Origin of the sequence: Nocardioides ginsengisegetis, assembly GCF_014138045.1 — a bacterium.
Classification (GTDB): Bacteria; Actinomycetota; Actinomycetes; order Propionibacteriales; family Nocardioidaceae; genus Nocardioides; species Nocardioides ginsengisegetis.
This window is the reverse complement of record NZ_JACGXA010000001.1, coordinates 1,159,042-1,215,585: the sequence shown is the minus strand read 5'-3', so window position 1 is coordinate 1,215,585 and position 56,544 is coordinate 1,159,042. Positions and strand designations below refer to the sequence as shown.

Genomic DNA, 56,544 nt, shown 5'->3' with positions numbered 1-56,544 from the left:
GGTCCGACTGGCGCTGACCGATTCGACCAGATCGGCGCCGGCGCAGGCACCGGATGTGGCGCGGAGGTGGGCGCCCAACCGAGCGACAGCAGCCCGATGCGGACCGCTGCCCATCAGCTCAGTCACCACCGCCGCGATCGCGTCGGGCTTGGCCTTCTTGGACAGGAGCCGGCCAGCGCCGGCGTCGACCAGCGACTGCCCGACCATTTTCTGGTCCAGCATCGGGTGCATGGGCATCACCAGCACCGGGAGGTCGTGGGCGAGGGCAGCCATCGTGGTCGCGTGGCCACCGTGACCGATCACCATCGACACCGTCGGCAACAGCTCCGCGTGGGGGACGAAGCCGCGGAGCTCGACGTTCGGTGGAGCGGTCAGGCTCTCCATCCCGATCGAAGGACCCACGGTGGCCATGCCCCGGACCTCGAGCAGGCCGAGCGCGTCGAGGATGTTCTGCATCGCTCGAGCCTGACCCGGGAAGTTGACGGTGCTGAGACTGACGAGCACGGTCGGCTCGCTGGGCGCCGCCGGCACACCCACCACCACGGGTCCCGTGTAGTGCACGTTGTCAGCCTGCGGGCCGACACCGGCTGGATCGAGCTCCGCGCTGCACGCCACCAACCGCGCCGCCGCGGCGCTCAGAAGCCTGCGCGCGGGGATTCGCTTGAGGGCCATGCCGACGCCCATGGGGCCCCGCAGCCACCGGCGGACCAGGTAGGCGTCGTACATGTGCTCGAGCACGACGTAGGGCACTCCGGCGGTCGCGACCGACTGCATCGCCCCGAACAGGATGCAGTCGATGACCACCAGACCGGCTGGCTCGCGCCGCAGCTCTTCGACGACGTCGCGCCCCATCCCGCGGTCTCCGAACACGCCGACGTAGTCGATCGGGGTGCTGTTGTCGGTCGCGGCAAAGGGCCGGGCGGTGTCGAACGCAGTGAAGTCGAGCCCCATCCCCGTCACCTGCGCGTGCTGGACCGGGTGCCCCATCACTCGGACGCGGTGGCCCCGCTGCTGCAGCTCGGCGGCGATGCCGAGTGCGGGCGGAACGTTGCCGCCTCCGTCCCACGTGACGAACAGGACGTTCATGACGGTTCTCCTTCAAGTCCGGACCCCTCGAGAAGGGAGGTCACCATCCGATGCATGAGACGTTCGGTGCGCGTTCGCGAGTAGCGGCGGTCGAGGCGCAGCAGCTTCCAGGTGTAGACGTCCGTCGCGACGACGAGCAGGTCGATGAGTGGGTCGCGTGGGCCGACGAACGGTGCGAACACCTCCCTCACCCAGGTGCGGTGCATGGCCCGTCCGCGACGGGTCAGCTCGGCGACCTGCGGGTCCGACGACTCCTGGGCGAGCATCATGAGCGCCGTGTGTCCCCGGTCCTCGTAGTGTCCGATGATCACAGCGACCGCCGCGTCGACGTCACCGACGGGCGCGTGGCGTTCCTCGGTCACCGTGGTGATCGCGTGGTCCATGGTCGCTTCGGCGAGTCCGGCACGACTCTTGAAGTGCCGGAGGATGGTCTGGACGCTGACGCCGGCTGCGTCGGCCACGTCCTCCAGCGAGATGTCGGGAAACATCCGCTCGCGACCGAGGTCGAACAGCGCGTCGATGATCCGACGTCGGGTCTCGGCGACGGCCTCGGCGCGTGCACCCATCGTGTAGGTGCGTGTTGTTTTCATGTCAATTGACAGTCACACTGAACTGTTTCGAAGTCAATGGTCATTCACACGAAATGTTGCCGGCGGCGCCCCATGGACCCCACGGATCAGTTGATGATCTCGGCGCGCTCTGCCTCGAGGACCGCCAGCCGGTCGCGCCAGGCCTGGAGCGCCTCGGGAGTCAGCCTCGTCCAGTCGGTGACCTCGCCGACGACCCGGAGCGGCTCGCTGCTGCGGTAGGACCGGGTGGGGTTGCCGGGGAACTTCTTGTCGGTCACGTTCGGGTCGTTCTCGAACGCTCCGGTCGGCTCCACGGCGTACACGCGCGGTTCGCCCTCGCCCGCGGCGAGCTCGGCAGCCAGCCCGGCGCCGTCACGCAGCGCGGTGAAGTAGATGTGGTTCATCACGATCTCGGGCCGGTAGTTCGACCGGAAGCCCGCCGTGAGGAGATCACCCACCCGCAGGTCTGCCTTCGTGCCGTGGAAGAACGGGCCCTCGTCCAGCACGTCGCTCACGCGCAGAGCCTACGTGAGTAGCCTCCCCTGTCATGAAACTGCTGCTGACGTCCGGGGGCGTCTCCAACCCCACCATCCACCAGGCCCTGGTCGGCCTGCTCGACAAGCCGATCGAGGAGTGCACGGCGCTGGCGATCCCGACGGCGATGTACGGGCACAGGAACGCCGGGCCCGGCCTGAACGTCTGGAACTTCGTGGCCGGGAGGTCCGCGCAGCCGCAGGTCGAGCTGGGGTGGAAGTCCGTCGGGCTGCTGGAGCTGACCGCGCTGCCGAGCATCCCCCGCGACGCGTGGGAGCCGCTGGTGCGCGCGACCGACGTGCTGCTGTTCTCGGGCGGCGAGGCGGTCTACCTGGCGCACTGGATGCGGGAGTCCGGGTTCGTTGACCTGCTGCCCGAGCTGACCGACACCGTCTGGGTCGGCATGAGCGCCGGCAGCATGGTGGCGGCCCCGCGCATCGGGGAGGACTTCCGGGCCTGGGACGGCGGCGAGAGCGACGAGACGCTCGGCCTCGTGGACTTCTCGATCTTCCCCCACTTCGAGCACCCGATGATGCCCGGCAACGACGCCGCCGAGTTCGAGCGCTGGGCAGCCACGATCGACAACCCGGCGTACGCCCTCTGCGACGACAGCGCCGTGTCGGTCGTCGACGGCACGGTCGAGGTGGTCTCCGAGGGGCAGTGGCGGTACGTCGACTGACGTGTGGGCAACAGCTGTGCCCTTTGGTCCTAGTACCCCCGATTTCGGCACGATTCGTCGACGACGCGCCCTACTGTTGCGCTTGCGCAGGGCGCTCCACTCGTGCCCGGTGTTCGAAGCTGACGGGGGTCATACCCGCAGCGGCCGTCAGCCTCGAACATCGGGCACGAGCGCATTTCCGGGCCAGCGCCTCAGGCCAGCTCGAAGGCGACCTTCCGCGTCGCGACGTCCGCGGCCACCAGCCGGGCCTGGACGTCCGTGCCCAGCGGCAGCGCCGTGGCCGAGGAGACCGGGCCCTCGACGGCCGGCTCCTGGAGCGTCAGGACGCCCCGCGTGGGCGACTTCTCGTCCACGTCGACGACGACCGCGTCGAAGGTCTCGCCCACACGCCCCTGGAGCACCCCGGCCTCGACGAGGTCCAGGACGGCCCCTTCGTACTGGTGGGCACGGTGGCCCGACTCCGAGAGCACCTTCGGCAGGTCGTGCAGCTCCGAGAGCACCCACATCGGGACCTCGGTGCCGGCGCAGAGCGCCACGCAGATCTCGCCGGCGAAGCGGTCGCCGAGGCGGCGCAGCGGCGCGGTCACGTGGGCGTACTCCGACGCCAGCGCCGCGTGCTGGGGCTCTGCCGGCACCTCGCCGTCGAAGCCGACGTACCCGCTCCCCCGCAGCAGCCGCGTGCAGGCGTTGACCATCGCGGCGTGCTGGGGCTTGCGCGGGTCCAGCGACCGGATGAAGTCGGGGTAGAGCTGCTCGGCCGGCCACTCGATGCCGAGCGCGCGGGCGGTGCGGTGCAGGCGCTGTACGTCGTGCGGGTCCGGCGGCGGGAGCGTCCGCAGCAGGCCGACCCGGGCGTAGACCATGAGCGAGGCGGCGCCGAAGCCGGTCAGCAGCGAGATCTGGGCGTTCCAGTTCTCCACGGGCAGCAGGGTGCGGAACTCCAATGACCAGGAGTCACCGGCCACGGTGACCTCCTGCTCGGGCAGCGGCAGCGAGACGCCACCGCGCGCCGCTTCGCGCTCGAGGCGCTTGGCGCCCAGCTCGGCCAGCAGCTGGAGCGACTCCGACGCCGACCCGTCGTCGATCGAGCGCTGCACGGACTCGTAGTCCAGCTTGGCCGTCGACCGGACCAGCGCGCGCTCGACCTGCACGTCGGTGCCCTCACCGGTGTCGTCGCAGCGGATCGTCCACAGCAGCGCCGGCCGGACCTGCTCGGGCAGCAGCGAGGCGGCGCCCTCGGAGAGCACCTTCGGGTGCAGCGGCACCTTGGAGTCCGCCCCGTAGAGCGTCTCCCCGCGCCGGTGCGCCTCGAGGTCGATCGGGTCGCCGGGCGCCACGAACGCGGCGACGTCGGCGATCGCGTAGTGGACGCGGTAGCCGTCGCGGTCCCGCTCGATGTGCAGCGCCTGGTCGAGGTCCATCGAGCTCGGCGGGTCGATCGTCACGAACGGGATGTCGGTGCGGTCCAGGTCCGGCAGCCGTGGCGCGGCTGCAGCAGCGGCCGCGGCCTCCTCCACCTCGGGCGGGAAGTCCGGCGAGACCTTGAGGTCGGCCTGGATCGCCGCGATCCCCTGCCGGAGCCCCTCGGCGGCCACGCGGTCGCTCTCGGAGTCGCCGGCCGGACGGACGTGCACCACTCGGTTGCTGGGCATGTCCAGCACCCTAGGACACTTCGGCCGCCCACCGGAGACCTCGGCACGGCGTCCGGACCGCGGACCCCCTAACCTATGCGCGTGCTGATCCTGCTTCCCCCGAGCGAGGGCAAGAGCGCCCCGCGGCTGGGCAAGCCCCTCGAGCTCGCCGACCTGAGCTTCCCGGTCCTGACGCGGCCGCGCAGCATGGTCATCGATGCGCTCGTGGACCTCTGCTCGGTCGACATCGACCCCACCCTGCCGATGCACTCGCGCGTCCTCGTGGACCTCGCGGCACGCACGCTGGGCATCAGCGACGGCCAGCGCGACCTGGTGCAGCTCAACGGGCGCCTGCACACCTCGCCGTCCGCCCGGGCCGACAAGGTCTACACCGGCGTCCTGTACGACGCCCTCGACCCCGCGACGCTCTCCACGTCGGCCAAGCGTCGCGCGGCCACCCGCCTCGCGGTCACGTCCAGCCTCTTCGGGCTGGTCCGGCCGAGCGACCGTATCCCGGCGTACCGCCTCTCCGGCGACGCCAACCTCCCCGGCCTCGGCTCGGTGGCCGCGGTGTGGCGCGAGTACCTCGGCGACGCCATCCACCTCGGCATGGGCGACGGGCTGCTGGTCGACCTCCGGTCGACGATGTACGCCGCGTTCTGGCGGCCGCCCTCCAGCCTGGCCGACCGGGTGGCGACCGTGCGGGTGCTGCACGAGGTCGATGGCAAGCGCCAGGTCGTCAGCCACTTCAACAAGTCGACCAAGGGCCGGATCGTCCGCGACCTGCTCGAGGACGGCGGCAACCCGCGCACGCCCGGCAAGCTCGCCGATCTGCTGACCGATCTCGGCTGGAAGGTCGAGCTGGGCGAGCCCACCAAGAAGGGCACCCAGCTCGACGTCATCGTCACCGACGTCTGAGGATCACCAGCGCTGCTGGGCGAACGCGTCGTGCCCGGGGGGCAGCGCGTTGAACATCCGCATCGACGCGCGCGGCTCGGTGCCGCCCGGGCCACCGCGGAAGAACGACAGCACCGACACCGAGGCCGGTGACAGCTCCATCCGGAAGACCGCCTCGAGCGGCGCGTCGACGGCGTGCGCGACGAGCGTCTTGATCGGCGTCACGTGGCTGACCACCACGACCGTCTTGCCGGCGTGGGCGTCCAGGAGGCGCTGCAGCCCGCCGAGGACCCGCTCCTCGACGACACGGAACGACTCGCCCCCGGCCGGAGCCTCGTCGAGCGACCCCAGCCAGCGGTCGAGCTCCTCGGGGTGCCGCTCGGCCACCTCGCCGAACGTCAGCCCGTCCCAGTGCCCGAACTCCATCTCTGCGAAGCCCGGCTCCTCCTCGACCTGCTTGCCCAGCACGGCGGCGATGATGTCGGCCGACTCGCGGGTGCGGCGCACGGGCGAGGCGATCACGACGTCGACCTTCTCGGCCAGCGGCGCCAGCCACTCGGCGGCCGCACGGACCTGGTCGCGGCCCTCCTCGCTGAGCCCCGGGTTGGCGCTCGCCAGCCCGCCCGAGAAGCGCTTCTCGACGGTGTGTGGAGTGACGCCGTGGCGCACCAGCACCACCGTGGTCGGCTCCCCCGCCGGCGCGGTCCACCCGCGCGCCGGCTTCTCGATCTCCTCGATGAGGCTCTCGGCGTCGGGGTCCTCGCCAGCCGCCGTCACGCCGTGCCGCAACCCGTCCAGGGCCTCGTTGGCCAGCCGGTCGGCGTGCGCGTTCTGCTCCCGCGGAACCCAGGTGTACGTCGTGCCCGCCGGCGCGAGACGACCCGCCTCGGCGGCCAGCGGCTTCATGTCCGGGTGCTTGATCTTCCAGCGCCCCGACATCTGCTCGACGACCAGCTTGGAGTCCATCCGGACCTCGACCTCGGCCCCGGGCGCGAACTCCGCGGCCATCCGCAGACCGGCGACGAGGCCGGAGTACTCCGCGACGTTGTTGGTCGCGAAGCCGATCCGGGTCCCGTCCTCGGCGATCACCTCGCCCGTGTCCGCGTCCTTCAGCACGGCGCCGTACGCCGAGGGGCCGGGGTTGCCGCGCGAGCCGCCGTCGGCCTCGATGAGGACCCGGCGTGCGGTCACAGACCGCTCTCAGAGGTGCGGACCAGGATCCGCGAGCACTCCTCGCACCGGATCACGAGGTCGCTCGGCGACGCCTTGATGACCGCCAGCTCGGCGTTGTCGATGGCCAGCTGGCAGCCGCTGCAGCGGCGCTGGCGCAGCTCGGCGGCGCCCACTCCGCCCTTCTGGACCCGCAGCCGGTCGTAGAGCGCGACGAGGTCGGCCGGCAGGCCCTCGGCGGCCGGGCCACGCTCGGCCTCGACCTTGGCCAGCTGGAGGTCGATCTCCGCGGTCTTCTGGTCGCGCGCCAGCATGAGCTCGGCGAGCTGCTCGTCGGCCTCGCGGACCTTGCCGGAGAACTCGTCGAGGGTGCGCTGCGCCTCCTCGAGGCGGGCCATCACCTCGAGCTCGTCGTCCTCGAGCGAGGTGATCCGGCGCTCGAGCGACTCGAGCTCGTGGCTCATGCGCTCGAGGTCCTTGGGGTTGGTGACCAGGCCCTGGTCCATCCGGTTGCGGTCCCGCTCGCGGCGGGCCTTGACCGTCTCGACGTCGGAGTCGACCTTCTGCTGCTCGACGGTCAGGTCGTCGACGGCGATCTGCGCGTCGCGGGCCTGGTCGTCGCTGGACTTGCGCGTCGTCTGCAGGGCGACGATCTCGGCGAGCTCGGGCAGGTTGGCCCGCTGGTGGCGCAGCTGGTCCGCCTTGGCGTCGAGCTCCTGGACTTCCAGGAGCTTCTGCTGGGCGGTGGGGTCGGCTTTCAGGGTGTGCTCCTCGAGACTCGGAACTGCCAGGGGTCGGTGCGGATCGTGCTCACACGGGTCTCCACCGTATCGTCCGCGTCCCCGGCCAGCGCCGCCGCCAGCCGTCTCTCGACCACGGGCAGCCACGTCCACTCCGCCGCCCAGTGCGCGACGTCGATGACGGCCGGCCCGCCCTTCTCCACGAACTCCGCGGTGGGGTGGTGCCGCATGTCGCTGGTGACGTAGACGTCGGCGTCGGTGCGGAGCACGGCGTCGAGCAGGAAGTCGCCCGCGCCGCCGCACAGCGCCACCCGTCGTACGACGCGTGCGGGATCGCCCGCGACCCGCACGCCCTGCTCGCTGGCCGGCAACGCGTCGGCCACCGTGGCCGCGAAGTCGGCCAGCGTCGTGGCCGGCACGGATCCGATCCGGCCGGCCCCGGTGTCGCTGGTGCCGGGGTCGGCGAGCTCGACGACGTCGTAGGCCGGCTCCTCGTAGGGGTGGGCCGCCAGCATCGCGGCCACGACCGCACTCCGCCGACCGCGGGCCAGCACGGCCGAGACCTGCACCTCGGCCACGACCTCCGGCCGACCCACCTCGCCGATCGCGGGGGTCGCGCCGGGCAGCGGCCTGAACCGGCCCTCACCGGGCGTGCTGAAGGAGCAGGAGTCGTAGTCGCCGATCGCCCCGGCCCCGGCACCGGCCAGCGCGGCCCGGACGGCCTCCGCGGCCTCGGCCGGGACGTGCACGGTCAGCTTGTCCAGGGCGGTGTCCGCCGAGGGCTGCACGGGCGACACGTCGGTCAGCCCGAGCGCTGCGGCCAGCGCCTCGGACACCCCGCCCTCGGCCCGGTCGGCGTTGGTGTGCGCGGTCAGCAGCGCACACCCGGCCCCGGCCAGGGTCGCGAGCGTGCGGCCCTTGGGCGTGGTGGCCGCGAAGCCGTGCACCGGCTTGAGGAAGAGCGGGTGGTGCACCACCAGCAGGTCGGCGCCCCAGGCGGCCGCCTCCTGCGCGACCTCGAGGGTCGGGTCGACCGCGAAGAGCACCTTGCGGACCGGTGCCGCCGGGTCGCCGTACACCAGTCCGACGGCGTCCCAGCCGTCGGCGGTGGCGGGTGGGTACCACCCGTGCAGCAGGTCGACGACGTCGCGCAGCGCAGGCATGGCCCGAGGCTAGCGCCCAGACTCGCCGTCAGTTGACCTGCCGGTCGTAGCCCTCCCAGTAGGGCGCCCGCAGCTTGAACTTCTGCAGCTTGCCGGTGGCGGTGCGCGCGAGCTCGTCGCGGAACTCCACCGACGTGGGCGCCTTGTAGCCCGCGGCCTTGTCCTTGCACCACGCGATCAGGTCGGCCTCGGACGCCTCCTGCCCCTCGGCCAGCACGACGAGCGCCTTGATCGTCTCGCCCCACTTCTCGCTCGGCACCCCGATCACGGCGACCTCGGCGACGGCGGGATGGCTGAACAGCACGTCCTCGACCTCGATCGAGGAGACGTTCTCGCCGCCGGTGATGATCACGTCCTTCTTGCGGTCGCTGATCGTCAGGTAGCCGTCGTCGCCCAGCACGCCGCCGTCGCCGGTGTGGAACCACCCGCCGGCCAGCGCCCGCTCGGACTCCTCGGGCTGCTCCCAGTAGCCCTCGAGCACGACGTTGGACCGGGCCAGCACCTCGCCGGTGTTCTCCTCGGCCTCCGAGATCTTCAGGCGTACGCCGAGCGCCGGCGCCCCCGCCCGGGTGAGCAGCGAGGCGCGCTCGAGCGGCTCGAGGTCGTCCCACTCCGCCCGGGAGCGGTTGAAGGTCAGCAGCGGCGAGGTCTCGGTGAGGCCGTAGATCTGGATGAACTCCCAGCCGAGCTCCTGCTCGACCCGCGCGACGGTCTTGGTCGGCGGCGGGGCGCCGGCCATGATGATCCGGACCTTGTCGCGGCCGGGGATCTCACCCTCCCAGTCCTGGGCGGCGTCGAGCACCGCGGCGGCCACGGCCGGGGCGGCACACATGACGGTGACGCCGTGGTCGCGGACCCGCCGCAGGATCTCGGCGCCGTCGATCTTGCGGATCACGACCTGCTTGACGCCCAGGCCGGTCATGGCGAACGGCATCCCCCAGCCGTTGGCGTGGAACATCGGCAGCGTGTGCAGGTAGACGTCGCGGTCGGTCACGGCGGCGTGCATCGCGAAGGTCACCGCGTTCACCCAGATGTTGCGGTGCGTGATCTGCACGCCCTTGGGCCGCGCAGTCGTGCCGGAGGTGTAGTTGATGCAGGCGGTGGCGTTCTCGTCCGGCTCCCAGGGCTTCGGCTCGGCCCCCTCCGCCGCGTAGAGGTCGTCGTCCTGCCCGATCACGAAGCGGTGCTCGGCCTTCACGTCCGCCAGTGCCTCGTCCAGCTCGGGGTCGACGACCAGGACCCGGGCGCCGGAGTGCTCGACGATGTACTGCACCTCGTCGGGACGCAGCCGGAAGTTGACCGGCACCAGCACCCGTCCGAATCCCGCGACCCCGAAGAACGACGTGAGCAGCCGCGCGCTGTTGTGGCTGACGACCGCCACCCGGTCACCGAACCCGATGCCCAGCTCGTCGAGCCTCGCCGCCTGCCGCCGGGCCAGCTCGCCGATCTCCGCGTAGGTCAGCTCGCCCCCGCCCAGCGGAGCGGCCGGCTGGTCCGGCTCGTCCACGCAGCCGGTCCGGGCGCCGTAGACCTGCACGGCACGGTCGATGAAGTCGGACACGCTGAACGGGACGATCATCGGGGGCTCCTCGAGGCGACTCGCTGTGACGTCTGCCACCATAGTCACCGCGAAGGGCTACGGTTCGAGGGTGATCTCGGGAGACACGCCGGTCCGACGCGACGTCGGACGGCTCTGGGCGGCCTACGCCGTGAGCGAGGCCGGCACCGCCGTCGGCGCCGGGGCACTGCCCCTGGTGGCGCTGCTGGTGCTGCACCTCGGCCCGCTCGAGGTCTCCGTGGTCGCCGCCCTCAGCGGCATCGTCGCCGCGGTCCTGGCCCTCCCCCTCGGCTCGCTCATCGAGTTCCGCCCCAAGCGGTCCGCGATGGTCGCCGCTGACCTGGCCCGCTTCGCCGCGTTCGGCAGCGTGCCCGTCGCCGCCGCGTTCGGCGCCCTCACCTACGCCCACCTCTGCGCGGTCGCCGTGGTCCAGGCGCTCGGCGTGATCGCGTTCGGCGCGGCCAGCGGCGCCCACCTCAAGGCGCTGGTCCCGGCCGACGAGCGGCTGCACGTGGTCAGCCGCTTCGAGACGACCTTCTGGACCGCGACCACGGTCGGCCCGCCGATCGGCGGCGCGCTCGTGTCGCTGGTCGGGGCGACCGCCTCGATGGCGGTCGACGCGGTCTCGTTCCTGCTCTCGGCGATCGGCGTACGCCGTCTGCGGACGCCCGAGCCCGCGCCCCCGGTCCGCACACCGGGCACCAACCGGCGCTCGGACCTCGTCGCGGGCTGGCGCGAGATCCACGCCCACCGGGGCATGCGCGCCCTCTTCTGGAACTCCCTGCTCTGCGGCGGCTCGCTGATGATGGCGGCCCCGCTGGTGCCGGTGCTGATGCTCCGCGACCTCGGCTTCGCCCCCTGGCAGTACGGCCTGGCCCTCGGCGTCCCCGGGCTCGGCGGCATCGTCGGCGCGCTGCTGACCCCCCGCCTCACCGAGCGGTACGGCGCGCGCCGGGTGCTGATGACCTCCGGCGTCGCCCGGACCATGTGGATGTCGCTGATCGCGCTGGCCACGCCGGGCGCGACCGGCCTTGTCCTGATCATCACCGCCAACACGCTGCTGCTGCTCAGCGCCGGCGCCTTCAACCCCTCGTTCACGGCCTACCGCCTGGCGGCAGCCCCCGACGACCACGTCGTCCGCGTGATCGCCTCGTGGTCGATCAGCCAGCGCACGGTCCAGCCCATGTTCATGCTGGCCGGCGGCGTGCTCGCCGCGTCGACCAGCGCCCGCACCGCGATCCTGGTGGCCGCGGTCCTGCTCGTCTCCAGCGCCGTGCTCCTGCCCTGGCGGGCCCCGCACGCCGAACCGCCCGGCTCAGCACCCCCATGCGGTGCTGAGACGGGCGGCTTCTCGGACGTCGATCAGGCGGCGGGCCAGGTGGCCGTGGCCACCGCTCCCCCCGTGACCTCGACGGTCAGCTGCACGTCGTCGGTGCCCTTCGGGACGAGGACGTAGCGGCCCTCGACCAGCTCGGGGAACACCAGCGACGGCACCTCGTCGCCCTGGACCGGACGGTTGACGACGGCCACGTGCGGGCGGTGCCCGTGGTCGTGCATGTGCCCGTGGTCATGGCCGTGCGCGTGGTCGTGACTGTGGGTGTGCTGGTGCCCCAGCTCGCCCTCGGGCACGATCTCGATCTCCTCCCCCTCCATCGAGGCCGGCATGGTCACGACGAGCGCGCCCACGTCGCCCCCGATGTCGAGCAGGACGGAGCCCTGCCCGGCGAAGGGGTTCTCGACTGCGGCGTCCATGACGCTCACGACGCCTGCGTCGTGCCGGGCTCGGTCTGGTAGCCACCGCCCGGCAGTCCGAGGTAGGGGAACTCGTCGGTCGCACCGGCGTTGGTGTTGCTCGTGCCGTCCTCGACGGCGCTGGCGGCGCCGTCGGGGGTGTACGACGGGTCGACGACCGGGATCGTCAGCCCCGCGATCGCTCGCAGCTCGATGGTCACCACGTCGTCGTCGATGCGGCGGCCGTTCGGGAAGCCGGCCGGGTCGCCACCGACGAGCCCGAGCTTGTTCGGGCTCGAGGCCGGCGGGATGGCCAGGTTGAGGCGCAGCATGTCGGCCTGCACCGGACCCGTGTAGTTCTGGAACCCCGGGATGACGCCTCCCGGGATGCCGGTCATCAGGACGGCGTTGAGGTCCGCACGAGGCTTGTCGTAGGCCGCGAGGTTGGGGAAGACGCCCGGGTAGAGGACCGGGAGGAGCCCCTGGAGCTCCGGCTTGTTGACGTACTTCGTGTAGCGCGAGTCGCCCTTGGGCTGGCGGACGTTCCACTGGTCCTTCTCGGCCATCGGCACGATGACCTCGTTGAACAGCGGGTTGCCCAGGCGGGAGACCTGCTTCCACGGACCGTGACCGACGTAGGAGCCCGAGTCGTAGTCGAAGATCCGCGACGCGCGTCGGCTGGCGGTGGCCCAGACGCCGACAACGGCCTTGGGGTCCATCGGGTCGCTCGGGGCCACCCCGTTGCGGGTGAGCTCCTTGATCGGCACCTGCAACGCGATGGTGTGCACGTTGTAGGACTGCACGGAGTTGACGCCGTTCATGTTCGGCATCGAGATGAGGTGTGCCTCGTTGAAGGGGCGCAGCGCCCCGAGGTCGAACACGCTGCCGAGGTCGACGTGGAAGGCGTCGGCCCGCTGGCCGGCGAAGACCATGCGGCCGCCCGGCAGGGCGTGCTTGGCCTCGTTGGACAGCGTGGCGTAGTCCGGGGTGCTGCGCTTGCCGACGTTGACCGGCGGGCACGGCAGGTTCTTGCCGAGCACCTTGGCCGTGCCGTTCTTGATCCGGGTCACGGAGTAGTACTGCGGCCGGTTCCAGGTCGTGTCGTCGATGTGCATGATCTGGCCGGTGTTGTAGAGGAACGTCTTGGCGTTCCTCACCCGCGTGTGGAAGCGGAACTGGTAGGTGATGTCGGCCTCGGCCTTGCCCTTGTTCGAGACGTGGATCTCGTAGAGGACGTCGTCACCGAACTCGTAGAAGTTCGGGCCGCCGTCCGGCTTCTGCAAGGGGATGAAGTTGGCGATCAGGACCGCCTGGGTCGGCGACGACGGGCTGACGAAGGCATAGACGTCGGTGCCGTCGGCGACCGGGTCCTTGGCGATCTCGGGTGCTTCGCGGTGGGAGGACATCACTCGCCTCCCGCTGCGTTGAGGATGCGGGTCACGAGGTCGCGGTCGTGGACGACCACCTCGCGCTCGCCGACCATCAGCCGGAGCTCGTCCGACCGGTGGTTCTTGACGTAGGCGACCACGGCCGCCTTGGCCGCGTCCGGACGCATCCGGGCGCTGGCGTCGGCTGCTTCGGACGTGACGGCGACGGTGCCCACGGCGACCGTCCCCGCTCCCGCAGCGGCCAGGAAGTTCCTTCTGCTGGTCTCACTCATTGCTGTGCCCTCCACAAGGGTCCGGGCGCCTCGATGTGAGGCGCGCCACAAGGGCTTCGGAGCCGAGGCGGATCCGGATGGGAGGCGAGGTGGGAGGCGGGTGAGTGGGCGCAGAGGGGATCGAACCCCCGACCACCTCGTTGTAAGCGAGGGGCTCTACCGCTGAGCTATACGCCCGTGGCTCGTCGGAGCGGCGTCAGACTACGCGAGCGCCGGGGCCGCGCGGGAATCCGGGTGGCGATGAGAAAGGCCCGGAAATAGGTCGAACCGCTGGCGTCTCGGGTCACCAGCGGTTCAACAAGTTCAAGATTAGGGGGGTCGTTCAAGGGCCGTCACGGGTTTGTCGGAAAGTTGTCCGAAATCCCCGGCAATGGTCCAGACCACCACCCGGGGTGCCGGTTTCCGGACGGTCAGGTCGCGGCGACGAGCTGCTTGAGGTGCTCGTCGAGGTCGCGTCCCTCGGGCAGCGCGTTGTGGACGGCCCAGCGGACCATCCCCTGCCGGTCGATGACGTACGAGGACCGCCGGGCCACACCCTTGGCCTCGTCGAAGACGTCGTAGGCCCGGGCCACCTCGCCGTGCGGCCAGAAGTCGGAGAGCAGCGGGAAGTTGAGCCCGTCCTGGTCGGCGAAGGCACGCAGGGAGTAGACCGGGTCGGTCGAGATCGCGAGCACCTCGGTGTCGAAGGTCATGAACTCCGCCAGCCGGTCGCGGATGCCGGCCATCTCCCCGGTGCACACCCCGGAGAACGCCCAGGGGTAGAAGATGATCGCCACCGCCTTGGTGCCGCGGTAGGACGACAGGGTGACGTCCTGCCCGAACTGGTCGCGCAGCGTGAAGTCGGGGGCCGGTCCGCCCAGGGAGAGTCCACTCATGGTGTGGCCCATCCTCGCACCCGGCGTGGACAGCCCCGCATCGGGCCGGTCAGCTCTTGTCCAGCTCCCGCTTGAGCACCTTGCCGGTGGCGTTGCGCGGCAGCTCGTCGAGGAAGACGAAGTCGCGCGGCACCTTGTAACGGGCGAGGTTCTCCTTCACCCAGTCCTTGAGCGTCTCCTCCGAGACCTCGCCCCGGGTGACCACGAAGGCCTTGAGCCGCTTGCCGAAGTCGGGGTCGTCGACGCCGATCGCGGCGACCTCCACCACCGACTCGTGGCGGGCCAGGCAGTCCTCGACCTCCTTGGGGAAGACGTTCTCCCCGCCGGAGACGATCATCTCGTCGTCGCGGCCCTCGACGTACAGGCGCCCGTCGGGGCCGAAGCGGCCGACGTCGCCGCTGGACATCAGCCCGTCGACGACCTCCTTGTGGCCGCCGCCGGTGTAGCCCTCGAAGAGCAGGCTGTTGCCGACGAAGATCCGGCCGGACTCCCCCGCCGGGAGCTCCTTGCCCTCTGGGTCGAGGATCTTCACGATCGTCGCCCACGGCGGGCGGCCGGCCGAGGACGGCGCCTCACGCAGGTCGACCGGGTTGGCGATCGAGGCGTAGGCGACCTCGGTCGAGCCGTAGATGTTGTAGAGGTTGTCGCCGAACTGGTCCATCCAGCTCACGGCGAGGTCGCCCGGCAGCGCCGAGCCCGACGCCGCCACGACCTTGACCCGCGAGAGGTCGTAGGAGGCGCGGGTCTCCTCGGGGAGGTTCATGATCCGCTGCAGCATCACCGGGATCACCACGAGCGACTGGCAGCCCTCGGCCTCGGTGACGCGCAGCGCCTCCTCGGGGTCGAACTTGCGGCGCAGCACCACGGTGGAGCCGAGGAGCATCGACATGGCCAGGTGGGCGAAGCCCCAGGTGTGGAACAGCGGGGCCGCGATGTGGGTGCGCCAGCCGTAGCGCAGGGGCATCCGCGACAGCAGCGAGACTGCGGCGTCGATGCCGGCCTCGTTGCGCGGCGCGCCCTTGGGGGTGCCGGTGGTGCCGGACGTCAGGATGACGATCCGGGTGTGCCGCTCCGGCGGCTCGAGGTCGCCGGCGGCCTGGGAGGAGATCAGCGACTCGATCGTCGCGACGTCGGCGCCGAGGTCGTCGGAGTCGACCCACGCCACGACGCGGTTCTCGATCGTCGCCCCGGACAGGAGCAAGGTGTACTCCTCGTCGTGGACCACGACGGTCGGCTTCTCGCGCTCGAGCACGTCGGCCAGCTGCGGCCCGGCGAACGCGGTGTTGAGGTAGAGGATGTCGGCGCCCAGCTTGGAGACCGCGATGCTGGCGTCGACGAACCCGCGGTGGTTGCGGCACATGATGGCGACGCCGTCGCCCTCGCGTACGCCGATCTCCCGCAGCGCGCGCGCCAGCGCGTTGGAGCGCTGGTGCATCTCCCCGAACGTCAGCGACCCGAGCTCGTCGATGAGGCCGATCTGGTCGGGGGCGCGGACGGCCAGCGAGGTGAACCCACCCGCCGGCCCGGTGCCCCAGCGGCGCAGGGTGCGGGCAAGCCCGGCCAGCACCAGCGGGGAGTAGGGCCGGATGATCCCGGCCTCGGTGAGCACCTTCAGGCTGGTGCCTCCGGCCGCAGCACGACCGAGGGCGGAGCCGAGGAGGGAACGGAGCACGCGGGGTCCTTCGGGCTGGTCGGGTCAGGCCGGGGTCTTGGGCGCGACGAGGCGTGTGGCCTGCCAGTCCTTGCTCACCGCGGCGGTGGTGGTCTGGGCGAGGCCTGCGATCGGCGCGGCCTCGGCGATGTCGGCGGCCTCCACGGCCTGCGCACGGCCGACCTTGGGGGTGAGCAGCCAGATCGCGCCGCCCCCGACCAGGTCGGTCAGCGCGTCGACCAGGCCGTCGACGAGGTCACCGTCATCGGCACGCCACCACAGCAGCACGGCATCGACCACGTTGCCGTAGTCGCCGTCCACCATGTCGGCGTCGATGGTGTCCTCGATCGCGACCCGGAGCTCGTCGTCGGTGTCGTTGTCCCAGCCGAGCTCCTGGATGACCATCCCGGGCTTGAAGCCCAGCCGGCCAGCAGGACCGGCGTCGGGTCCGTCTGTCTGGGTGGACCCGCCACCCGCGGTCGAGCTCACTGAATCCTCCAGTCGCGTCACATCCACCGTCCGGCTCCCGGGCGGCGACCCGGGCCCACGATGAGGCCAAGGTGGGGAGTAGTCCAGCGGAGTTGGGGCGGCTCCGCAACCCGTGTCCACAGGGAGGGGCTCCAAAACGCCTGCTCAGGGCCCCTCAGGAGGGGGCCGCTGAGACTACCGATGGGTAAATTCCCTGAGGTTCGGGAGCGTGCAACGATGAGCGGGTGACCGAAGAGACATCCACCACTTCAGGCACGACCTCCTCGACGACGACCAGCCCCCGATCGGGTTCGATCGCGTCCGTCATCCACGAGGGTCTGCCCACCCAGCTGCCGGACATCGACCCGGACGAGACCAACGACTGGATCGCGTCGTTCGACTCGATGGTCGACGAGCGCGGCCGCGACCGTGCCCGCTACGTCATGCTGCGCCTCCTCGAGCGCGCGCGTGAGATGCAGGTCGGCGTGCCGGCGCTGCGCAGCACCGACTACATCAACACGATCCCGCCCGAGCGCGAGCCGTGGTTCCCCGGCGACGAGGAGGCCGAGCGCCGCATCCGCGCCTTCATCCGCTGGAACGCCGCGGTCATGGTCTCCTCGGCCAACCGCAAGGGGCTCGAGGTCGGCGGCCACATCGCCACCTACCAGTCCTCGGCCAGCCTCTACGAGGTCGGCTTCAACCACTTCTTCCGCGGCAAGGACCACCCCGGCGGCGGCGACCAGATCTACATCCAGGGCCACGGCTCCCCCGGCATCTACGCCCGCGCCTTCCTCGAGGGCCGGCTGGAGGAGGAGCAGCTCTACCGCTTCCGCCAGGAGGTCCAGCACGGCGCCCACGCCGGCCTGCCGTCGTACCCGCACCCGCGCCTGATGCCGGACTTCTGGGAGTTCCCGACGGTCTCCATGGGGCTCACGGGCATCAACTCGATCTACCAGGCGCGGTTCAACCGCTACCTGCAGAACCGCAACATCAAGGACACCAGCGAGCAGCGCGTGTGGGCGTTCCTCGGCGACGGCGAGATGGCCGAGCCCGAGTCGCTGGGCGCCATCCGGGTCGCCGCCCGCGAGGAGCTCGACAACCTCGTCTGGGTCATCAACTGCAACCTCCAGCAGCTCGACGGCCCGGTCAACGGCAACGGCAAGATCATCCAGGAGCTCGAGGCCAACTTCCGCGGTGCCGGCTGGAACGTCATCAAGGTGGTCTGGGGCCGCGAGTGGGACCCGTTGCTGGCCCGCGACGTCGACGGCGTGCTGGTCAACCGGATGAACACCACCCCGGACGGCGCGTTCCAGACCTACTCCACGGAGAAGGGCGACTACATCCGCGAGCACTTCTTCGGCACCGACCCGCGGCTGCGCAAGATGGTCGAGCACATGACCGACGACCAGATCGTGAAGCTGCCCCGCGGCGGCCACGACTACCGCAAGGTCTACGCCGCGTTCGACGCCGCGACCAAGCACGCCGGCCAGCCGACCGTGATCCTGGCCAAGACCATCAAGGGCTGGACGATCGACGCGCTGGAGGGCAAGAACGCCACCCACCAGATGAAGAAGCTGACCCAGGACGACCTCAAGAAGTTCCGGGACCGCCTCTACCTGCCGATCTCCGACCGCGACCTCGAGCGCTCCTACGAGGAGACCGGCGCCGCGCCGTTCTTCCACCCCGGCAAGGACGCCCCCGAGATCCAGTACATGAAGGAGCGTCGGGCGGCCCTGGGCGGCCCGGTCCCCAAGCGCGTCCTGCGCGCCAAGGACCTCCAGCTGCCCGCCGACTCGGTCTACGCCGAGCTGAAGAAGGGCTCGGGCAAGAACTCCATCGCCACGACCATGGCCGTGGTGCGCCTGCTCAAGGACTGGATGAAGGACCCGGAGATCGGCAAGCGCCTCGTGCCGATCGCCCCGGACGAGTACCGCACGTTCGGCATGGACGCGATGTTCCCGAGCGCCAAGGTCTACAACCCGGCCGGTCAGCAGTACGAGTCGGTCGACCGCAAGTTGTTGCTCTCCTACAAGGAGTCCCCGCAGGGCCAGATGCTCCACGAGGGCATCTCCGAGGCCGGCGCCATGGCCTCGGCGACGGCCGCCGGCTCGGCGTACTCCACCCACGGCGAGCACATGATCCCGTTCTACATCTTCTACTCGATGTTCGGCTTCCAGCGGACCGCCGACTCGATCTGGGCGATGGCCGACCAGCTCGCGCGCGGCTTCCTGATCGGCGCCACCGCGGGTCGCACCACCCTGACCGGTGAGGGCCTGCAGCACGCCGACGGCCACTCCCCGCTCATCGCGGCGACCAACCCGGCGGTCGTGCACTACGACCCGGCGCAGGCCTACGAGGTCGCGCACATCATGCAGTCGGGTCTCGAGCGGATGTACGGCGAGAACTCCGAGGACGTGATCTTCTACATCACCGTCTACAACGAGCCCGTCCAGCACCCGGCCGAACCGGAGGACGTCGACGTCGAGGGCATCCTCAAGGGCATCCACCGCGTGGGCACCGCCGACGGTGAGGGGCCGCGCGTGCAGCTGCTCGCCTCCGGCGTGGGCCTCCCATGGGTCCGCGAGGCCGCCCGCATCCTCGCCGAGGACTACGGCGTGCAGTCCGACACCTGGTCGGTCACCTCGTGGAACGAGCTGGCCCGCGACGCCGTCTCGGCCGAGGAGTGGAACCTCCTCCACCCGGGCGAGTCGCCGCGCACGCCGTACGTCGCCGACAAGCTGGCCGGCGCCCGCGGCCCCGTCGTGGCCGTCTCGGACTACATGCGGGCCGTCCCGCTGCAGATCGCGCGCTGGGTGCCCGGTGACTACCGGGTGCTGGGTGCCGACGGGTTCGGCTTCGCCGACACCCGCCCGGCCGCCCGTCGCTTCTTCCACATCGACGCCCAGTCCGTCGTCGTCCAGGCGCTCCAGGCGCTCGCGGACGCCGGCGAGATCGGTCGCGACAAGGTCGAGGAGGCGTTCGCGAAGTTCCGCATCGACGACCCGACCGCCGTCGCCGGCGTGAAGCAGGAGGGCGGCGACGCGTAGCGACCCCGACACGAGCGGGGCGGTGACCAGTGATGGTTGCCGCCCCGTTGGTCATTTCGGGGGAAGCTCGACGCCCGCGCGCGTGGCGGCGCCGCCCGCATACGCGGGCGCCCTGGCGGCGGGAGCGGTGAGTTGCGAACCCTTTGCCTGCCCGATTCGGTTCATGGCTCACCGCCGGGTCGGACGGGCGGTGCCTGGTGAACCGTTTCCAAGTCGGGTTCGGTTCATGGCTCACCGCTCGAGCTGTTCGGGGGTGCGCCTGGGGCGGGGCGGCGGCGGAGCGCAGCGGAGTCCGTCCGCCCCGGCCGCCGCCTGAAGCCGATCGCGAGAGGCTCGGGGTCAAGGACGCCGAAGGCGCCGCGAAGCGGGCGAAGCTCCTTGACGCCGAGACGCGATCGGCTACGCGGCGCACCCACCAACCCGCCGCGAGAACGATCAGCCGGCTTCGATCTCCGTGACCGGCGCGAGGACGGGCACGGGGACCGGCCCGTGCTTGAGCAGGTTGCGGAAGCGGGCGCGCGAGTACACCGCCGGCTGGGTGGTGCGGATGAACTCGTTGACGATCTTGGCGAACCGGTGCGGGTGGTCCTTGTGCGGGAAGTGCCCGGCGTTGGGGATCACCTCGACCCGGGCGTTGGGGGCCAGGGCGGCGGCGTTGCTGGCGTGCCGGACCGGGATGACCTTGTCGTCGCGTCCCCACACGACGCACATCGGCATCTCCTCGGTGAGGTAGGCGCGGTCGGCCATGGTGACGATCTGGCCCCGCCAGTCCACGACGGCGCGCACCACGTGGCGGATCGCGTGCCGGGCGTGCGGGTCCTTGAAGGAGTTGTAGATCTCGGCGACCTCGTCGAGGTCGCGGGTGTGCTTCCACGAGGTGGTCGACAGGGCACGCAGCCCGGCCATGCCGAGGTGGCGGACACCGGGCAGCGTCAGCACGCCCATCACCTGGTGGAAGCCCGGGGTCGTGATCGCCCGGATCCCGTGGCTCACCTCGGGCCCGAGTCCGCCGGAGGCGACCAGGATCAGCCGCTCGGTGCGCTCGGGGAACTGGTAGGCGAACTGCATCGCCACGCCGCCGCCGAAGCTGTGGCCGACGACCGTCACCTTGTCGATGCCGAGCACCGTCAGCAGGTCACGCATGCCGTTGGCGTAGCCACCCACGCTGTAGTCAGCCCGCGGCTTGTCCGACAGGCCGTGCCCCAGGATGTCCGGCGCGATGACGGTGTAGCGCTTGGCCAGCGAGTCGATCACCGGCTCCCACGTCGTGTGGTCGCATCCGAGTCCGTGCAGCAGCAGGACCACGGGGCCCTGACCGGCCTTCACGAAGGCCCTGCGGTGGCCGTGCAACGTGAGGTACTGGACCTCATGGGGGGTGTCGGACACCGAACGCCTCCTGGCTACCCCAACCCGTGGGGCGTAGATGTCGGATTCAACCAGAACACGTTCCCATTGGGCAGAGCGAAAGCCCTTGTTTTACAAGGGTTTTACGGGAAATGTCCGTTCGGACTAGTGTCCGAGCGTGACTCCCGCACGCGGCCGCGCCCAGCGCGCCCGGGCCGCCGACGCCCTGCAGCGCTCCACGGGCGCGCTCAGCACCACCGCCACGGCCCGGATGGACGCCGAGATGCCGTGGTTCCGGGAGCTCTCGGCCGAGGACCGCAGCTGGGTCGGGCTGATCGTCCAGGCCGGTATCCGCGGCTTCGTCGACTGGTACCGCACCGCCGACGCGGCGGACCGGGGCACGGCGCTGGCCGCCTCCGTCTTCGGTGCGGCACCCCGAGCCCTGGCCGGTGTGATCACCCTCCAGCAGACCGTCGACCTGGTCCGGCTCTCCATCGAGGTGGTCGAGAGCAACATCGACTCGCTCCTCGACCCGACCGACGCCCCCGAGGTGCATGCGGCCGTGCTGCAGTACGCCCGCGAGGTCGCCTTCGCGACGGCCGAGGTCTACGCCCGGGCCGCCGAGGTGCGCGGCGCGTGGGACGCCCGACTCGAGGCGTTGGTCGTCGACGCGGTGCTGCGCTCGGAGGCCGACGAGGCGCTGCTCTCCCGGGCCAGCGCCCTCGGCTGGTCCTCCCACGGCGACGTCGCCGTGGTCCTGGGCGCGGTCCCCCGCCAGCGCACCGAGACCGACCTCTTCGACGAGGTACGCCGGGCGGCCAAGGCGGCCGGCATGGACGCGCTCTGCGCGGTCCAGGGCGAGCGCCTCGTCGTCCTGCTCGGCGGGGTCAAGGACAACCGGGACGCCGCCGAGGTGGTCGTGCACCTCTTCGGCGACGGCCCGGTCGTGGTCGGGCCGGTGGCGGAGGACCTGAGCCGGGCCTACGTCTCGGCCCGCGCCGCCCTGTCGGCCCACCGCTCGGCGACCGGCTGGCCCGAGGCACCGCGACCGGTCCGCAGCGCGGACCTGCTGCCCGAGCGGGCCCTCGCCGGCGACGGCCACGCCCGCCGGCACGTGGTCGACGAGATCTACCTGCCGCTGGTCCGGGCGCGGGGCACGCTGATCGAGACGTTGTCGGCGTACTTCCACCACAACTCCTCCATCGAGGGAACCGCCCGGGCGCTGTTCGTGCACCCCAACACCGTCCGCTACCGCCTCAAGCAGATCACCGAGACGACCGGGCACTCGCCCTCCGACGAGCGCGACGCGTTCACTCTCCGGATCGCCTTGGTGCTGGGCCGCCAGTCCGGTCGGGGCGACGAGCCGTCTTTGTAGGAACCCTACAAAGAATCGCCCATCAGATTCGTGAGTGCCGGAGGCGCCCCACAGCCCTCCGGCCCGCCACTCTTGTCATGTGCTCGTCATCGTCGCTCCCGGTCAAGGCGCTCAGACGCCCGGTTTCCTCACGCCCTGGCTGGAGGACCCGACGTTCGCGTCGCGCTTCTCCTGGCTCTCGACGGTCGCGGGGCTCGACCTCGCCCACTACGGCACCGAGGCCGACGCGGAGACCATCCGGGAGACCCAGATCGCCCAGCCGCTGCTGGTCGCGACCGGCCTGATCGCCGCCCTCGAGCTCTTCCCGCACCCGGGCGACGCGTTCGACCAGGTCGGCGCCGTGGCCGGCCACAGCGTCGGCGAACTGGCCGCCGCCGCCGGTGCCCGGGCGATCAGCGCCGAGCAGGCGATGGTGCTGGTCCGCGAGCGCGGCAAGGCCATGGCCGAGGCCGCCGCGGCCACCCCGACCGGCATGACCGCGGTCCTGGGTGGCGACCGCGACGAGGTGCTGGCCACCCTGGCCAGGCACGGGCTGACGCCCGCCAACGACAACGGCCCGGGACAGATCGTGGCCGCCGGCACCATGGAGCAGCTGGCCGCCCTCGCCGCCGACCCCCCCGCCAAGGCCCGCCTCACCCCGCTCAGCGTCGCCGGCGCCTTCCACACCGAGCACATGGCACCCGCCGTCGGCCACCTGGCCAAGCTGGCCGTCTCGGTCTCGGTCCACGACCCGCGCATCCCCCTGATCTCCAACAAGGACGGCCGGGTGATCCACTCCGGCCCCGACGTGCTCCGCCGGATCGTCGGCCAGATCGCCAGCCCGGTCCGCTGGGACCTCTGCATGGAGGCGATGACCGACCTCGGCGTCACCGGCATCATCGAGATGCCGCCGGCCGGCGTCCTGACGGGCATCGCCAAGCGCAACCTCAAGGGCGTCGAGACCTTCGCCCTCAAGACCCCCGACCAGCTCGACGACGCCCGCGCGTTCTGCCAGAAGCACGGCGAGGGCTCGATCATCGACACCACGCCGACCTGGCGCCTGGTGGTCTCGCCCTCCAAGGGCACCTTCCACATCGACGGCGCGGCCGCCGACGCACCGCGGCTCGACGTCGGGGCGGCCATCGGCGACGTCGCCAGCTCGCGCGACCGGGTCAGCGTGACCGCCGACCACGGCGGCGAGGTCGTCGAGTGGCTCGTCGAGGACGGCGACCTGGTCTCCCCCGGCCAGCCGCTGCTCCGCCTGCACCCGGAAGGCGTCTCCTGATGACCACTCCTTCGCTCCAGTCCTCCACGGGCGCGCCGCACGCCGCGATCCTCGGCATCGGCGCCTACCGCCCCGAGCGGATCGTCCCCAACTCCGAGGTCGTCGAGGCGATCGACTCCAGCGACGAGTGGATCCAGCAGCGCTCCGGCATCAAGGCCCGCCGCTGGGCCGGCCCCGAGGAGTCGGTGCAGATGATGTCGGTGGCGGCCTCGCGCCAGGCGCTCGAGCGCGCCGGCATCGATGCCCGCCAGATCGACTGCGTCGTCGTGGCCACCGTCAGCCACATGCTCCAGACCCCGGCCGTGGCGACCGCCATCGCGCACGAGCTCGGCACCGACCAGGCCGCGGCCTTCGACATCTCCGCGGCCTGCGCCGGCTTCTGCCACGGCATCGCCATGGCCTCCGACTTCATCCGCGCCGGCAGCGCCCGCCACGTGCTGGTGATCGGCGTCGAGCGGCTCACCGACATCCTCGACCTCAACGACCGCGGGACGGCCTTCATCTTCGCCGACGGCGCGGGCGCCGCCGTGGTCGGACCCAGCGAGACCGCGGGCATCGGCCCGGTCGTGTGGGGCTCCGACGGCGAGCAGTTCGACCTGATCCGGCAGAAGGAGGACTGGCGCGACGTGGTCGGCTCGGCCGACAACCCCGGCAGCGGGACGATGCCCCACCTCGTGATGCAGGGCAACCCGGTCTTCCGCTGGGCGTCGTACGCCATGGCGAAGGTCAGCCAGCAGGCCCTCGACCGCGCCGGGGTCACCCTCGACCAGCTCGACTGCTTCGTCCCCCACCAGGCCAACATGCGGATCATCGACGCGATGGCGCGCTCGATGAAGCTGCCCCCGACCGTCCGGATCGCCCGCGACATCGCCGAGCAGGGCAACACCTCGGCCGCGTCGATCCCGCTCGCCCTGGACCGGATGATCGCCGAGGGCGACGCGAAGTCAGGCGACCTGGCCCTGCTCGTGGCGTTCGGCGCCGGCCTGGCGTACGCCGCGCAGGTCGTCACCATCCCCTGAGGCCCCACCCAGATCTGCACCACAGCTCGACCGAGCAGCACACCACCCACCCAAGGAGAAGGAACAACCTGATGGCCACCACCGAAGAGATCCGCGTCGACCTCGCCGACATCGTCAACGAGGTTGCCGGCATCGACGCCGACGACGTCCAGCTCGACAAGTCCTTCGTCGACGACCTCGACGTCGACTCGCTGTCCATGGTCGAGGTCGTCGTGGCCTGCGAGGAGAAGTTCGGCGTCTCCATCCCCGACGACGAGGTCAAGAACCTCAAGACCGTCGGCGACGCCGTCGCGTTCATCGAGCGCGCCCAGAGCTGACCGGGCCGGCGCCGGCGGGTCCCCCGCCGGCGCCCCCTGCTCGAGCAACCACCGCGAAGAACCGGAGTTGAGGACACAATGAGTCGCACAAGAGTCGTGGTGACCGGACTGGGCACCACCAGCCCCGTCGGCGGCGACGTCGCCAGCACCTGGGACGCACTCGTCGCCGGACGCTCCGGCGTCCGCTTCCTGACCGACGACTGGGCCGAGCAGATGCCGGTCAAGATCGCCGGCCGCATCGCGGTCGAGCCCACCGAGGTCCTGGAGCGGGTCAAGGCCCGCCGCCTGGACCGGTCCTCGCAGTTCGCGATGGTCGCAGCCATGGAGGCCTGGAAGGACTCCGGCCTCGACGCCGCACAGGAGTCCGGCGACCTCGACGGCGACCGGGTCGGCGTCGCGATGGCCTCCGGCATCGGCGGCGTCACGACCCTCCTCGACAACTACGACGCACTCAAGGAGAAGGGCCCTCGCCGGGTCTCTCCCCTGGCCGTCCCGATGCTGATGCCCAACGCCCCCGCGGCCCAGATCAGCCTGTACGTCGGCGCCCGCGCCGCCGTGAACACGCCGGTCTCCGCCTGCGCCTCGGGCAACGAGGGCATCGCCCTCGCGGTCGACCAGATCCGCCTCGGCCGGGCCGACGTGGTCCTCGCCGGCGGCACCGAGGCCGCGATCCACCCGCTCCCGATGGCCGCCTTCGCCAACATGATGGCGCTGTCCAAGACAGCCAGCGGCCCCGAGGGTGGCGACCCGACAGCGGTCTCCCGCCCCTGGGACACCGGCCGCGACGGCTTCGTCCTCGGCGAGGGCGCCGGCGTCCTGGTCCTGGAGTCCTACGAGCACGCGGTCGCGCGCGGTGCCCGGATCTACGCGGAGGTGCTCGGCGCCGGCATCACCGCCGACTCCCACGACATCGCCCAGCCCGACCCGGCCGGCCGCGGCGGCACCCGCGCCATCCTGCGCTGCCTGGCCGAGTCGGAGATCTCGGCCTCCGACATCGCCCACATCAACGCGCACGCGACCTCGACCCCGCAGGGCGACATCGCCGAGGGCCTGATGATCCACGCGACGCTCGGCAGCCACGCCTCCGACGTCGTGGTCACCAGCACCAAGTCGATGACCGGTCACCTCCTCGGCGGCGCCGGCGCCCTCGAGGCGATCGCCACCGTCATGGCCCTGCACCACCGGGTCGTGCCCCCGACGATCAACCTCGACAACCTCGACCCCCAGGTCGAGCTCGACATCGCGACCAAGCCGCGCGACCTCCCGGTCGGCGACATCGCGGCGCTGAACAACTCCTTCGGCTTCGGTGGCGCCAACGTCGCCGTCGCGTTCGGGACCCTGTGATGACGACGGCACCCGCGGCCGCCAAGCCGGCCAAGCTGCCCCGCGAGGAGGACCCGCGCAACCCGGTCCACCGGCTCACCGCACTCCTCGACGACGGCACCCTCGAGCTGATCACGCCCGACGACGACTCCGGCATGCTCGCCGCGGTCGGCGCGGTCAACGGCACGCGGGTCGTGGCCTTCTGCTCCGACGCGACCGTCATGGGCGGCGCGATGGGCGACGTCGGCTGCCGCGTGGTCGTCGACGCCTACCACCGCGCGATGACCGACGGCGTGCCGATCATCGGCCTGTGGCACTCCGGCGGCGCCCGCCTGGCCGAGGGCGTGCTGTCCCTGCACGCGGTCGGCCGGATCTTCCACGTGATGACCCAGGCCTCGGGCAAGATCCCGCAGATCTCGGTCGTGCTCGGCCCCGCGGCCGGCGGCGCGGCGTACGGCCCCGCCCTCACCGACGTGGTGATCCTCGGTCCCGAGGGCCGGATCTTCGTGACCGGACCCGACGTGGTCCGCTCGGTCACCGGCGAGGACGTCGACATGCTGCGCCTCGGCGGTCCCGAGCCGCACGGCCGCCGCTCCGGCGTCGTCCACATCCTCACCGAGTCCGAGGAGGAGGCCCTCGGCCGGGCGCGCACCGTCGCCAACCTGCTCGGCTCCCAGGGCAGCCTCGTCGTCTCCGACGTCGAGGACCGCGACCTCGAGGCGATCCTGCCGGAGTCCAAGAAGCGCGCCTACGACGTGCACCCGCTCGTGGAGTCCGTGCTCGACGAGGGCACCACCCAGGAGCTGCACGCGCGCTGGGCGCCCAACATCGTCACCGCACTGGGCCGCTTCGGCGGTCGCACGGTCGGCGTGGTCGCCAACAACCCGCTCCGTCTCGGCGGCTGCCTCGACTCGCTCTCGGCCGAGAAGGCCTCGCGGTTCGTGCGGATGTGCGACGCCTTCGGCGTCCCGCTGATCGTCATCGTCGACGTGCCGGGCTACCTCCCCGGCGTCGGCCAGGAGTGGGACGGCGTGGTCCGCCGCGGCGCCAAGCTCCTGCACGCCTTCGGCGAGTGCGTCGTCCCCCGCGTCACGCTGGTGACCCGCAAGACCTACGGCGGCGCCTACATCGCCATGAACGCCCGCTCCCTCGGCGCGACCAAGGTCTTCGCCTGGCCGGGCGCCGAGGTGGCCGTGATGGGCGCTGTGGCGGCCATCCGGGTGCTGCATCGCCGCAAGCTGGCCGAGGTCTCCCCCGACATCCGCCCGCAGGTCGAGGCCGAGCTGGCCGCCGAGCACGAGCGGATCGCCGGCGGCGTCGACAAGGCCGTCGAGATCGGCGTCGTCGACGAGGTCGTCGCGCCCTCGGCGACCCGGTCGACGATCGCCAGGGCGATCGACGACGCGGTCCAGGAGGGCGGCGTACGCCGGGGACACCACGGCAACATCCCGCTGTAGGGAACGTCCTGCGCAGCGTCGGGCCCGGGCCGTAACGGTCCGGGCCCGACTACGTTGATCCTCCATGACGCCCGTCACACCCCGTGGAGGAAAGACCATGCTGTCCAGGAAGGCGCTCCCCCCTGTTGTCGCCGCCGTCCTCGCCGCCGTGCTCCCCGTCGCACTGATGGCTGCCACGCCGGCGTCGGCCAACACCACGAAGTACGGCAGCACCGGGTCCCCCGACCGCGTCCTGCGGCACGGGTGCCACGACTACCGCTACCACTACAAGGTGACGGTCCCGACCAACGACTGGACGCTGGAGACCTTCCTGGTCGACCCGACCGGGGAGAAGCTCGCCTCGGGCGCGTTCGCCTCGGAGTCCGACCCCGACCGGGGGCATGGGAACTGGCACATCTGCAAGCCCTCGACCCGACCGGGGACCTTCAAGATCAAGGCGAAGATCACCTTCTACAGCGGCCAGGACTCCACGAAGACGTGGTTCAAGCCGTCGTACTTCAAGCTGACGCCTCCCTGACCCCGACCGCGGTCACACCACCTGGTGCAGCCAGCGGACCGGGGCGCCGTCGCCGGCGTGCCGGAACGTCTCGAGCTCGTCGTCCCAGGGCTTGCCGAGCAGCTTGTCGATCTCGTTGAGCAGGGTCGTGTCGCCTAGCGCCGCCTTCACGACGGCGGCCTTGAGCCGGTCCTCGGGGATCATGATGTCGCCGTGCAGGCCCGTGACGGCGTGGAAGACACCGAGCTCGGGGGTGAAGGAGTAGCGGGCGCCCTCCGAGGCGCTCGTGGGCTCCTCGGTGATCTCGAAGCGGAGGTGGTTCCAGCCGCGGAGAGCGGAGGCGACAGCGGCCGCGGACCCGGCCTCGCCGGACCACGACAGCTCGGCCCGGTAGCTGCCGCTCTGCGCCGGCTGGGGGGTCCAGTCCAGGCTCACGGCAACGCCAAGCACACCGCCGACGGCCCACTCGATGTGCGGGCACAGCGCTGACGGCGCTGAGTGGACGTACAGGACGCCCCTCGTCGCGGTGCGGGTAGCAGTGCGTGCGGTCACCGTGACCTCCTTCATCTCCGGCGCGAGATACGCCTTCCCCAGCGGTCTCTGTTCGGAGGTGTCGGACATCGAAATGACACGGATGTAGTTGTAGCGCCCATTGTGGCCCATGGGGCGCATGAAAACCAGTGGTACCGCAAACACCGGACCCGGCGTGTCCCGCCCCCGGGTCGGTCAGCCGAAGGCGCGCGGAGCGCCCAGGAGGCCGCGCTGGGCGGCGTCCGGGTCGGTCACGAAGGCCGGACGCTGCTCGGCGGTGTCGTAGTAGCGATGGAAGACCGGGGTCTGGGAGCCCGACATCGGCGGGACGATCCAGCTCCAGTCGGCCGGGCAGCTGCGCCCGGCCCGCTCCTCGCGCTCCACGTGCGTGAGGAACCGGACCGACTCGGTGTGGTGGTCGGTGATCGCCACGCCGGCGGCCTGGTAGGAGTGGAGGACCGCGCGGTTGAGCTCGACGAGCGCGCGGTCCCGCCACAGGGTGGCCTCGCGCGACGTGTCCAGCCCCATGCGCCGGGCCACCTCCGGGACGAGGTCGTAGCGGTCCTTGTCGCCCAGGTTGCGGGCCCCGATCTCGGTGCCCATGTACCAGCCGTTGAACGGCGCCGTCGGGTAGGAGACTCCCCCGATCACCAGCCGGCTGTTGCTGATGACCGGCACTGCGTGCCAGCGCAGGCGCAGGTCGCGGAACCAGGGCAGCTCGGGGTGCTCGAGCTCGACCTCGTGGACGGCCTCGGCGGGCAGCGGGAACATCCGCGGCCCCTCCGCGGCCGTCTCCACGACGAGCGGGAGCACGTCGAAGGCGCCGCGCGCCAGGGGCGGTCGCCATCCCCGCCGCACCAGCTCGCGGGTGAGCTCGACGTACCGGGGGTCGCCGAGCACGCGCCCGTCGGGCAGCTCGTAGCCGGCGTACCGGATGAGCTGCTCGTTCCAGATCCGTGGCGCCGGCCGCCCGGGCGCCTCCGGGGCGAAGACGCTGATCATCGGGCGGATCTTGCCGCCGTTGCCCGCCGCCCGCAGGTGCCCGAAGCAGTGCGTGGCGACACCCTCGGCGTCGCCGACGGTCCGCAGGTCGCGCACCTGGAGGCTGCGCCAGTAGAGGCGGCCGATGCAGCGGGCGTTGTTGCGCCACGCGACGCGCGCGCCGAAGGCCAGCTCCTCGGCGGTGTGCCAGTAGGTCCCGGTGGCGTCGATCTCGCGCAGGACGGCCTCGAGGCGGGCCTCGACCGGACCGGCCTCGGGGTTCTCGGCGTGGAACAGCCGCAGGAACTCCTCGGCCTCGCCCCGGTCGACCTCCGTCGACGCGACCCGCCTTCGGGCCCGCGGGCGGGGTTCGGAGCTGCCGTGCGGGACGGGACAACCGGACCCGGCAACCGGCTCGGGCCGCCTGCGGATGCTGCGTCGCCGTTGCTGTCCCCGGAGCCGTGGCCCGGCCGCCTGGAAGGCCACCAGGTGCTGCACGCCGGCCACGAGGCACAGGCCGAGCGCGGTGACGGTCAGCCACGTCGCGACGTCGGTCAGGGTCTCGATGCGCGGCATCCACCCGGGGTCGCGCAGACCCACGGGTGTCCAGGGCGACAACCCCAGGACGGCCGGGCCGGCGAACCCGGACAGGCGTGTCGTGACGTGACGTGCTCGTTCGATCTGGTGCTCATGCATGCTCAATCCACTCCCTCGCGGGACGTGATCCCCGGGTCCTCGAGGGTCGAACCGGTGGTCTAGACGAGATGCGGATGACAGGCACGACACCCGGACACCGGGGTCCGGAAGCGACCGGAAACCGGCGTTCCAGGGCTACCTGGAGACATCACACGACATGAGTAGGGCGGGTGGGGCTCGAACCCACGACCCAAGGATTATGAGTCCTCTGCTCTGACCGACTGAGCTACCGCCCCTCGCGGCGCAGAGCCTAGCCTCGGGCGGGACCAGACCCACGACGAGGGAGTACGACGTGCGCTACACCAGGCTCGGCAGGACCGGACTCGAGGTCTCGGCGGTGACGCTGGGCTGCATGAGCTGGGGCGACCCGGACCGGGGCGGGCACCCGTGGGTGCTCGGCGAGGAGGCCGGCCGCCAGATCATCAAGGACGCCCTCGAGGCGGGCATCAACGTCTTCGACACCGCCAACGTCTACTCCGGCGGCAGCAGCGAGGAGATCACCGGCCGGGCGCTGCGGGACTTCGCCCGGCGCGAGGACGTCGTGATCGCGACGAAGGTGCACGGCCGGATGCGGCCCGGCCCGCACGGGGCCGGGCTGTCTCGGAAGGCGATCCTGCACGAGATCGACGCGTCGCTGACCCGGCTCGGGACCGACCACGTCGACCTCTACCAGATCCACCGCTGGGACGACGCGACGCCGATCGAGGAGACCATGGAGGCGCTCCACGACGTGGTGAAGGCCGGCAAGGCGCGCTACCTGGGCGCGTCGTCGATGTTCGCGTGGCAGTTCGCCAAGGCCCAGCACGCCGCCGACCTCGGCGGCTGGACGCGCTTCGTGTCGATGCAGAACCACTACAACCTGATCTACCGCGAGGAGGAGCGGGAAATGCTCCCGCTCTGCGCCGACCTCGGCGTCGGAGTGATCCCGTGGAGCCCGCTGGCGCGTGGTCGGCTCACCCGCGACTGGGACACCACGACGGCGCGCGCCGAGACGGACGCCTTCGGGAGCTCGCTCTACCGCGACGAGGACGCCGCGATCGTCGAGACCGTGTCCCGGGTCGCCGAGCGGCGCGGGGTCCCGCGGGCTCAGGTCGCGCTGGCGTGGCTGATGGCCCAGCCGGTCGTCACCTCCCCCATCGTCGGGGTGACGAAGCCGCAGCACCTCGCCGACGCCGTCGCGGCCGTCGACCTCGAGCTCACCGAGGACGAGATCACCGAGCTCGGCGCGGGCTACCTGCCGCACGCGGTCGCCGGCCACCGGTGACGCTGCTGCGGCTCGCGGACGGCCGGGACGTCCAGCTCGAGGAGGGCGGCGACTCCACGGGCACGCCCGTCGTCTTCCTGCACGGCTGCCCCGACACCCGGCACGCGGCCCGCTCCGGTCACGACGCCGCCCGGCGAGCCGGCGTACGGCTGGTGGCGGTGAACCGGCCCGGCTACGGACGCTCGACGGCCACCGCCACGTCGCACGCGGCGGTGGCCGACGACGTGGCCGAGGTGGCCGACCTGCTGGGCATCGGGCGGTTCGCGGTCCTCGGGATGTCCGTCGGCGGGCCGCACGCCCTGGCCTGCGCCGCCCGGCACCCCAACCGGGTGACGCGAGTGGCCGTCGTCTCCTCCCCGCCCTCGACCCGACCCCGCCCGAGGACGCCGGGGTGGGCACCGTCGCGGACTTCGTCGAGCGGCTGCGCCCCGAGTTCGCGGCGTACGTCGCCCGCCTGGCCCCCGACGACCCGGACGACGCGGCGTTGGCGGGCCGCTTCCTCGCGCAGCTGCGCGAGCACGACCGCGTGCTGCTCGGCGACGACCCGGCCGCCGTGGCGGCCTCGGTCCGGGAGGCGCTGGCCCAGCACGAGGGCTACCTCTGGGACGCGGCCACCCTGCTGCGGCCGTGGGACTTCGACCTCGCGGACGTGGCCTGCCCCGTCACGCTCCACTACGGCGCCCTCGACACCAACCACCCGCCCCGCAACGGCACCTGGCTGGCCGAGCGGCTGCCCGGCTCGACGCTCACCGTCGACGACGGGGTCGGCCACCTCGGTGCGCTACTCGCGCACTGGGACGACCTACTCGGCGGGCTCGCCCAGGATCGGGTCGAGAACGACTGAGCCCAGCCACCAGGCGGCCGCATCGCCCCAGTCGGCGAGCTCGGCCGCGTTCATCGGCGGCAGGCAGCGGGACCAGGACTCCGCGCGAGCCAGCCGCGCCAGCTGGAGGGCGGCCGGCAGGGCGGCGCGGAGCTCGGCGGCCGGCGCCAGGTCGCTCCACACCTCGAGAGCCGCGTCGGCGACCCGGTGGAGGCGCGGGTCGCCCGGACCGGCCTCGAGGCCGTGGGCCAGCATGTTGAGGGGGATGAACAGCGCCGCCAGCGGCTCCATCAGCAGCGCGTCGGCGAAGTCGAAGAACCGCAGCTCCCCGTCGCGGTCGAAGACGTTGTTGCCGTGCAGGTCGTTGTGCACCAGCGTGAGCGGCAGCCCGAGGGCGCCGACCTGCTCGGCCCACCCGGCCAGCACCGGCAGGTGTGCGCGCACGGCGTCGCGGTCAGCCGGAGACATCCCCCGAGGGTCGCCGTCGGGGATGGCCGCGAACCGGTCCAGGGCGTGCTCGACGTACGCCGTGGTGTCGGCCGGTGCGAGGACCGTCAGCCCGGCCGCGGCGAGCCGGTCGGCGTGCGGGGCGACCTCGCGCTGCAGGGCGGCACCGGCCGCGACCACCCGGCACCAGGTGTCGATGTCCTCGCCGGCGGTCTCGGCCAGCACCGGGCCCTGGTCGGGTGTCATCAGCAGCCCACGGGCGCGGTCGACCGCCGTGACCGGCACGACGTGGTGCGGCGCCAGCGCGGCCAGCTCCTCGAGGACGGCCGCCTCGAAGGCCTGGGTGGGGCAGTTCTGCTTGGCGAAGTGCACACCCGTGGGCGTCTCGACGCGCCACACCGACGCCCAGGGCCGGATCTTGGTCGGCTCCACCGAGGTCGGCGGCCCGACCACCTCGGTGACCCAGGCGCTGAGCTCGGCGCGGAACGCCGCGCCCTGCCAGCGCTCGCTCTCGGAGGGGTGGCGGAGCCCGGGATCGGCATACCGGCTCATGGCCGACAGCCAACCCGAGCGACTCCTCCCCCGGCAATCGGTTTTGGTGCGATCCTCGACAGATGGAACCCGAACCGCTCGAGCCGCTCCCCGAGGACTGGGCGCGGGCACTGTGCATCGTCGCGCACCCCGACGACATGGAGTTCGGCGCGGCCGCCGCTGTCGCGCGCTGGACCGGGCAGGGCAAGGACGTCACCTACTGCATGGTGACCAGCGGCGAGGCCGGCATCGACGGCATGGAGCCCGACGAGTGCCGGCGGGTCCGCGAGGCCGAGCAGGTCGCGTCGGCCGCCGAGGTCGGCGTCCCCGTCGTGGAGTTCCTGGGGCTCGCCGACGGCGTCCTGGAGTACGGCGTGCCGCTGCGGGCCGCGATCGCCCACGTCGTACGCCGGCACCGGCCCGACGTCGTCATCACCGGCAACTTCCGCGACACATGGGGCGGCAACAACCTCAACCAGGCCGACCACATCGCCGTGGGCCGGGCTGTCGTCGATGCGGTGCGGGACGCCGGCAACCGCTGGGTCTTCCACGACCAGCTCACCGACGGGCTCGAGCCGTGGGGCGGAGTGAAGGCGGTCTGGGCCTTCGGGTCTCCGCTGGCCGGGCACGCCGTGGACACGACCGAGACGTTCGAGGCGGGCGTCCGCTCGCTCGAGGCCCACCGCGCCTACATCGACGGCCTCGGGTGGGAGGACTTCGACGCCCGCGAGTTCCTCGAGGGGTTCGGCCGGCAGACCGGTCAGCGGCTCGGCGTCGCCCTGGCCGCGGCGTTCGAGGTGTTCCCGATGGGCTGGGGCGAGTAGGGACCGGCTATCCACAGGGCAGGGTCGGCCCCGGTTTGGGCGGCCCCCGAGCAGCGAAGGCTGCTGGTGTGGACGACCTCACGTGGCTGCTGTGGACCCAGGACGGGGTCTTGGCGCGCCGGCAGGTGCTGGAGCTCGGGCTCGCCCCGCACGACATCGAGCGCAAGCTGCGAGCACGCGCTGCTGGACCTGGCGTCCACGGCTCGCTCGGATCTCGACGCCGTCGCGGTGCTGGCCGACGCGTGCGGGCGGCGACAGACGAGCCCTGGAGCGCTGGTCACGGCCCTCGCATCCCGGCCGCGCCTCCCGAACCGTAAGTGGCTCGGCTCGGTCCTGCAGGACCTCGCCGAGGGGACCTGCTCGGTGCTCGAACACGACTACCTCGTCCGGGTCGAGCGCGCCCACGGTCTCCCCCGCGGTCGCCGCCAGGCAAGCCACCGCCACGCGGGCTCGCTGATGTTCCGCGACGTGCAGTACGACGACCTCGAGCTGGTCGTCGAGCTGGACGGGCGTCTGTTCCACGGCTCCGTCCGGGCCCGCGACCGCGACATGGACCGCGACCTGTTTGCGGCCGTCGACGGCTCCGAGACCCTCCGGCTCGGCTGGGGACAGGTCTTCGACCGCCCCTGCGCCACGGCCAGGGGCGTCGCGGCGGTCATGCGTCGGCGCGGCTGGACCGGCGCGCTGCGGACGCGCCCGACCTGTGGTTGATCCGACGCGCCAGGTACGACGGATCCACGACACAAACCCGTCGTCGGAGCCCCGGCCCCGGAAATGCAGCACGGGCCCGTCTCGATTGAGACGGACCCGTCTTCGCTGGCTCCCCCGGTTGGACTCGAACCAACAACCCTCCGGTTAACAGCCGAATGCTCTGCCAGTTGAGCTACAGGGGATTGCGCTGCGGCCCGCAAACCTTAGCAAGGGAGGGCGGGAGTGAAAAATCGGGCTCCCTCTCCGCGTGGCGGGCCCCGTGGACGGCCCGATCAGGCCGGTCCGACCTCCTCGCGGGCGGCCGCGAGAGCCTCCTCGGCGGCCAGGGCGACGAGCGGGTCGTCGGGGTCGATGCCCTCGTCGTACTCGTAGACCCACTGCACCGGCTGGTCGCCCCGGGGCGCACGGCGGGCGATCACACGGACGCCGCGGCGGCCCGCGATCGGCACGTGCCGCTGCAGGACGACGCTCGCGGTGACGCGCTCGCGGACCAGCTCGAGCAGCCGCCCCGGCTCCTCGATGGTGAACGTGTGCTCGGGGCGTGGGGCGCCCCACGAGCCGACCTCGCTGACTCGCAACACCGACGTGTCGCGGTCCCAGTCGGCGGCCTCGACCTGCTCCCAGGGGATCCGGGTCGTGGCGACGTAGAGCGCGTCGCGGGTGCCGGCGACGACCTCGCCGGACGTCGACTCCGCCCAGGCGAGGACCTTCTCCCCCGGCCCGACGGCGACGTCGGGGCGGGGACGGCGCAGCCTCACTGCGCGCTGACCGTCCGCTCGCGGAGGGTGCGCCGGTGCTGCTCGAGGGCCGCGAGCTCGCCGAACATCCGGTTGTACTCCGTGGGGTGCTCGACCGGGTTGGTGCGTTGGAGCTTGGACTTGAGGTCGGCGATGCGACGCATGGCGGTCAGCTCGAGGAGCTTGAACACGTGCAGGGCGACGTACGACGCATCCGGCTGCTTGGCGGTCCGCAGCGGCTCCACGCCCAGGGCGCTGACCGTCGAGGCGACCGTGGGGTCGGTGGCGCTCTCGCGGACGCGGCTCCCCCACGACGGGTCGCTCGCGCCCTTGACCGGCCCGCCGGCCGCGGCGACGAGCTCCCACACCGCCCGGTAGGTCGGGTGGGTGAAGTCGTTGCCGCCGATCTCGTTGGTGGTGCGCCCGATCGCCATCGGGTGCTGGAGGACCAGCTTGAGCGTCTCGCGCTCGAGGGCGAACCGCGGGTCGCGCGGGTCCGGCACCGGCAGCGCCCGCACGGCAGGCTTGGCCTCCTCGGCCGGAGGAGCGGCGGAGGTGGACCGCTGCGGCTCGGGCTTGGATGCCGGCCGGTTCGCCGCGCGGCGTACCTCCCGACGGGCCTCCTCGATGTCGATGCCGATCATCCCGGCGAGCTCGCGGGAGAACGCGTCGACCTTGGACTTGTCGCGGATGCTCGACACCAGCCGGGCGGCCTCGCGGAGCGCGTCGACGCGGCCGTCGGCGCGGTCGAGGTCGTACTTGGAGACGACGTTGGCGAGCACGAAGCGGTAGAGCGGGACCCGGCGGGCGACGAGCTCGCGGACCGCGGCGTCGCCCTCCTTGATCCGCAGGTCGCACGGGTCCATGCCCGAGGGCTCGACGGCGACGTAGGTTTGGGAGACGAAGTTCTGGTCGCCACCGAACGCCTTGAGGGCGGCCTTCTGGCCGGCCGAGTCGCCGTCGAAGGTGAAGATCACCTCACCGCGGAACTCCTCGTGGTCGTTGAGGAAGCGGCGCAGCACGCGCGAGTGGTCGTCGCCGAAGGCGGTGCCGCACGTGGCCACGGCGGTGGTCACGCCGGCCAGGTGGCAGGCCATCACGTCGGTGTAGCCCTCGACGATCACGGCCTGCGAGGACCGCGCGATGTCGCGGCGGGCGAGGTCGAGGCCGTAGAGCACGTGGCTCTTCTTGTAGATCGCGGTCTCGGAGGTGTTGAGGTACTTCGCCTCGATCCGGTCGTCCTCGAAGATCCGGCGCGCCCCGAAACCGATCGTGTCGCCGGTCGCGTCCCGGATCGGCCACAGGAGGCGCCCACGGAAGCGGTCGTACGCCGACCTGCCGACCGCCACGAGGCCGGCCGCGACGAGCTCCTCCTGGCTGAACGCCTTGGCCCGCAGGTGCTTGAACAGCGCCTCACCCTCGCGCGGGGCGAAGCCGATGCCGAAGTGCTCGGCCACGGACTGGTCGAAGCCCCGCTCGGACAGGAACTGCCGCGCGGTCAGCGCATCGGCCGTCTCGAGCTGCTCGGCGTAGTAGAGCTGCGCCTCCTTGTGCGCCTCGATCAGCCGCGACTTCGAGGGGCCCTTGGGTCGGTCGTCGCGGATGTCGCCGTCCTCGCGCCGGAGCTGCACGCCGACCTTGTCCGCGAGCCGCTCGACCGCCTCGCCGAAGCTGAGCGCGTCGACCTTCATCACGAAGCTGATGACGTCGCCGCCCTCGCCGCAGCCGAAGCAGTTGCCCGTCAAGATGTTGTCCTCGAGCGTGAACGCGTGGCCGTCCTCGACCTCGGCGCAGAAGACCTCCTCGACTCGGTCCGTGGCCTCGACCGACTGCACCACCCACCCGCGGCTGGCGTAGTTGTTGTCGGCCTCGACAGGAAGCAGGGGGTTCGCGTGGCGGGGGTACTTCGACAACAGCCGGTCACCGGCCTTGAGGTCGACGGTCACGACCTCCTTGTGGTTCTTCAGGCCAGCGCCCGAGCGCACGAACCACCGGTGACCGTCGGTCGCGAAGATCTCCTTGGTTTGCCGGTTGCGGGTCAGCACGATCTTGTGGAGACGCTGCACACCGTAGGACTTGAACGGCGCGTCGATCCAGTCGCCGTGCTTACCCAGGATCTTGTGGGTTTCCCCGGCCAGCTCGCTGATGGGTCGAACCCCATCCCACGTCAGCACCCGGGTCTCGCCGGCCAGGCAGTGGTAGAAGCCCCGCGACGGGGTGACCTGGAAGGACGGCGACTTCTCGTCGTGGAAGGGGCAGAGCCCCTTCATCGAGCCGCCGCCGGCGTTGCGGAGGGTGACGTGCTCGGAGACGATCTCGTCGATCCGCGCCTTCTCACGCACCTCGGCGATGCTGTCGTCGCGAATCCGGCCCATCACGTGGCGGAGTCTACGGGCGGGGACCGACTAGTAGTCGCCGACCATGATGTTGGCCAGCGTCTCCCCCGCGGCGTAGCGGTGCAGCTGGTCGCGCACGAGCCGGTGGGCGCGCGGCCACATCGCGCTCGAGGCGCCGCCGACGTGCGGGGAGACCAACAGGTTGGGGGCGTCCCACAGCGGGTGGTCGGCCGGCATCGGCTCGACGTCGGCGACGTCGACGGCGGCGTGGATCCGGCCGGTGCCGAGCGCGGCGACCAGGGCGTCGGTGTCGACGACCGCACCCCGGGCCATGTTGACCAGCAGCGCGTCGTCCTTCATCGAGGCCAGGAAGTCGGCGTCGACCAGGCCGCGGGTCAGGTCGGTGAGCGGCACGATCAGGATCACCACGTCGGCGTCGGGCACGAGCGCGGGCAGGTCCTCCATGGCGTGCACGCCGTCGCGGGCCGTCCGCGCGACCTTGACGACCTCGACCTCGAACGGCAGCAGCCGAGCTTCGATCGCCTCGCCGATCGCGCCGTAGCCGATCAGCAGGACCTTCTTGTCGGCCAGCGCCGGCCGCCAGCCGGTCTCCCACGCGTGGCGGCCCTGGGCGCGCACGAAGTCCGGGATGCCGCGCAGCGAGGCCAGCACCAGCGCCAGGGTCAGCTCGGCGGTGGACGTGTCGTGGATGCCGCGGCCGTTGCACAGGGTCACACCGGCGGGCACCCGTGAGCGGACGTTGTCGACGCCGGCGGACAGGGTCTGCACCACCTCGAGCGACGCCATCCGGGGCAGCACGTCGCCCACGGCGCCGCTCATCATGTAGGGCGGCACGTAGAACGCGACGTCGCCGACCGAGTCCGGGACGTGCTGGGTGGGGTCGACCACCTCGTAGCGCAGCGAGGCCGGAGCATCGCCGAGCAGGGCGGGGTCGAACGGGAGCCAGACGAGGGGGGAAGTCACAAAGTCGACTCTAACGCTGGACTATGACGGCTTGCGGAGGCGGGTGTGCCACGCGACCGCACTGGCGTCGGTGAGCGAGGCGACCTGGTCGATCACGACCCGCAGCCGCGCGCAGTCGTCGCCGGCGGCGTGCCAGTCGTCGGCGAAGGGCCGCTCCAGCGCCTCGGGCCCACGGTGGGCCAGCAGCGCGACCAGCTCGACCATCAGCTCGCGCTGGCGCGACATGGCACTCACCCGGTCGTCGGCCCGCATGACGTAGTGGGCGGCGATGCCCTTGAGCACCGCCATCTCCAGCCGCGCCTGCTCCGGAACGACGACGTCGGCGCGGTAGCGGGCGAACGGGCCCTCGGCCGCCGCGAACGTCGCCGCCTGGGCCGATCCGCAGAAGCGCCCGATCAGGTCGCTGGTGAGGTTCTTCAGGGCGGCCTGGCTCCGCCGGCTGCCGTCGTACGGCGACCTCGGCCACGACCCCATCTGCCACATCCCGTCGAGGGCGTCGTCGAGGGCGTCGTCACCGGCGCCGGGGAGGTACCAGTCGCGGACCGTCTGCCACACGGCAGCCCGGTCGAGGGTGGTCAGGTCGATCCGCTCGGCGACCACGCCGTCCTCGATGTCGTGGACGGAGTAGGCGACGTCGTCGGCGAGGTCCATCACCTGGGCCTCGAAGCAGCGACGGGAGCCCTCCACGCCGGTGCGCAGCCAGTCGAAGACCGGCTTGTCGTCGTCGTAGACGCCGAACTTGCGGACCACCCGCGGCGAGCCGTCGGCGTGCACGCCCTGCGGCTCGTCGGCGTGGGCGCGGGGCCACGGGTATTTCGTGCAGGCGTCGAGGGTCGCCCGGGTGAGGTTGAGCCCGACCGTGCGGCCGTCACCGTCGAAGGTCTTGGCCTCGAGCCGGGTCAGCAGCCGCAGGGTCTGGGCGTTGCCCTCGAACCCGCCGCACGCCTCGCTCAGCTCGGCCAGCACCCGCTCGCCGTTGTGGCCGAAGGGCGGGTGGCCCAGGTCGTGCGCGAGCGCGGCCGTCTCGGCGATGTCGGGGTGGCAGCCCAGCGCCCGCGACAGGTCGCGGGCGACCTGGGCGACCTCGAGGCTGTGGGTGAGCCGGTTGCGCACGAAGTCGTCGCTCTGCGGCCCCACGACCTGGGTCTTGGCGGCCAGGCGCCGCGACGCCGCGGCGTGCACCACCCGGGCGCGGTCCCGCTCGAAGGGGGTGCGCTCGGGGGCGTCGACGCGCTTGGGCGGCTCGTCGACGAGGCGTTCACGCGCCGAGCGGTCGTAGAGGTCCAGGGAATCCATCGCTGGCGACCCTACTGCGACCCACCGACGGCACCGCAGGGGTGAGGCGTCAGAGGACCGAGACGTGCACGTGGTCCATGTGGTTGGCGGTCGCCGACCCGTGGTCGCCGTAGTAGCGCCAGCCCTCGCTCGCACGCTCCGGCGTCCAGATCTGGTCCCACCAGATGACGTCGTACAGCCCGAGCTCGGAGGCGTGGGCCTGGAGGTACGCCGCGATCTGGTCGCCCAGGGCCTTGTCGCTGGTCATGATGTCGATGGCCTTGCCCGACGAGTGCTCGCCGTGGGCGTCCCAGCCGAGGTACGTCGTGACCTGCGGGAAGGCGTGGCAGACCGAGCGGTAGACCTGGACGGCGCCGGAGGTCAGGCCGTCCTCGACGCTGGAGTCGGGGCAGGGCGCCGACGACAGACCGGCGGCCGCGGCCGGCGCGGGCTTCTCGTCGGCGAGGTAGCCGGCGGTGACCCAGCGGGCCTTGCCGTCCAGCACGATCTCCTGGCGACCCTGGGCCGCGCGACCGGTGACGAGCACCTTCTTGGCGGCGTCGAGCTCGCCGAGCTGCTTCGCGTCCGCCTCCGGGCCGCTCCAGATGTTGAGGAGCGTCGTGGTCCACAGGCGGGTGTGGGCGTGCCGGATCGCCTCGCGCGTCTTGCGCGCGTCGTAGGCGTCCTGGAGGTTCATGAGGTACTCGGCCGAGGTGCGCGCGGCGCGACGCGAGTCCGACCGCGAGACCACGGGCTCACGCGTCATCGACAGGTTGGTCGTGGCGTCGCGCGAGGCGATGATGTCGCGGGTCCCGGGGTCGCTGGCGAGGACGCCGAGGGTGACGGCGGAGGCCGTCGCCAGGAAGGCGAGCGGGCCGGCCACGAGGACGGCCTTGGGGGTCCGGCGGGGGGTGAGGCGGGCATCGGTGTCCCGCTTGTGGCTGTTGGCCACAGCGCTGATCCTTTGCTGGGGGGCAGGGGGGCATCCGAGAGTGTGGGCTGCCGGAATTCGAGGTAACGAACAGGCAACGAACGTCGAGTGAAGCACACGCCTTCGCCCGATCGGCAAATCCCCGATCACATTTCTGGCGTGTCTCCGCTCACCCTCCGGTGGTCTCCGAGGCCTCTTCCTGCAGGTGGGAGCCGCTCCCGTCGGTGTCGTCGAGCCAGCCCTCGGGCAGCACGACCCGGGCCCGCGGCGAGCCCTGGCGGCCCCGCGGGGTACCGAGCTCGGCGACCGGGAACCGCTCGGTCGGGTCGAGGTCGGCGAGCATCCGGTCGAGGTCCGCGAGGCTGTCGACCAGGCCCAGCGAGCGGCGCATCTCGCCGCCGGCGGCGAAGCCCTTGAGGTACCACGAGACGTGCTTGCGGAACTCCTTGCAGCCGCGCTCCTCCCCCATGTGCTGGCACAGCAGCTCGGCGTGCCGGCGCATCATCGCGGTGACCTCGCCGAGGGTCGGCAGGGTCGCGACCTGCTCGCCGGAGAAGGCCGCCGCGAGGTCGCGGAAGATCCACGGCCGGCCCAGGCAGCCGCGGCCGACGACGACGCCCGCGGCGCCGGTGTGCTCGACCATCCGGATGGCGTCGGCAGCCTCCCAGATGTCGCCGTTGCCGAGGACGGGGATGTCGACGTGCTCGACCAGGGCCCCGATCGCGTCCCAGTCGGCCTGCCCGGAGTAGGCCTGCGAGACCGTGCGGCCGTGCAGCGCGATCGCCGCGACGCCCGACTCCTGCGCGATCCGCCCGGCGTCGAGGTAGGTCAGGTGGTCGTCGTCGATGCCCTTGCGGGTCTTCATCGTCACCGGCACGTCGTACGGCGTGGCGGCGGCGACCGCGGCCTCGAGGATCTCGGCGAGCAGCCCGCGCTTCCACGGCAGGGCTCCCCCGCCGCCCTTGCGGGTCACCTTGGGGACCGGGCAGCCGAAGTTGAGGTCGATGTGCGCGACGCCGTACTCGGCGCAGAGGATCTCGGCGGCCTTGCCGACGTAGACCGGGTCGGTCCCGTAGAGCTGCACCGACCGGGTCGTCTCGAGCTCGTCGAAGACGAGCATGTCCTGGGTGTGCTGGTCGCGCTCGACCAGGCCGCGGGAGGTGATCATCTCGCAGACGTAGAGCCCGGCCCCCTGCTCGGCGCACAGGCGCCGGTAGGCCGCGTTGGTGATGCCCGCCATCGGCGCGAGCACCACGGGGGTCTCGACGCGCAGCGACCCGAGGGTCAGGGACGTGGGCAGGGCGGTCACCCGCCCATTGTCCGAGATGCCCGGCGGGCACCCCAAATCGGTTCAGTAGTGCCGGACGGTGCCGAGCACCGAGAAGGCGTACTCCCGCACGTAGCCGCTGGCGCGCTCGCAGTGGCCCGACGTGACGTCGCAGCGCACCAGGACGTAGCCCTTGCCGTCGACACCCGTGGTGTAGACGAGGTGGCTGTCGTCCTCCCACCAGACCTCGTCGCCGGTCTGGTGGGTCAGTGCGCGGGTGCGGACGATCTCGCCATCGGCGATGCGGCGCACCTGGAGGTCCTCGGAGGCGGTCGTGGCGGTGTGGGCCACCACCGCGACCCAGGTCCCGGCGGGCGAGACGGCACGTGGAGCGACATCGGCGGTCCAGGCGGGCGTGCCGGGGTCGTCGAGCGAGGTGGGCCCGTAGCTGCCGTCGGCCGTGCGCATCATCGCCACGTCGGGCTTGGGTCGCACGGTCGCGGCCGCGCCGTCCACGCAGGTGACGGAGTCCTCCGCGGTGCGCCACAGACACGTGCGGTCGGACAGCGCGAACCTCACGCCGGCGCCGTCGTACCGCAGGAGCTGCCCGGTCTCGCCCGGGTAGGTGTGGGTCAGCAGGCGCGTGCCGTACGCGTCGTACAGCTTGAGAGTCACCCCGGACGAGTCGGCGGACCACCGCACGATCCTGGTGTTGCCGCCGGTCAGGAACTGGTCGGGTGTCTCGTGCCACGCGACCCGCAGCACCTCCTGGACCCGTCGCCCCTGCACCGCGTAGAGGCGGGTGCCCGTCTGGCGCTCCTGGGCGACGACCCAGCCGAGGTAGGTCGCGCCGACGAGGGTCAGGCGGTACGCCGGGTTGCGCGGGACACCGAGCCGGGCCTCGTCGCCGCGGGCGTGGTGCAGCAGGGCGGCGCCACGCGGCTGGGGCAGCCGCTGGACCCAGGTCAGGTGCGCGTCCTCACCCCGCGACAGACTGCCGGGTCCGGCGTACGCGGCAGGGGCGAGGGACGGCTGGGCGCACAGCAGCGCCGCCAGGACGGCGACCACGGGACCCACCCGCCACGAGGTCATCCCTTGCGGTCTCCGGACTTCTTGGCGTCCGCCTTCTTGGCCGCTCTGGGCTCCTTGAGGTCGCCGGTCCAAGTGATCGGGTTGAACTGCTCGGTCGGCCGGAACTCCACCGCGGTCAGGTCGCCGTGGTCGGGCGCGAGGTAGACCAGGCAGGCGTCGGTCTTGGCGCCGCTCTTGAACTTCGTCGGGAACGGCGTGCTCGGGCAGGGCGCGAACGTGCTCTTGAACGTCGTGGCCGGGATCAGGGTGTTGGTGCCGTCGACGATGTAGAGCGGGACGGGCTGGCCGCTGAGGTCGGTGTCGCCGACGTTCTTGACGGTGACCCTCACGAAGTAGGGGTTGGTCTTCTTCGTCGCAGCATCCAGCCGCCAGCCCTGGAAGGACTGCTTGAACGTCGTCTTCTCCAGGCGGGTCACCGTGATGTCGAGCGCGCCGACCTGGTTCTTGGGCAGGTCGTAGGCCACGACCGCCGAGTCACCGACCCCCAGCTCGCTGCCCTGGGCGGTCAGCTCGACGCCGTCCGGCACCGGGAGGTACGGCGACGCCGAGGTGCTCGAGGAGGACGTCCCCAAGCCGCCCGGACCGTCGGACGAGGTGTCCTTCGAGTCGTTGCTGCACCCCGAGAGTGCGAGGGCAGCCACGACCGTGGTGACGAGCAGACGCTTCATGGAGTGAGTGTGCACGAGGCCCTCGCTCAGCAGCCGACGAAACGCTCGGCGAACCAGCGGGTGATGCCGTCGAGGCCCACCCGCTCCTGCTGCATCGAGTCCCGCTCACGGATGGTCACCGCGTCGTCCTCGAGGGTGTCGAAGTCGACCGTCACGCAGTAGGGCGTGCCGATCTCGTCCTGGCGGCGGTAGCGGCGGCCGATCGCACCCGAGTCGTCGAAGTCGACGTTCCAGTTGGCGCGCAGCTCCGACGCGAGGGCCTTGGCCTTCGGCGACAGGTCGGCGTTGCGGCTCAGCGGCAGCACGGCGACCTTGACCGGCGCGAGGCGCGGGTCGAGCTTGAGCACGGTGCGCTTGTCGACGCCGCCCTTGGTGTTGGGCGCCTCGTCCTCGGTGTAGGCGTCGACCAGGAACGTCATCAGGCTGCGCGAGAGGCCCGCTGCCGGCTCGATGACGTACGGCGTGTAGCGCTCGTTGTTGGCCTGGTCGAAGTAGGACAGATCCTGGCCCGAGTGCTTGGCGTGGGTCGTGAGGTCGAAGTCGGTGCGGTTGGCGATGCCCTCGAGCTCGCCCCACTCCGAGCCGGCGAACTTGAAGCGGTACTCGATGTCGACGGTCCGCTTGGAGTAGTGGCTGAGCTTCTCCTGCGGGTGCTCGAAGTGGCGCAGGTTGTCGGGGTCGATGCCGAGGTCGACGTACCAGCGGGTGCGCTCGTCGATCCAGTACTGGTGCCACTCCTCGTCCTCACCCGGCTTGACGAAGAACTCCATCTCCATCTGCTCGAACTCGCGGGTGCGGAAGATGAAGTTGCCGGGCGTGATCTCGTTGCGGAAGCTCTTGCCGATCTGGGCGATGCCGAAGGGCGGCTTCATCCGGCTCGAGGTCACCACGTTGGCGAAGTTGAGGAAGATGCCCTGCGCGGTCTCGGGGCGCAGGTAGTGCAGGCCCGACTCGTCCTCGGTGACGCCGAGGTAGGTCTTGAGCATGCCGGAGAACTGGCGCGGCTCGGTCCAGGCGCCGCGGGTGCCGCAGTTGCTGCAGGCGATGTCGCTGAGCGGGACGTCGTCGGGGTTGTCGATGCCCTTCTTCTCCGCGTAGGCCTCCTGCAGGTGGTCGGCGCGGAAGCGCTTGTGGCAGGACTGGCACTCGGTCAGCGGGTCGGAGAACGTGTCGACGTGGCCGCTCGCCTCCCACGTCTTCGTGGGCAGGATGATGCTGGAGTCCAGGCCGGCCATGTCGTCGCGCATCTGCACCATGGACTTCCACCACTGGCGCTTGATGTTGTCCTTCAGCGCCACGCCCAGCGGGCCGTAGTCCCACGCCGACCGGGTGCCGCCGTAGATCTCACCGCACGGGTAGACGAAACCCCGGCGCTTGCAGAGGGAGACGACGTTGTCGACGGTGGTTGCGGGGGCCTTGGCCACGGGGTGCTCCTGTTCGCTGGCCGGCTGGCTGCCGGTCCGGAAGTGGTGGAGCGATCAGCCTAACGACCGTGTCTCGTGGGTATTGAGGTCGGCTCCGGGAACGACCGGCTCGTAGGCGCTGGGCTCGTCGATCGCCCGGCTCAGCAGGGGCACGGCATGCAGCTTCACGTCGTACGTCGACAGCGCGCGGCGGTAGGCGCCCACGTGCTCCCAGGTCGTGACCAGGGCCCACAGCGACGGGTCGTCGAGGTTGCGGCCGACCGTGCCGTCGACGTAGCCGCGGCAGCCGGCGAGGGTGGCGCGGGCGGTCTCGAGCGCCTCGCGGAAGGCGTCGGCGTCGTCGTCCTGCACCCGGAACCTGTTCACGACCAGCATGGCGGGAGGGTACGCCGCCAGCAGAGTTGACAACCATTCTCAACCACACTGAGAATGATTCTCATGCGCATCGTGCCGGCCCTCCTCGCCCTCTCCCTGGTGGCGGCGACGAGCGGCTGCACGCCCCTGGCGAAGGACGACGGCCGGGTCCGGGTCGCGGCCGGGTTCTACCCGCTCGCCTACGTCGCCGAGCGGATCGGCGGCGACCTCGTCGACGTCACCAACCTGACCCAGCCCGGCGCCGAGCCGCACGACCTCGAGCTGACCATCAAGGAGACCGTCTCGATCGCCGAGGCGGACGTCGTGGTCTACGAGAAGGGCTTCCAGCCGGCGGTCGACAGCAGCGTCGAGCAGAACGCCGAGCACCGGGTGCTCGACGTGTCCGGCGCCGCCCGGCTCGCCCCCTTCGCGGACGACCCGCAGACCATGGACCCGCACTTCTGGCAGGACCCGGCCCGCTTCGCCGACGTGACCGACGCGGTCGCCGACCAGCTGGTCGCGGCGGACCCGGCGCACACGAAGATCTACCGCGCCAACGCCGCCGCGTTCCGCAGCGACCTGGACCGGCTGGCCACCGACTACGCGACGGGCCTGGCGCACTGTGCGCGGCACACGGTGGTCGTCACGCACGACGCGTTCGGCTACCTCGGCCGGTTCGGGATCGACGTACAGCCGATCCTTGGCCTCTCCCCCGAGGCCGAGCCGACGCCCGCCGACCTGAGCCGGCTGCAGGACCTGATCCGCTCCGACGGGATCACCACCGTGTTCTCCGAGCGGCTGGTCTCGACCAAGAGCGCCGACACGCTGGCCCACGACCTCGGCATCGCCTCGGAGGTCCTCGACCCGATCGAGGGGCTCAGCGACGCGACGTCCGGCCAGGACTACCTCTCGCTGATGCGCGAGAACCTCACCTCCCTCGAACAGGCGAACGGATGCCGATGACCACCCTTCCCATCACGTTGACCGACGGCGCCGTCGCCATCGGTGGGCGCCCGGTGCTGCGCGGCATCGACCTGACCGTGAGCGAGGGCGAGTTCGTCGCCCTGATGGGCGCCAACGGCTCCGGCAAGTCCACCCTCGTGCGGGCGCTGACCGGGCTGCGACCGCTGACCACCGGCGAGCTCTCCCTCTTCGGCACGTCCCTCGAGGACTTCCACGACTGGCAGCGGGTCGGCTTCGTCCCGCAGCGCACCGGCGCCACGTCCGGCGTGCCCGCCTCGGTGTGGGAGGTCGTCGCGAGCGGCCGCCTCACCCGCCGCCGGCTGCTGCGCCCGCTCTCCCGGGCCGACCGGGCCGCCATCGACGAGGCGCTCGCCGTCGTCGGGCTGTCCGACCGGGCCCGCGACGGGGTCGCGCACCTCTCGGGCGGCCAGCAGCAGCGCGTCCTGATCGCCCGGGCCCTGGCCGGCGCCCCCGACCTGTTCTTCCTCGACGAGCCGACGGCCGGCGTCGACCTGCCCAACCAGATCGCCCTCGCCGACGCCCTGGGCGTGCTCAAGGGACGCGGCGCGACGATCGTGCTGGTCGCCCACGAGCTCGGCCCGCTGGCGCCCCTGGTCGACCGCGCCATCGTGATGCGCGACGGCCGGATCGCGTACGACGGCGCGCCGCTCGCCGACCACGAGGTGCACGGCGACTTCGGCGAGGGCCACACCCACCACCACGGGTCGCCCTCCCGCCACGACCACGTGCCGCACGTCGGCTCCCCCCTGGACGGAGGCCACGCCTGATGGAGCTCTTCACCCTCGAGTTCATGCAGCGGGCGCTCCTCGCCGCCTTCTTCACCGGCCTGGCCGCTCCCGCGGTCGGCACCTACCTCGTGCAGCGCCGGCTCGCCCTGATGGGCGACGGCCTGGGCCACGTGGCGGTCACCGGCGTCGCGCTGGGCCTGCTGACGGGCACGTCACCGACCTGGACGGCCGTCGCGGTCGCCGCGCTGGGCGCGGTGGTCATCGAGGTGATCCGCGAGCGCGGCCACACCAACGGCGACGTCGCCCTCGCGCTGCTGTTCTACGGCGGCCTGGCCGGCGGCGTGCTGCTGACCGGGCTCGCCGGGCAGAGCGCGACCCGGCTGCAGGAGTACCTCTTCGGCTCGATCACCACCATCTCCGCGACCGACGTGTGGGTCACGATCGCGCTGGCCGCGGTCGTCGTACTCATCTGCGTGGGGCTGGCCCCGCAGCTGTTCGCGGTCTCCCAGGACCAGGAGTTCGCGAAGGTCGCCGGGCTGCGGGTCCGTGCGTACAACGTGCTGGTCGCCGTGCTCGCAGCGGTCAGCGTGACCGTGGCGATGCGCACCGTCGGCCTGCTGCTGGTCTCCGCGCTGATGGTGGTCCCGGTGGCGACCGCCCAGCAGGTGACGCGGTCCTTCCGCTCGACGCTCGGCACCGCCATGGGGCTCGGCGTGGTCGCCTCGCTCGGCGGCCTGGTGATCTCGGCGTTCGCCTCGTTCCACGCCCGGGTGGCGCCCGGCCCGACGATCGTCCTGCTGGCGCTGGCCGGCTTCTCCCTCGCCTGGCCGCTGGGTGTCTTCCTCAGGTCGCGGCAGCGGCTCCGGGCGCCCTTCCCCGCGATCGGGCCCGACGAGCACGAGATCGCCTGCGACACCCACCCGCACGAGCACGGCCCCGACTGCGGCCACGTGGCCGTCCGGCACGGCGACCACGTCGACTACGTCCACGACGGGCACCGTCACGCACCCCACGGGAAGCACTATGACGAGCACTGACAAGGGCTCCGAGAAGGGCGGTCTGCGCCCCACCCGGCAGCGGATCGCGGTGGCCGAGGCGATGGCCTCCTTCGACGACTTCCGCTCCGCCCAGGAGATCCACGACCTGCTCGGCCGGCGCGGTGACAACGTCGGCCTGGCCACGGTCTACCGGACCCTGCAGCGGCTCGCCGAGGCGGGCGAGGTGGACATGCTGCGCAGCGAGGACGGCGAGGCGATCTACCGGCGCTGCTCGGACACGCACCACCACCACCTGGTCTGCCGCTCGTGCGGGTCGACCGTCGAGGTCGAGGGTCCGGCCGTCGAGCGGTGGACCAGCGCGATCGCCTCGGAGCACGGGTACGCCGCGGTCAGCCACACCCTGGAGATCTTCGGGACCTGCCCCGACTGCACGTAGGGCGGCCGCGGCCGGTCAGCCGACCGGGATCCGCACCCGGAACTCCGAGCCGCGGCCGACCTCGCTGTCGACCTCGATCCGGCCGCCGTGGCTCTCGACGATGTCCTTGGTGATCGACAGCCCGAGCCCGACGCCCTGGATCGAGCGCTCCGCCGCCTCCCGGGACCGGAAGAAGCGGGTGAAGAGCCGGTCGCGGTCCCCCGCGTCGATGCCGATGCCGGTGTCGGTCACGCAGAGCTCGACCCGGTCGGCGTCGACCTCGAGCCGGACCCGCACCTCGCCTCCCCGGGTCGTGTACTTGATCGCGTTGGAGACCAGGTTGTCGACCACCTGGGCCATCCGCTGGGCGTCGACGACGAGCTCGAGGGACTCCGGCGCCTCGAGCTTGATGACGATGTCCGACGCAGCGGCCACCGGGGTCGCCGCCTGGACAGCATCGCGGACGATCCGGGCCAGGTCGGTCGTCGTACGCACCACCTGGAGGGGCCCGTCGTCGACCTGCGCGGTGTGCAGCAGGTCGGCGACCAGCCGCCGCAGCCGGTCGCCGTTGCGGTCCACCACCTCGAGGTGGCGCACCGCCTCCGACGGCAGGTCGTCGCGGTCCAGGAGCAGGTCGACGTAGCCGCTGATCGAGGTGAGCGGTGTGCGGAGCTCGTGGGAGACCGAGGCGACGAACTCGTCCTTGACGCTCAGGGCGCGCATGAAGTCGGTGACGTCCTTGTAGGCCAGCGCCGCCCCGGCGAAGTTGCCCGCCTCGTCGCGGACCGACCGCGCCGAGACGGACAGGGCCCGGCGGGTCAGCGGGTCGTCGCCGCACCAGATGCGGCAGTCGTCGAACTCCTCGCCGTGGCTCGCGCGGTAGGACGGCATCTCCTCGGTGACCACGGGCGTGCCGTCCGGGTGGTAGACCGAGCCGACCTGCCCGGCCCGGCCGGCGTGCCCGCCCGGGAACGCGAGCTGCATGAAGTCGGCGTGCTGCTTGTTCATCGACTGGTAGGAGCCGTCGCGGTCCAGCAGCACCAGCCCGACGTCGACGGTGTCGAGGATCGCCTCGGCCACCCGGCGCTGGTGCTCGATGGTGCCCAGGGCCCGGTCGACCTCGGCGCGGCCGGTCCGGATCCGCTCGCGGCCCGAGGCCACGGCCAGCGACGCCCACGTGGCGACCAGCGGGATGGCCAGGCTCCGCGTCAGCCCGATCCCGTCGATCCCGGCGTAGAGGACGGCGGGCAGGGACACCAGCAGGGTCGAGCCGATGAAGGTGACCAGCGCGCCGCGCCGCCCGTAGGAGCGACCCAGCCACAGGGCCGGGACCACCGCGAGGATGCCGGCCCCGCTCGCCTCGGGGTTCATCCGGGCCATGCCGAGCGCGGCGAGGTCGAGCACCGGCACCAGCGCCGTCACGACCGGCGCGGCCGGCCCCCACGCGACGCCGGCGGCGAGGACGCACGCGACCGTGCCGGCGACGATGGCCGCGGTCGGCCACCCGGCGAGGTCCGGCAGCGACCCGTTGAGCCGCCGCAGCCCCAGGTCGAGCGAGAACAGGACGGCGAAGACGGCCTGGAGGATCCGCGGGTCGGGCTGGTCGCCGAAGCCGAGCAGGCGCGCCGTATCGGCACCGCGTCCCCGCACGTCGAATCCCCGCATGTGGCTCCTCCCCCGAGTGCCAACCCACGAACGCACGAAGCCTCGCAGATCCCGGGGCTCCGGGAGTGGATTTTGGGGTCAGACAGGCCTGACGGGATCGGGGACGGCGTTGGGTTGGGCGCCGCCGTACCGCCGGTCGCGTCGTGCGTAGGTCTCGATCGCGGCCCACAGGTGCCGCCGGTCGACGTCGGGCCACAGCACGTCGGAGTAGACGAACTCGCTGTAGGCGGCCTGCCAGAGCATGAAGTTGGAGAGCCGCTGCTCCCCCGAGGTGCGCCAGACCATGTCGGCGTCGGACTGCTCGGGGACGTAGAGGTGCTTGGCGAAGACCTTCTCGTCGACCTTCTCCGGGTTGAGCCGCCCCGCGGCCACCTCCCGCGCGATCGCCCTCGCCGTGTCCGCCAGCTCCGCGCGGCCGCCGTAGTTGACGCACATGGTCAGCGTCAGCACGTCGTTGTCCCGGGTGAGCTCCTCGGCGACCTGGAGCTCCTTGATCACCGACTTCCACAGGCGCGGCGCCCGCCCCGCCCAGCGCACCCGGACGCCCAGCTCGTGCATCTCGTCGCGCCGGCGACGGATCACGTCGCGGTTGAAGCCCATCAGGAACTTCACCTCGTCCGGGGACCGCGACCAGTTCTCCGTCGAGAACGCGTAGGCCGAGACGGCCTTCACGCCGATCTCGATCGCACCCTCGACCACGTCGAACAGCGAGCTCTCCCCCTGCTCGTGCCCCTTCGTCCGCGGCAGCCCCCGCTCCTTCGCCCACCGCCCGTTGCCGTCCATCACGACCGCGACGTGCCGCGGCACGAGGTCCTTCGGGACGTCGGGAGGGGTCGCCCCCGACGGGTGCGGGGTGGGCTGGCGGACCTGTCGCTTCACGCGTCCGAGCGTAGTGGGGGCCGCTGGTGGGGTGCGCCGCGTAGCCGATCGCGCCTCGGCGTCAAGGAGCTTCGCCCGCTGCGCGGCGCCTTCGGCGTCCTTGACCCCGAGCCTCGCGCGATCGGCTTCAGGCGGCGGTCAGGGCGGGGCTCCGCTGCGCTCCGCCGCCGCCCCGCCCCAGGCGCACCCCCGAAACGGCCCCAGCGGTGACCCATGAACCGAACCCGACCTGGAAACGGATCACCACCCACCGCCCGGCCGACCCGACGGTGAGCCATGAACCGAACCGGGCAGGGAAAGGGTTGACAGCTCACCGCTCCCGCCGCCAAGGCGCCCGCGCATGCGGGCGGCGCGGGCGAAGCCCGTGCCGACAAGCGCGCCGCTGGGCCGACCCGTCCGGGTCCCGGAGTCAAGGACGGCCGAAGGCCGCCGCGCAGCGGACCGAGCGAAGCGAGGGTCCTTGACGCCGGGAGACGGTCGGCCACGCGCGCGGGCGCCAGTCACCAGCGGCAGTTGCGCCGACTCGACGGGTCAGCGCTCGACGTACTGGATCGACCGCAGCGCCCGCTCGAGGTGCCAGTGGAGGTACGCCGACACCAGCGTGCTGGCCTCCTTGAGCGTCCGCGCGTCGGCGGCCTCGACGACCGGCCAGTCGCCGGCGAGCAGCGCGCCGAGGACGGTGATCGTGTCGGGGGCGGGGCTGGCCGAGCCGGGGATCCGGCAGGTCGCGCAGAGCACGCCGCCCATCGATGGGTTGAACCAGCGGTGCGGCCCCTCGAGGCCGCAGCGGGCGCAGGCCTCGAAGGACGGCGCATAACCGGCGACGGCGAGCGACCGGAGCAGGTAGGAGTCGAGGACCTGGCCGGGGCGGCGTTCGCCGGAGGCCATCGCCCGCAGCCCGCCCACGAGCAGCAGGAACTGCTGCAGGTTGGGCTCCTTCTCCTCCGGGACGAGCCGGTCGGCGGTCTCGAGCATGACGGTGCCCGACGTGTAGCGGTCGTAGTCGGCACCGAGCCCGGCGGAGAACGGCGTGAGCGTCTCGGCCTGGGTGATGATGTCGAGGGTGCGGCCCTCGGCGAGCTGCAGGTCGACGTGGGTGAAGGGCTCGAGGCGCGAGCCGAACTTCGAGGTCGTACGCCGCACGCCCTTCGCGACGGCACGGATCCGCCCGTGGTGGCGGGTCAGCAGCGTGACGATCCGGTCCGCCTCACCCAGCTTGTGGGTGCGCAGGACGATCGCCTCGTCGCGGTAGAGGGGCACCTGCCCATTCTCCCCCTCGACGGGTTGGTTCAGCCGCCGACCCGGCGGGCCCGGCGCGGGGACTTCCAGCAGCCGAGGGCGAACTCGGCCGCGGCCCGGTTGAGCCGCTCGGGCGCGACGCGCCACTCCAGGATGCTGCGAGCCCGGACGAAGGTCGCCCGCGGCATCTCCCCGGCCAGCATCGCCGCGTCGGCGGCGGGGTGGATCGGGTCGGCGGGGTGGCCGACGACGAGGGCGGGAGCCTGGATGGCGCGCCGCTGCCGCGAGGAGGGTGCGACCCGGCCGAAGAAGATCCCGTGCACGACCGCGGCCACCGACCCGGGGCGCTGGTCGAGGGTGTCGAGGGCGATGCCCGCCCAGAACGGCACGAACCCGCGCGGGACGGGGCGGGTGAGCAGCCGCAGCGCGGTCACCGTGAACGGCAGGAACCGCGCCGCGAACATCAGTGGCGCGAACGCCAGGATCCCGGCCTCGACGGCGTTGTTGAGGACCGGCATCTCCACGATCAGGCCGCGCACGCGGTCGGGGGCGAGCACGGCCACCTCGAGGGAGACGTTCGCGCCCAGCGAGGTGCCGCCGACGACGGCCTGGGGTGCGCCGAGGTGGTCGAGCAGCGCGACGACCTGCTCGGCCCAGTCGGTCATGGAGTAGACGAGCGGGTCGGCGGGCCGGTCGGAGCGGCCGTGGCCGAGCAGGTCGAGGGTGACGACGTGCAGACCCTCGGCGGCCAGGGCGCGGGCCAGCGGCTGGTGCATGCGGCGCGGCATCAGCTGGCCGTGGAGGAGCACGACCCACGCGTCGCCGGAGCCGTACTCGGTGTACTCGAGCCGGTCGCGCCCGTAGTCGCTCTCGACGAAGAACTGCCCAATGCGCTCGGAGACCAGCATGGCCAGCAATCTAGTGGCTGGCCGGGCCGCCGACTGGGAGCCTGTCCACCATGAGCACGCCGCCCGCGGACCTGCTGGCCATCGAGGCCTACTACGACGCCGTCCCCCGGCCGGTCGGGACCACCGAGGAGGTCGGCCCGTTCACGCTCTTCCTGGCGGGGCCGGGCACCGGCTGGCAGTTCTACGCACGGCCGCGGCTGGGGTTGGAGGACGACGTGACCGCCGACGACGTACGACGGGTGCTGGCCCGACAAGCCGAGCTCGGCGGCCCCCGCGCCGTCGAGTGGGTCGACGAGGTCACCCCCTCGCTGCTGCCGGCGGTCCGCGAGGCCGTCACCACCCCGCACGAGCTGGAGCTGTGCCCGCTGCTGGTGCTCCCCGACGGCACGTCGCTGGCCGACGAGTCGGGGCGGACGCGCGTGCTCGGGCCGGACGACCCCGACCTGCCGCTCGTGGTCGGGGCGGTCAGCGCGGGCTTCGGCGAGCGGGACGACGCCGCCGCCCAGGACGTCGGGAAGCGGCCGGAGCTGATCCGCGACGGCCTGCTCGTCATGGTCGGCGCGTACGACGCCTCCGGGGCCGTGGCGGGCGGCGGGTCCGCCTCGCCCCGCGGCCACATCGCCGAGCTGATGGGGATCGCGGTGCTCGGCCGGGCCCGCCGGCAGGGCCTCGGCGCGGCCACGACAGCCGCCCTGGTCGCGGCCTGCCGGGCCGCGGGCGTGACGACGACGTTCATGTCGGCAGGATCGGACGAGGCGACCAGCGTCTACGAGCGGCTGGGCTTCGCCCGGCGTGGCACCGCCTGCATCCTGGGCGTCCCCGACTGATCGGGGCTGATCCGGAGGCCCCACGGGCGGGTTGAGTCGCCGCGAGCCCGCGTCGTACGGAAAACTGTGACGCATGATGCCCACGAGCCGATCGAACCCCGGCTGGGTGGTCGCCCTCTCGATGCTCGTCGGCATCTACTTCGCGGGGGTCAGCGCCGTGGCGTTCGCTCCGCACCGCGACCCCGTCGCTGCCTGGTGGCCGGCGGCCGGCATCGCGGTCGCCCTGATCGTGCTCTACCCCCGCAGCTGGTGGCCCGCGCTGGCCGCCGGCGTGGTGGTCTTCAGCGGCCTGGCCAACGTCACCGGCGGTCGTGACCTCGACGTCTCCGCGCTCTTCGGCCTGTCCAACGCCGCCGAGGCCCTGGCCGCCGGCTGCTTCCTGTGCCGCGGCCGGACCGGCGCGCCACGCCTGGAGACCCAGGACGACTTCATCAAGCTGATCGAGGCCGCCCTGATCGGCGGCGCGACGATCGCCACCGGCGCCACGCTCACCGTGCTGGCCCTCGACGACGGCGACCTCGTCACGACCTGGCGCTCGGTCTTCGCCTCGCACGCCGCCTCGACCCTCGTCCTGGTCCCGATCGCGATGTCGGTCGGCCAGGCCGTGGCCCGGCGCCGGCCGCTGGAGATGGCGATCCAGGCCTTCGCCCTCGCCGTCGTCACGGTGCTGGTCTTCGCGCCCAGCCAGGCGCTGTCGCTGACCTTCATCCCGCTGCCGTTCCTGGTGTGGGCGGCGCTCCGCTTCGACGTACGCCACGTCGCCTGGGAGCTGGCCGGCTTCAGCGCGCTCACGACCTTCCTCACCGCCCGCGACTTCGGTCCCTTCGGCGGCAGCTACGCCGACGGCCGGATCACCGTCGCCGCCGCCGGCGCCCTGACCCAGGGCTACCTGCTCTGCGCCGCCCTGATGTCCCTGCCCCTGGCCATCGCGGTGGCCCAGCGGCGCAAGCTGCTCGACCAGGTGAGTGCCAGCGAGCTGGTCTTCCGCCGCAACTTCACCGAGTCGCTCGTGGGCATGCTGCTGATGCGCGGCCACGGCACCCGGCTGGAGATCATCGACCACAACGACACCGCCGCGACCCTGCTCGACGCCTCCGGCGAGGGCTCCCTCAACGGCGCCTCGCTGGACGCGCTGCTCGACACCGCCGAGCCGCTGGACCTCGTCACCGCCCGGATGACGGCCGGTCACCTCGACGGTTGGAAGGGCCAGGCAGGCCTGACCGGCCGCGCCGACGCGCGCGTCAACGTCGTGCTCTCCCTGCTCGCGCGCGAGCCCGAGCCGCTCTTCGCCGCGCAGCTCCAGGACGTCACCCGCGAGTACGACGCCCGCCGGCAGCTGGAGGCGGCCGAGAAGCTGACCAGCGCCACCCTGGACACCACCAACTGCATCATCCTGGTCACCGACCTCGGCGGGACGATCGTGCGCGTCAACGCGGCCACGACCGAGCTGACCGGCTACTCCGAGGAGCAGCTGATCGGGCGTCCCGTCTGGGAGACCTCGATCGCACCGTCGCAGGCCGCCGACGTCGAGGCGCTCTTCATGTGGCCCAACCGCTCCGGCGTCCCGGTCTCCCGCGAGGCGGACGCCCGCAACAGCAGGGGCGAGAAGCTGCGGATCGTGTGGAACAACAACATCGTGCGGGACGACCAGGACCTGCCGATGTACGCCGTGATGACCGGCATCGACGTGACCGCCGAGCGCGCGACGGCCGGCCTCAACGCCCACCTGCTCCAGGCGGCCATCACCACCGCGATGATCGGCATCGACACCCGTGGACGGATCACGGTCTTCAACTCCGGTGCGGAGAACCTCCTCGGCTACGAGGCCGCCGAGATGGTCGGCGAGCCGTTCACCCGGCTGCTCGAGCCCGGTGAGCTCATCAGCCGCACCGGCGCCCGCTCCCCGGAGACGGCGTTCGAGGCGCTCGCCGGTGCGCTCGGCTCCGACGGCGAGACCGAGCCGCGCGACTG

At 71.9% G+C, this 56,544-nt stretch carries 53 protein-coding genes, 3 tRNA genes and 1 pseudogene (2 of these 57 cut by a window edge); 22 read left to right on the top strand and 35 right to left on the bottom strand.

Annotated features, from left to right (window positions below; all coding sequences use genetic code 11):
- From FB382_RS05705 to arr, 3 genes are all read right to left on the bottom strand, one after another.
- Positions 1-1,086, bottom strand: partial view of a glycosyltransferase gene (locus FB382_RS05705; protein WP_182537514.1) — the 5' portion only. 9 nt of this gene lie to the left of the window's left edge; 1,086 of the gene's 1,095 nt are visible here — the first part of the coding sequence; it begins with the start codon at positions 1,084-1,086; the stop codon falls past the left edge of the window.
- Positions 1,083-1,676, bottom strand: a complete 594-nt coding sequence (locus FB382_RS05700) for a TetR/AcrR family transcriptional regulator (protein WP_182537512.1) — start codon at positions 1,674-1,676, stop codon at positions 1,083-1,085. Before FB382_RS05700 ends, FB382_RS05705 begins: the two co-directional genes overlap by 4 nt.
- An 86-nt stretch (positions 1,677-1,762) precedes the next feature.
- Positions 1,763-2,176, bottom strand: a complete 414-nt coding sequence (gene arr / locus FB382_RS05695) for an NAD(+)--rifampin ADP-ribosyltransferase (protein ID WP_220481566.1) — start codon at positions 2,174-2,176, stop codon at positions 1,763-1,765.
- 26 nt (positions 2,177-2,202) lie between these two features.
- Between arr and FB382_RS05690 the strand changes: the two genes are divergently transcribed.
- On the top strand, positions 2,203-2,868 hold the full coding sequence (locus tag FB382_RS05690) for a Type 1 glutamine amidotransferase-like domain-containing protein (RefSeq protein WP_182537509.1): 666 nt from the start codon (positions 2,203-2,205) through the stop codon (positions 2,866-2,868).
- Between the two features lie 191 nt (positions 2,869-3,059).
- Here FB382_RS05690 and FB382_RS05685 read toward each other — a convergent pair whose 3' ends face one another.
- Positions 3,060-4,520: an RNB domain-containing ribonuclease gene (locus tag FB382_RS05685; RefSeq protein WP_182537507.1), complete on the bottom strand. Its 1,461-nt coding sequence runs from the start codon at positions 4,518-4,520 to the stop codon at positions 3,060-3,062.
- A gap of 75 nt (positions 4,521-4,595) precedes the next feature.
- Here FB382_RS05685 and FB382_RS05680 point away from each other — a divergent pair, with 75 nt between their 5' ends.
- The gene (locus tag FB382_RS05680) at positions 4,596-5,417 is read left to right on the top strand and encodes a YaaA family protein (RefSeq protein WP_220481271.1); all 822 of its coding nucleotides are present in this window, start codon (positions 4,596-4,598) and stop codon (positions 5,415-5,417) included.
- A gap of 3 nt (positions 5,418-5,420) precedes the next feature.
- Here FB382_RS05680 and FB382_RS05675 read toward each other — a convergent pair whose 3' ends face one another.
- The 4 genes from FB382_RS05675 to FB382_RS05660 are packed head-to-tail and all read right to left on the bottom strand — an operon-like array spanning position 5,421 to position 10,048.
- Positions 5,421-6,587, bottom strand: coding sequence for a bifunctional RNase H/acid phosphatase (locus FB382_RS05675; protein WP_182537502.1), 1,167 nt, complete (start codon positions 6,585-6,587; stop codon positions 5,421-5,423).
- Positions 6,584-7,294 carry a zinc ribbon domain-containing protein gene (locus tag FB382_RS05670; RefSeq protein WP_425490131.1) on the bottom strand — a complete coding sequence of 237 codons (711 nt, stop codon included), beginning with the start codon at positions 7,292-7,294 and terminating at the stop codon, positions 6,584-6,586. The genes FB382_RS05675 and FB382_RS05670 overlap by 4 nt, the downstream gene beginning before the upstream one ends.
- Before the next feature lie 29 nt (positions 7,295-7,323).
- Positions 7,324-8,469: a Nif3-like dinuclear metal center hexameric protein gene (locus tag FB382_RS05665; RefSeq protein ID WP_182537500.1), complete on the bottom strand. Its 1,146-nt coding sequence runs from the start codon at positions 8,467-8,469 to the stop codon at positions 7,324-7,326.
- 28 nt (positions 8,470-8,497) lie between these two features.
- Positions 8,498-10,048, bottom strand: a complete 1,551-nt coding sequence (locus tag FB382_RS05660; RefSeq protein WP_182537498.1) for an AMP-binding protein — start codon at positions 10,046-10,048, stop codon at positions 8,498-8,500.
- Between the two features lie 70 nt (positions 10,049-10,118).
- On the opposite strand from FB382_RS05660, the gene FB382_RS05655 reads away from it, so the two are divergent.
- Positions 10,119-11,483, top strand: a complete 1,365-nt coding sequence (locus tag FB382_RS05655; RefSeq protein WP_343055498.1) for an MFS transporter — start codon at positions 10,119-10,121, stop codon at positions 11,481-11,483.
- Here the strand turns inward: FB382_RS05655 and FB382_RS05650 are convergent.
- From FB382_RS05650 to FB382_RS05620, 7 genes are all read right to left on the bottom strand, one after another.
- Entirely contained in the window at positions 11,390-11,779 is a 390-nt protein-coding gene (locus FB382_RS05650) for a hypothetical protein (protein WP_182537494.1), read from the bottom strand. The two genes, FB382_RS05655 and FB382_RS05650, sit on opposite strands and share 94 nt — an antisense overlap.
- Before the next feature lie 5 nt (positions 11,780-11,784).
- On the bottom strand, positions 11,785-13,164 hold the full coding sequence (locus FB382_RS05645) for a DUF4331 domain-containing protein (protein ID WP_182537492.1): 1,380 nt from the start codon (positions 13,162-13,164) through the stop codon (positions 11,785-11,787).
- Complete coding sequence (locus tag FB382_RS05640; RefSeq protein ID WP_182537490.1) at positions 13,164-13,418, bottom strand: twin-arginine translocation signal domain-containing protein; 255 nt, start codon at positions 13,416-13,418, stop codon at positions 13,164-13,166. The genes FB382_RS05645 and FB382_RS05640 overlap by 1 nt, the downstream gene beginning before the upstream one ends.
- Positions 13,419-13,523: 105 nt before the next feature.
- Positions 13,524-13,595, bottom strand: a tRNA-Val gene (locus tag FB382_RS05635).
- A 233-nt stretch (positions 13,596-13,828) separates the two neighbouring features.
- A complete protein-coding gene (locus FB382_RS05630; protein ID WP_182537488.1) occupies positions 13,829-14,293 on the bottom strand; it encodes a peroxiredoxin in 465 nt (154 codons plus the stop codon).
- A gap of 49 nt (positions 14,294-14,342) precedes the next feature.
- Complete coding sequence (locus tag FB382_RS05625) at positions 14,343-15,965, bottom strand: AMP-binding protein (RefSeq protein WP_182537486.1); 1,623 nt, start codon at positions 15,963-15,965, stop codon at positions 14,343-14,345.
- A gap of 24 nt (positions 15,966-15,989) precedes the next feature.
- Positions 15,990-16,433 carry a DUF3052 domain-containing protein gene (locus FB382_RS05620; RefSeq protein ID WP_125035509.1) on the bottom strand — a complete coding sequence of 148 codons (444 nt, stop codon included), beginning with the start codon at positions 16,431-16,433 and terminating at the stop codon, positions 15,990-15,992.
- A 293-nt stretch (positions 16,434-16,726) separates the two neighbouring features.
- Here FB382_RS05620 and aceE point away from each other — a divergent pair, with 293 nt between their 5' ends.
- The gene (gene aceE / locus FB382_RS05615; RefSeq protein ID WP_343055675.1) at positions 16,727-19,459 is read left to right on the top strand and encodes a pyruvate dehydrogenase (acetyl-transferring), homodimeric type; all 2,733 of its coding nucleotides are present in this window, start codon (positions 16,727-16,729) and stop codon (positions 19,457-19,459) included.
- 435 nt (positions 19,460-19,894) lie between these two features.
- On the opposite strand, the gene FB382_RS05610 is transcribed toward aceE, so the two are convergent.
- Positions 19,895-20,845, bottom strand: a complete 951-nt coding sequence (locus FB382_RS05610; protein WP_343055497.1) for an alpha/beta fold hydrolase — start codon at positions 20,843-20,845, stop codon at positions 19,895-19,897.
- A gap of 136 nt (positions 20,846-20,981) precedes the next feature.
- Between FB382_RS05610 and FB382_RS05605 the strand changes: the two genes are divergently transcribed.
- The 7 genes from FB382_RS05605 (at position 20,982) to FB382_RS05575 (ending at position 28,075) form a co-directional block, all read left to right on the top strand.
- On the top strand, positions 20,982-22,178 hold the full coding sequence (locus tag FB382_RS05605) for a PucR family transcriptional regulator (RefSeq protein ID WP_343055496.1): 1,197 nt from the start codon (positions 20,982-20,984) through the stop codon (positions 22,176-22,178).
- A gap of 79 nt (positions 22,179-22,257) precedes the next feature.
- Entirely contained in the window at positions 22,258-23,442 is a 1,185-nt protein-coding gene (locus tag FB382_RS05600) for an acyltransferase domain-containing protein (RefSeq protein ID WP_182537482.1), read from the top strand.
- Positions 23,442-24,461, top strand: a complete 1,020-nt coding sequence (locus FB382_RS05595; protein ID WP_182537479.1) for a beta-ketoacyl-ACP synthase III — start codon at positions 23,442-23,444, stop codon at positions 24,459-24,461. The genes FB382_RS05600 and FB382_RS05595 overlap by 1 nt, the downstream gene beginning before the upstream one ends.
- A gap of 71 nt (positions 24,462-24,532) precedes the next feature.
- A complete protein-coding gene (locus FB382_RS05590; RefSeq protein WP_125035505.1) occupies positions 24,533-24,778 on the top strand; it encodes an acyl carrier protein in 246 nt (81 codons plus the stop codon).
- A gap of 78 nt (positions 24,779-24,856) precedes the next feature.
- Complete coding sequence (locus tag FB382_RS05585) at positions 24,857-26,122, top strand: beta-ketoacyl-[acyl-carrier-protein] synthase family protein (protein ID WP_182537477.1); 1,266 nt, start codon at positions 24,857-24,859, stop codon at positions 26,120-26,122.
- Entirely contained in the window at positions 26,122-27,558 is a 1,437-nt protein-coding gene (locus tag FB382_RS05580; RefSeq protein ID WP_182537475.1) for an acyl-CoA carboxylase subunit beta, read from the top strand. The genes FB382_RS05585 and FB382_RS05580 overlap by 1 nt, the downstream gene beginning before the upstream one ends.
- A 97-nt stretch (positions 27,559-27,655) precedes the next feature.
- Positions 27,656-28,075: a hypothetical protein gene (locus FB382_RS05575; RefSeq protein ID WP_182537473.1), complete on the top strand. Its 420-nt coding sequence runs from the start codon at positions 27,656-27,658 to the stop codon at positions 28,073-28,075.
- Between the two features lie 12 nt (positions 28,076-28,087).
- Here FB382_RS05575 and FB382_RS05570 read toward each other — a convergent pair whose 3' ends face one another.
- The 3 genes from FB382_RS05570 to FB382_RS05560 form a co-directional block, all read right to left on the bottom strand.
- Positions 28,088-28,621, bottom strand: a complete 534-nt coding sequence (locus tag FB382_RS05570) for a DUF3145 domain-containing protein (RefSeq protein ID WP_125035939.1) — start codon at positions 28,619-28,621, stop codon at positions 28,088-28,090.
- A 159-nt stretch (positions 28,622-28,780) separates the two neighbouring features.
- Positions 28,781-30,262, bottom strand: a complete 1,482-nt coding sequence (locus FB382_RS05565) for a nitric oxide synthase oxygenase (RefSeq protein WP_246377098.1) — start codon at positions 30,260-30,262, stop codon at positions 28,781-28,783.
- A 162-nt stretch (positions 30,263-30,424) separates the two neighbouring features.
- Positions 30,425-30,498: transfer RNA gene (locus FB382_RS05560), tRNA-Ile, on the bottom strand.
- 56 nt (positions 30,499-30,554) lie between these two features.
- Here FB382_RS05560 and FB382_RS05555 point away from each other — a divergent pair.
- From FB382_RS05555 to FB382_RS05545, 3 genes and pseudogenes are all read left to right on the top strand, one after another.
- The gene (locus FB382_RS05555) at positions 30,555-31,526 is read left to right on the top strand and encodes an aldo/keto reductase (RefSeq protein WP_125035500.1); all 972 of its coding nucleotides are present in this window, start codon (positions 30,555-30,557) and stop codon (positions 31,524-31,526) included.
- A pseudogene (locus tag FB382_RS23075) lies at positions 31,523-31,825 on the top strand (alpha/beta fold hydrolase); the annotation flags it as partial. The gene FB382_RS05555 and the pseudogene FB382_RS23075, both read left to right, overlap by 4 nt.
- A gap of 92 nt (positions 31,826-31,917) precedes the next feature.
- Positions 31,918-32,370, top strand: a complete 453-nt coding sequence (locus FB382_RS05545; RefSeq protein ID WP_182537471.1) for an alpha/beta fold hydrolase — start codon at positions 31,918-31,920, stop codon at positions 32,368-32,370.
- Here FB382_RS05545 and FB382_RS05540 read toward each other — a convergent pair.
- Positions 32,329-33,348, bottom strand: coding sequence for an aminoglycoside phosphotransferase family protein (locus FB382_RS05540; RefSeq protein ID WP_182537469.1), 1,020 nt, complete (start codon positions 33,346-33,348; stop codon positions 32,329-32,331). The two genes, FB382_RS05545 and FB382_RS05540, sit on opposite strands and share 42 nt — an antisense overlap.
- A 62-nt stretch (positions 33,349-33,410) precedes the next feature.
- On the opposite strand from FB382_RS05540, the gene FB382_RS05535 reads away from it, so the two are divergent.
- Positions 33,411-34,151 carry a PIG-L deacetylase family protein gene (locus FB382_RS05535; RefSeq protein ID WP_182537467.1) on the top strand — a complete coding sequence of 247 codons (741 nt, stop codon included), beginning with the start codon at positions 33,411-33,413 and terminating at the stop codon, positions 34,149-34,151.
- A 363-nt stretch (positions 34,152-34,514) separates the two neighbouring features.
- Positions 34,515-34,862, top strand: coding sequence for a hypothetical protein (locus tag FB382_RS05530; protein ID WP_182537465.1), 348 nt, complete (start codon positions 34,515-34,517; stop codon positions 34,860-34,862).
- A 106-nt stretch (positions 34,863-34,968) separates the two neighbouring features.
- Here FB382_RS05530 and FB382_RS05525 read toward each other — a convergent pair.
- The 11 genes from FB382_RS05525 to FB382_RS05475 form a co-directional block, all read right to left on the bottom strand.
- Positions 34,969-35,044, bottom strand: a tRNA-Asn gene (locus tag FB382_RS05525).
- Positions 35,045-35,134: 90 nt separating this feature from the next.
- Positions 35,135-35,620 (bottom strand): hypothetical protein, encoded by a 486-nt coding sequence (locus FB382_RS05520; RefSeq protein ID WP_220481270.1) that lies wholly within the window; start codon positions 35,618-35,620, stop codon positions 35,135-35,137.
- Positions 35,617-37,974 (bottom strand): DNA primase, encoded by a 2,358-nt coding sequence (dnaG, locus tag FB382_RS05515; protein ID WP_220481560.1) that lies wholly within the window; start codon positions 37,972-37,974, stop codon positions 35,617-35,619. The genes FB382_RS05520 and dnaG overlap by 4 nt, the downstream gene beginning before the upstream one ends.
- 30 nt (positions 37,975-38,004) lie before the next feature.
- A complete protein-coding gene (locus tag FB382_RS05510; protein ID WP_182537463.1) occupies positions 38,005-38,919 on the bottom strand; it encodes an NAD(P)-dependent oxidoreductase in 915 nt (304 codons plus the stop codon).
- Between the two features lie 21 nt (positions 38,920-38,940).
- Entirely contained in the window at positions 38,941-40,215 is a 1,275-nt protein-coding gene (locus tag FB382_RS05505) for a deoxyguanosinetriphosphate triphosphohydrolase (protein WP_182537462.1), read from the bottom strand.
- A gap of 49 nt (positions 40,216-40,264) precedes the next feature.
- Positions 40,265-41,146: a VldE C-terminal domain-containing protein gene (locus FB382_RS05500; RefSeq protein ID WP_182537461.1), complete on the bottom strand. Its 882-nt coding sequence runs from the start codon at positions 41,144-41,146 to the stop codon at positions 40,265-40,267.
- A 148-nt stretch (positions 41,147-41,294) separates the two neighbouring features.
- Positions 41,295-42,434, bottom strand: coding sequence for a tRNA dihydrouridine synthase DusB (gene dusB / locus FB382_RS05495; RefSeq protein WP_125035491.1), 1,140 nt, complete (start codon positions 42,432-42,434; stop codon positions 41,295-41,297).
- 42 nt (positions 42,435-42,476) lie between these two features.
- Entirely contained in the window at positions 42,477-43,460 is a 984-nt protein-coding gene (locus tag FB382_RS05490) for a hypothetical protein (protein ID WP_182537460.1), read from the bottom strand.
- A gap of 20 nt (positions 43,461-43,480) precedes the next feature.
- Positions 43,481-44,152, bottom strand: a complete 672-nt coding sequence (locus FB382_RS05485) for a hypothetical protein (protein WP_182537459.1) — start codon at positions 44,150-44,152, stop codon at positions 43,481-43,483.
- 26 nt (positions 44,153-44,178) lie between these two features.
- Positions 44,179-45,576 (bottom strand): glycine--tRNA ligase, encoded by a 1,398-nt coding sequence (locus FB382_RS05480; protein ID WP_182537458.1) that lies wholly within the window; start codon positions 45,574-45,576, stop codon positions 44,179-44,181.
- 54 nt (positions 45,577-45,630) lie between these two features.
- Positions 45,631-45,951: an antibiotic biosynthesis monooxygenase family protein gene (locus FB382_RS05475; RefSeq protein ID WP_182537457.1), complete on the bottom strand. Its 321-nt coding sequence runs from the start codon at positions 45,949-45,951 to the stop codon at positions 45,631-45,633.
- 63 nt (positions 45,952-46,014) lie between these two features.
- Between FB382_RS05475 and FB382_RS05470 the strand changes: the two genes are divergently transcribed.
- The 4 genes from FB382_RS05470 to FB382_RS05455 are packed head-to-tail and all read left to right on the top strand — an operon-like array spanning position 46,015 to position 49,076.
- Entirely contained in the window at positions 46,015-46,893 is an 879-nt protein-coding gene (locus FB382_RS05470) for a metal ABC transporter substrate-binding protein (protein ID WP_220481268.1), read from the top strand.
- Positions 46,890-47,681, top strand: coding sequence for a metal ABC transporter ATP-binding protein (locus FB382_RS05465; protein ID WP_182537454.1), 792 nt, complete (start codon positions 46,890-46,892; stop codon positions 47,679-47,681). The genes FB382_RS05470 and FB382_RS05465 overlap by 4 nt, the downstream gene beginning before the upstream one ends.
- Entirely contained in the window at positions 47,681-48,679 is a 999-nt protein-coding gene (locus FB382_RS05460; RefSeq protein ID WP_182537453.1) for a metal ABC transporter permease, read from the top strand. Before FB382_RS05465 ends, FB382_RS05460 begins: the two co-directional genes overlap by 1 nt.
- Positions 48,666-49,076, top strand: coding sequence for a Fur family transcriptional regulator (locus tag FB382_RS05455; protein WP_182537452.1), 411 nt, complete (start codon positions 48,666-48,668; stop codon positions 49,074-49,076). Before FB382_RS05460 ends, FB382_RS05455 begins: the two co-directional genes overlap by 14 nt.
- 15 nt (positions 49,077-49,091) lie before the next feature.
- Here the strand turns inward: FB382_RS05455 and FB382_RS05450 are convergent, their stop codons facing one another.
- The 4 genes from FB382_RS05450 to FB382_RS05435 form a co-directional block, all read right to left on the bottom strand.
- Entirely contained in the window at positions 49,092-50,720 is a 1,629-nt protein-coding gene (locus FB382_RS05450) for a sensor histidine kinase (RefSeq protein WP_182537451.1), read from the bottom strand.
- A 78-nt stretch (positions 50,721-50,798) separates the two neighbouring features.
- A complete protein-coding gene (locus FB382_RS05445; RefSeq protein ID WP_182537450.1) occupies positions 50,799-51,599 on the bottom strand; it encodes an isoprenyl transferase in 801 nt (266 codons plus the stop codon).
- 531 nt (positions 51,600-52,130) lie between these two features.
- Positions 52,131-52,859, bottom strand: a complete 729-nt coding sequence (recO, locus tag FB382_RS05440; protein WP_182537449.1) for a DNA repair protein RecO — start codon at positions 52,857-52,859, stop codon at positions 52,131-52,133.
- Positions 52,860-52,888: 29 nt separating this feature from the next.
- Positions 52,889-53,746: an alpha/beta fold hydrolase gene (locus FB382_RS05435; protein ID WP_125035480.1), complete on the bottom strand. Its 858-nt coding sequence runs from the start codon at positions 53,744-53,746 to the stop codon at positions 52,889-52,891.
- Between the two features lie 50 nt (positions 53,747-53,796).
- On the opposite strand from FB382_RS05435, the gene FB382_RS05430 reads away from it, so the two are divergent.
- Both FB382_RS05430 and FB382_RS05425 read left to right on the top strand, forming a co-directional pair.
- Positions 53,797-54,573 carry a GNAT family N-acetyltransferase gene (locus tag FB382_RS05430; protein ID WP_182537448.1) on the top strand — a complete coding sequence of 259 codons (777 nt, stop codon included), beginning with the start codon at positions 53,797-53,799 and terminating at the stop codon, positions 54,571-54,573.
- 73 nt (positions 54,574-54,646) lie between these two features.
- A protein-coding gene (locus FB382_RS05425; RefSeq protein WP_182537447.1) for an ATP-binding protein crosses the window boundary here: on the top strand, positions 54,647-56,544 show its 5' portion. The gene runs 901 nt beyond the window's last position; only the first 1,898 of its 2,799 coding nucleotides appear in the window; it begins with the start codon at positions 54,647-54,649; the stop codon falls past the right edge of the window.

Bases quoted from the DNA above. Each gene is read 5' to 3' on its own strand.
- FB382_RS05700 (WP_182537512.1), bottom strand. From the start codon at position 1,676: ATGAAAACAACACGCACCTACACGATGGGTGCACGCGCCGAGGCCGTC.
- FB382_RS05690 (WP_182537509.1), top strand. From the start codon at position 2,203: ATGAAACTGCTGCTGACGTCCGGGGGCGTCTCCAACCCCACCATCCAC.
- FB382_RS05685 (WP_182537507.1), bottom strand. From the start codon at position 4,520: ATGCCCAGCAACCGAGTGGTGCACGTCCGTCCGGCCGGCGACTCCGAG.
- FB382_RS05680 (WP_220481271.1), top strand. From the start codon at position 4,596: ATGCGCGTGCTGATCCTGCTTCCCCCGAGCGAGGGCAAGAGCGCCCCG.
- FB382_RS05665 (WP_182537500.1), bottom strand. From the start codon at position 8,469: ATGCCTGCGCTGCGCGACGTCGTCGACCTGCTGCACGGGTGGTACCCA.
- FB382_RS05660 (WP_182537498.1), bottom strand. From the start codon at position 10,048: ATGATCGTCCCGTTCAGCGTGTCCGACTTCATCGACCGTGCCGTGCAG.
- FB382_RS05650 (WP_182537494.1), bottom strand. From the start codon at position 11,779: ATGGACGCCGCAGTCGAGAACCCCTTCGCCGGGCAGGGCTCCGTCCTG.
- FB382_RS05645 (WP_182537492.1), bottom strand. From the start codon at position 13,164: ATGTCCTCCCACCGCGAAGCACCCGAGATCGCCAAGGACCCGGTCGCC.
- FB382_RS05640 (WP_182537490.1), bottom strand. From the start codon at position 13,418: ATGAGTGAGACCAGCAGAAGGAACTTCCTGGCCGCTGCGGGAGCGGGG.
- FB382_RS05630 (WP_182537488.1), bottom strand. From the start codon at position 14,293: ATGAGTGGACTCTCCCTGGGCGGACCGGCCCCCGACTTCACGCTGCGC.
- FB382_RS05595 (WP_182537479.1), top strand. From the start codon at position 23,442: ATGACCACTCCTTCGCTCCAGTCCTCCACGGGCGCGCCGCACGCCGCG.
- FB382_RS05590 (WP_125035505.1), top strand. From the start codon at position 24,533: ATGGCCACCACCGAAGAGATCCGCGTCGACCTCGCCGACATCGTCAAC.
- FB382_RS05585 (WP_182537477.1), top strand. From the start codon at position 24,857: ATGAGTCGCACAAGAGTCGTGGTGACCGGACTGGGCACCACCAGCCCC.
- FB382_RS05580 (WP_182537475.1), top strand. From the start codon at position 26,122: ATGACGACGGCACCCGCGGCCGCCAAGCCGGCCAAGCTGCCCCGCGAG.
- FB382_RS05575 (WP_182537473.1), top strand. From the start codon at position 27,656: ATGCTGTCCAGGAAGGCGCTCCCCCCTGTTGTCGCCGCCGTCCTCGCC.
- FB382_RS05570 (WP_125035939.1), bottom strand. From the start codon at position 28,621: ATGAAGGAGGTCACGGTGACCGCACGCACTGCTACCCGCACCGCGACG.
- FB382_RS05565 (WP_246377098.1), bottom strand. From the start codon at position 30,262: ATGCATGAGCACCAGATCGAACGAGCACGTCACGTCACGACACGCCTG.
- FB382_RS05540 (WP_182537469.1), bottom strand. From the start codon at position 33,348: ATGAGCCGGTATGCCGATCCCGGGCTCCGCCACCCCTCCGAGAGCGAG.
- FB382_RS05535 (WP_182537467.1), top strand. From the start codon at position 33,411: ATGGAACCCGAACCGCTCGAGCCGCTCCCCGAGGACTGGGCGCGGGCA.
- dnaG (WP_220481560.1), bottom strand. From the start codon at position 37,974: ATGGGCCGGATTCGCGACGACAGCATCGCCGAGGTGCGTGAGAAGGCG.
- FB382_RS05505 (WP_182537462.1), bottom strand. From the start codon at position 40,215: ATGGATTCCCTGGACCTCTACGACCGCTCGGCGCGTGAACGCCTCGTC.
- FB382_RS05485 (WP_182537459.1), bottom strand. From the start codon at position 44,152: ATGAAGCGTCTGCTCGTCACCACGGTCGTGGCTGCCCTCGCACTCTCG.
- FB382_RS05475 (WP_182537457.1), bottom strand. From the start codon at position 45,951: ATGCTGGTCGTGAACAGGTTCCGGGTGCAGGACGACGACGCCGACGCC.
- FB382_RS05470 (WP_220481268.1), top strand. From the start codon at position 46,015: ATGCGCATCGTGCCGGCCCTCCTCGCCCTCTCCCTGGTGGCGGCGACG.
- FB382_RS05465 (WP_182537454.1), top strand. From the start codon at position 46,890: ATGACCACCCTTCCCATCACGTTGACCGACGGCGCCGTCGCCATCGGT.
- FB382_RS05460 (WP_182537453.1), top strand. From the start codon at position 47,681: ATGGAGCTCTTCACCCTCGAGTTCATGCAGCGGGCGCTCCTCGCCGCC.
- FB382_RS05455 (WP_182537452.1), top strand. From the start codon at position 48,666: ATGACGAGCACTGACAAGGGCTCCGAGAAGGGCGGTCTGCGCCCCACC.
- FB382_RS05450 (WP_182537451.1), bottom strand. From the start codon at position 50,720: ATGCGGGGATTCGACGTGCGGGGACGCGGTGCCGATACGGCGCGCCTG.
- FB382_RS05435 (WP_125035480.1), bottom strand. From the start codon at position 53,746: ATGCTGGTCTCCGAGCGCATTGGGCAGTTCTTCGTCGAGAGCGACTAC.
- FB382_RS05430 (WP_182537448.1), top strand. From the start codon at position 53,797: ATGAGCACGCCGCCCGCGGACCTGCTGGCCATCGAGGCCTACTACGAC.